Source organism: Pseudomonas mendocina (assembly GCF_003008615.1).
Lineage (GTDB): Bacteria > Pseudomonadota > Gammaproteobacteria > Pseudomonadales > Pseudomonadaceae > Aquipseudomonas > Aquipseudomonas mendocina_C.
In genome coordinates this window covers 3393881-3451551 of record NZ_CP027657.1, presented here as the reverse complement: position 1 = coordinate 3451551, position 57671 = coordinate 3393881, and the positions used below count along the sequence as shown (strand labels likewise).

Genomic DNA, 57671 nt, shown 5'->3' with positions numbered 1-57671 from the left:
GGCTGGAGCGGCCGAGCTGTTCTATCTCGGCCAACGTATTCCAGACGTGAACAAGCCCTGGCGCAGCGACGACTACCGGCAACTGCGCGAAGCGCTGGAGAAGGTAGACAGCACACAGGCCAATGCCTTGCCGCGACGCAGTGGTGAATTCACCGGGCCGATCTACCAACGCATGATCGCTCCAGACAACTTCCGGCCGCAGTTGAATATCTATGCGCCACTGGAGTTGCGGCAGAGCGAGGCGCGGGAAGTGCTGTTCGAACTCAAGGAACTGATGCGCCTGTACTTCGACTTCCGTGCCAAGCAGCAACCCTATGCAGCCGAAGCGCTCGGCCTGATGAGCTACTCGCTGCGCCAGCAGGCCATCCTCTTCACCCTCACCACAGAGTTCTGGATGACGCTGTCGCAAAGCGAACAAAGCAATCCGGTTCGCCTGCAGGGCCTGCAGGAAACCAAGGCGGCGGCAGCGATGCTCAGCAGCAGCGCGCTCGATTACCTGGAACTGACCCAGGCCTTCGGCCGCGACGAGCTACTGCTGTATAGCGCCGAGCTGAGCCAACAGTTGCCGGAGCTGTTCGTCCATCTGCCTGCGGATGTGCAGGCGCAGTTGCTGACCCGCATCGAAGGGCTCGCCAGCGGACACCGTTACCCACAAGTCGGCCAGGACATGGCCAGCTTGCTGCCAGTGCTGCAGATGATCCATCAGGATGTGCAAGTCAAGCTGGCGCAGCCAGTGACGCCTGCGATCAAGGCGCCAGCACTGGATCTGTCGCTGCCAACCTCAACGCAGTAGACCGAGCCCCTTGGCACGTGCGACCGCCTGGGTACGTCGCTCGACACCCAGTTTGCTGTTGATATGCCGGGCATGAGTCTTGACCGTGTGCAAGGAAATGAACAATCGGTCGCTGATTTCCTGGTTGGAACAACCTCGGGCGATCAGTTGCAACACGGCCAGTTCGCGGCTGCTGAGTTTCTCCGCCAGCGGTTCCTGCTCCAGCACGGGCTCCTCATCGGCTAGCTGAACGAGCGGTAGCTGACTGATCAGCGCATCACGTGCGGGGCAGGATGGGCGCGCCAGCAGGCGTTCACGCAGCCACTGCGGCTGATGGTGAATCAGCTCGATGAAGGGCAGCAGCGCGCCACCCTCTGCTCCCTCCAGGCAACTGTCGAGTTGCTGCTGCGCCTCGCGCTCGCGCCCCGTCTGGCGCAGCAACTGGGCCAATTGCGCCTGAGCCACCAAACCAATCAGTTGCCCACCGCCGCCTTGGGCACGTTGATACAAGGCGCGCAGGCGCCGCTCGGCGGCCTCGAGCAGCCCTTGCTGCCGCTCCAGCGCGGCTTGCTGCAAATCGATATGCAGCGCCAGCTGTGGGTGAAACTCGGGCGCTAATGCACGCCCCTCTGCCCCATAGGTCTCATCCAGTTGTGGCAGCCAGGCAGCCGCCAACTCGACCTGTCCTTGACGTAACCAGAGCTCGCATTTGATCAGCGTGATCATCGCCAGGTAGTAGATCGCCGGAATGTCCCAGACATGCATCAGGCGCTCGGCTTCACCGAGCAAGGCGAAGGCCTCGGCAGGCCGGCCATCACGCCCTTCCAGGCTGGCCAGCACGCAGTAGCCGATCACCACGCCCACATCGCGACAGCCCCTGGCCTCGACGATACCCGCGCGCAATCGTTCCGATGCTTGTGGCTGCAAACGTAAACTGAGCAGGTAACCCTCATAGAGCGTCAGCCGCGCACGCACCGAGTAGTTGCGCTGCGCCGCCAATCCCTGAACACGGGCCAAGCCCTGACGCACCTCGCTCAAAGCGCGTAATACCTCGCCTCGCGCTTGCAACACCCGCGCTCGCTCGTAATGCGCCAGCGCTTCGAGCAAGGGATTTTCGATTCTCTGGGCCAGCTCCAGTGCATCGCGGTTGAGGCCCCGCGCACGCCATAGATCCCCCCGCGCGATAGCCAGGTTAGCCAGAGCAGCCAGGCACATGAAGTGCGGGCCATAACGATCGGCGGGCAGGCTGGCCAACGCCTCGCTGCACTGCTGCTCGGCACGCGTACCATCGCCGCGCCCGCGCGCGATGACGCCATCCAGGGCCTGCCATTGCGCCAGCAGACTGCGCTGACTGACAGCATCGGCAGCGGGCAGAAAGCGATCCAGTTGATCGAGCAGCTCCTGTGCCGCATCCAGTTGGCAGGCCAACGCCAACGCCCAGCCATACAGCATGATCAGACGTGGTGTGCTGACCAGCAGATCGTCCGGCAGATTGGTCTTCCAGCGCAGCAGCATGGCGATGTTCTGTTCCGCCAGCATCTGCTCCTCGGAAAGATTCTGCACCAGGCTGGCAGCCACATCGGACTGGCCGGCCAGCAACGCCTGCTCGATGGCTGCATCCAACATGCCTTGTGCGGCGAACCAGCGACAGGCGCGCAGATGCGAACTGCTACGCGAACGGCTCAGGCCATCAACCGGTCGTGCATTGAGCAGATCGGAAAACAGATGGTGATAGCGAAACCAGCGCCCCTGCTCGTCGAGCGGCACCAGAAATACCTGGTTCGCCTGTAACTGGCGGATGATTGCAGCGCTGTCATGGCTGTCACGCACCGCATCGCACAACTCGGCGCAGAAACGCTCGAGGCAGGCCGTGTCGTAGAGAAACTGCTGCACCTCGGGTGGCTGGCGCTCGATGACCTCTTCGAGCAGGTACTCGCGAATCAGTCCTTCACCACCATGCAACTCCGGCCCCTCTCCTGCCCCGTCATCAAGCGCCTCTACCGCCAACAGCCACAGGCGCAACCCCGCGACCCAGCCTTCGCTGCGCTGCAGGATGCCGGCAAGCTGCTGCTGTTCCAGGTGCGTGCCCTGGCTCGCCAGCAGGGCATCCAGTTCAGCAGCGGTCAGGCGTAAATCCTGTTCGTTCAGCTCCAGCAACTGCCGTGACAGGCGCAGACGCGCCAGGTGCCAATCAGGACGCTGGCGACTGGTGACCAGCAGCAGAACACCAGGCGGCAAGTGATTGAGGAAAAATTGCAAACAGCGATCGAGCACCGGCCCCTGCGCCAGGTGATAGTCATCCAGCACCAGCAGTAGAGGCTGACCGTCATCCAGCTCATGAGTCAGCTCATCGAGCAAACCATCGAGCCATTGTTCGAAAGCGAAGGGTTGATGCCGTTGACGCATTTTCAGCAGACCGAGCGCCTCTTCCCCCAGAGCTGGGTAGAACTGCTGCAGCCCTTGCAACAGGCGCTCGAGAAAACGCCCGGGGTCATGGTCACGCTCACTGAGCCCCAGCCACAGGCTGCGCCAATGAGCAGGCAAGCGCTCGCAGAATTCGATGGCCAACGAGCTTTTACCGAACCCCGCAGGTGCAGAAACCAGTAGCAGACGCCCCTGCAAGCCTTCCTCAAGGCGCTCGCACAGACGCGGTCGCGGCATATGCCCTGCCGGCAGCGGTGGGCGATAGAAACGGGCTTCGACCGGCGTGGCCGGCATGTAGGAAAACCCTGGCGAGCGGGAAAGGTCTGTCATCGGCCGATTCTTGGAAGTCTTCTGTAGGCTACTGCGGGCACGATCTGACCCAGCCTAGCGACTTGCCATGGCCATTAGAAGCCTCGGCTACAGTCCGTAACGAAAAAGCCGAAAGCTGAGGCAAATGCCAATCGGCAAACGTCAGTATTTTCGGTGCGTACAGCGCACCCTACCCAGGAAACGAAAAAGCCGGCACAAGGCCGGCTTCGTCGTGTTGCAGAGTAACGGTGTTAGCGAACACCCGCCTGACGCAGAGCGGCCGGGGTGTAATCGCTGCCAGCGGCCTTGTAGTTGAAGTCGTAGGCTTGTTTCTCCTCGTTCTTCATACCCAGGGCCAGGTAGCGGCCGGACAGCAGGTCGTACAGGGTTTCGACGGTGTACCACGGCACTTGCTTGTCGTAGTAGTACTGGGCATGCGCCTCAGCTACGCGCCACAGGGTGCCACGACCGTCGTAGTGGTCGATCAGAGCGGCTTGCCAGGTGTCCTCGTCGATGTAGAAGTCACGCTTGGCGTAGATGTGACGCTCGCCAGACTTCAGGGTCGCGGTCACGTGCCAGACACGGTGCAACTCGTAGCGAGTCAGATCCTGGTTGATGTGGCCGGCCTTGATGATGTCGGAGTACTTCAGGTTCGGCGAATCCAGCTTGTAGGCGTTGTAGGGGATGTAGATCTCCTTCTTGCCTTCGAGCTTCCAGTCGTAACGATCAGGCGCACCGTTGTACATGTCGAAGTTGTCGGAGGTGCGCAGGCCATCAGCGGCGGTACCTGGACCGTCGTAGGACACCTGCGGAGCACGACGTACGCGACGTTGACCAGCGTTGTACAGCCACGCCAGACGCGGCTCCTTCACCTGGTTGAGGGTTTCGTGCACCAGCAGCACGTTACCAGCCAGACGCGACGGAGCAGTCACGCGCTGTTTGAAGTAGAACAGGACGTTGCTTTCCTTGTTCGGGTCGAAGTCGGTCAGCGCGTCACGGAAGGTGAACTCGTCCTGGAAGTAGACCAGCGAGTAGGAACCGTTCGGTTGCGGAGTCGCCTGAGTCACCAGACGACGCACGCTGCCACCGCGGTAGCGGGTGATGTGGTTCCAGATTGCCTCCAGGCCGTTCTGCGGAATCGGGAACGGGTTAGCAGTCTGGAAGTTCTCCAGGCCGTTACCGCCCTCGACCATCTTGGTGTTGACCGCGTTCTGCTTGGCAGCCTCGATCACCGCAGCCGGCACGGTGGCCGAACGGTGAGTCGTATAGACCGGCATCTTGTAGCTTTCCGGGTAGCGCTTGAACATGGCCAGTTGGCCGGGGGTCAGCTTGTCCTTGTACTGATCGACGTTCTGCGCGGTGATGGTGAACAGCGGTTGCTCATTGGCGAACGGATCGGCCAGGAAGCCGCGCGGATCGACCGCACCAGCATTGGTCGGCAAGCCACCAGTCCAGGCCGGGATCGAACCATCGGCATTGCCAGCCATTTCACCACCCAGTGGAGTCAGGGTTGTGCCCAGCTTGGCCGCTTCGTCAGGCGACACTGCCGCCATCACACCGGTCGCCAGCAGGGACAGGGTCAGGACGCCGCTTTGCCACAGTTTTTTTGTTGTTTTCATTTGCATCATGATTCCTCGAATTTCCTGACCGCTTAGAAGTTCATACCGAAGCTGAGCGCGACGAAGTCACGGTCATCAATGGTCGAATACTTGCCATCAAAGAAGTTGGTGTAGGACAGGCTAGCGGTGTAGGTGTTCTGATACTCCGCATCCAGACCGAGGCTAATAGCTTTACGACCTTCTTCGAAGTTAGCACCTGGGCCAGGCGAATAGCCTTCTACGTCATGCGACCAAGCCACACTCGGACGGAGGTTGATGCCCGCAAATACATCTGGGTAATCCCAGATTGCACGAGCGCGATAGCCCCAGGAGTTGGCGGTGGTAAAACCATCTTTATCACATGCCTTGGCGAGCATACTGGCCGAGCTCCGTCCGCCACCTGTACTGGCATTTACAGGCCCGCACATATCACCTGCAGTGCCATAGATTGGATCGCGACCGTAGCGAATATCGTCTTTGCTCTCCAGGCCACCAACATGGGTCCAACCTACTTCACCCACCAAGGTCAAACGCGAGGCGCCCATTACTTGATCAAAGAAATGCGTGAACGTAGTCTGAATTTGCGTAATTTCCTTGCGCTTGTAACCATGCAGCAGACCAGTGCCATCCGGCCCTAAAGGAGATACCGCGTTATACGGACTGGTAGTTCCCCCACCAATTGATCCGGGCAGAGTAATGGTCAACCCCCTGAGACCAGCGTAAAGCACATCTGTGGAGTTCAACTGCACCGGTGCGTTCGGACGGTAACTGATTTCACCACTCCACGCTGTGCCTGTTGGGAGGGTAGTGGAGAAGCTCAGGCCATAGAGCCTGATGTCTTCTGGGTACTCGATAAAGTAGCGACCTTGCCCTGCAAGACCAACTGCACCGGCGTTAGCTGCCGCTTGACCTGCTGCGGCTATCGCGCCAGGAGCACCGGGGCCACCAAGACCAGCCAATGTCCCAGCAAAAGTCCCACTAGCAAGCGCGTTAGCGGCTGCAAGCCCTTGAGCGCTGGGAGATACACCGCTAAAAATCGGTGCACGGCTGTGATAGTTCATGAAATAGGCCCCGAACTCGGTGTCCAGTGGCTCAAACATGTAACGGAAAGCCAGGCCCCATTGACCACTATCACGTGCATCCTTGTCACCTGCGCGTTGGACGATGACACCTTCACTAGTACCGCTGAGAGGGTCACCACCGAGCGCACTCAGAGTAGCGTTGATAGCTGCCAACTGAGTGGCATTCGGCATGCTCAAAACGTTGAGGTTCTGGTCGCAACCATCGGCGACGATGTCAGCTTGCGAGAAGAACGTTCCGCAGTTGTCTACAACCGTTTGATCCCACTCGAGCTGATAAAAAGCTTCCATCGACAGATTGTCGGTAAGACTCTGAGCGATGTAGAACATGTTGACCGGAATCAAGCCTTCCTTGATCTCCGCGCCAGGGCGCCGGAATGCTGCGACATCAACGGGGTTGATGGCATTGATACCGTTCTGGATAAAGGTGCTTTCGCCCCAGCTAACGACCTGTTTACCCAAGCGCACAGAACCAGGCTGATTGCCTATCGCATAGTTGTGATAGATGAACGCGTCGAGGATTTCACCACCGGAGGACTTTGCACCCTCCTTGCGGTTGCTATCGCTAATATCCTTGAACTCACGGTTTTCGTCTTTCAACTCGAAGTCGTACCAGTATTTACCGCGTACGAAGACGCCAGTGTCACCGTACTTCAATTCAAGGTCATGGATGCCCTTGAAAATCTTCGAGAAGGTTTCACCACGCTTGAAGTTCAGGTGACCATCGTCGGAGGTCTGGGAAAGACCACGGCCGCCGTTGTTCACGCCGATCAGATCCTTGTTGGCCTTCGAAGTAGACCAACTCGCCCCCACCGACAGCGACGAGTCGAACTGCCCTTCGATCTCACCAATGTTGAAAGTGACGCCGAATGCCGGAGCGGCAAGGGTGGAAGCGAGGCTGACGGCCAGCGGCAGTTTTGCCAGGCGCCAGTAGGGTGTTGTTTTTGTTGTCATCGACGCTACTCCATGTGTTTTTTGTTATGGATGCTTTGACTATAGCCAGCGGGTGGTACTGCTTGATCCCTCGAAAGTGTGATTTGCAGCCCCCGGCCACTCTGGCTCGCAGGTTTCAAGCCCTGCCCCTAGCCAAGCATGGACGGGAAACAGCAATTAGCAAGCCAAACGCTTGTTTGACTGAGCGGTCACTTTCACCGCCCAGTCAATTCGCACCTCACAGCGTGGACAAGAATGCGCTACCCGCCTCCTGCCACTGGGCGATTTCGACGCGAATGCGCTTCTTGTCCAGCTTGCCGACGCTGGTCTTGGGAATTTCCGTAACAAGGGCAATTTGCGTAGGGATCGCCCACTTGTTGATGTGACCTTGCTCGACGAAAGGCTTGAGATGCTCCTTCAAGCCTTTGGCATCCAGCCCCTGCTCCTCGTGCAGCACCAGCAGTGCGAACGGGCGCTCGCCCCACTGTGGATCCGCTATCCCCACCACTGCCACTTCACGTACGACAGGGTGACGGCTGATCAGATCTTCCAGCTCCAGCGAAGAAATCCACTCGCCGCCGGTCTTGATCACGTCCTTGATACGGTCGCGAATCTCGATGAAGCCCATGCCATCGATGGTCGCCACGTCACCGGTGTGCAACCAGCCGTGCGCCCACAGCTCCTCACCTTTCTCGGGCTCGCGGAAATAACCCTGGGTCAGCCAAGGCGCGCGCAGCACCAGTTCGCCCTGCGATTCACCGTCACTGGGCAGAAGCTTGCCGTCAGCATCCATGATCGCGGCTTCTACCAGCGGCACCGGAATGCCGGCCTTGATCCGGTAGGTGGTGCGCTCGTCCTCGCTGCCGGCGCGTAACTCGTCATTGAGGTAGGCACAGGAAATCAGCGGGCAGGTTTCGGACATGCCGTAGGCTGCGGTCAGCTGGATACCGCGTGCCTTGGCCGCCTCGTAGAGGGAACGATTCAACGCGCTGCCACCGATGATCATCTTCATGCCGCCGAAATCATGACCCTGCGCACCTGGCGCTCCCAGCACCATCTGCAGGATGGTCGGGACGCAGTGGGAGAAGTTGACCTTTTCCTCCTTGATCAGGCGGCAAAGCATGTCCGGCTCGTAGCGACCGGGATACACCTGCTTGACCCCGAGCATGGTCGCCACGTATGGCACGCCCCAGGCATGCACGTGGAACATCGGCGTGATCGGCATGTAGACATCGTCGTTGCCCAGCAGGCGGATGCTGTCCAGGCCGCCCATGGTGGTCGCCATGGACATCGTGTGCAGCACCAGTTGCCGATGAGTGAAGTACACGCCCTTGGGGTTGCCGGTGGTGCCGGTGGTGTAGAAGGTAGTGGCGACTGAGTTCTCGTCGAAATCGGCGAAATCGTAGTGCGGACTGGCAGCCGCCAGCAGGCTCTCGTACTCGCCGACCAGGTTCGGCAGGTCGGCGTTCTTGTCCTCGCCATCGGTCAGCAGCAGGGTTTTGTCGACGGTGGTGAGTTGCCCGGCGATGCCGTTGTATAGCTGCACGAACTCGCTGTTGACCAGCACGAAACGGTCTTCGGCATGGTTCATGGTGTAGAGGATCTGATCCGGCGACAGACGGATGTTGATGGTGTGCAGTACCGCGCCGAGCATGGGAATGGCGAACATGCATTCGAGGTAGCGGTGGCTGTCCCAATCCATCACCGCCACGGTATCGCCGGCCTTGACCCCCGCCTCGCTGAGTACATTGGCCAGGCGCGCGACACGCTCGTTGAAGGTCGCATAGCTGTAGCGCAGTTTGTCGCGATAGACGATTTCGCGGGTCTTCTCGTAACGACTACCGGAGAGCAGCAGACGCTTGATCAGCAGCGGGTAGGCATGAGCGTTTTCGGCGGGGGGGATCAGTCGGGTCTGCAGCATGAAGTCACCTTGAGGCACGCTAGGAATGGTTATGCAGCGACTCTAGAGCTGCTCGCGCAGAGCTCAATCAGCCCAAAGAATGATTTGCCACGTGACTCTATGGCCATTTCCGGTCACAGGATAGAATCGATTCAACCTGCCAGTCCTGAAACAGGCGGCAAAGAGCCACACTTTCGTTCGAGGTAACAACATGTCCGATATCGTCATCGTCAGCGGTGCCCGCACCCCAATGGGAGGTTTTCAAGGCAGCCTGGCCAGCGTACCAGCTGTCGAACTGGGCGCTGCCGCCATTCGTGAAGCGGTCAAACGTGCCGGTATCGAGCCGGCCGACGTACAGGAAGTGATCATGGGCTGCGTCCTGCCCGCCGGCCTCAAGCAGGGGCCGGCGCGTCAGGCATCTCTGAATGCCGGCCTGCCATCCGCCACCGGCTGCACCACCCTCAACAAGCTATGCGGCTCTGGCATGAAGGCGGTGATGATGGCCTTCGACTCGCTGAAAGCCGGCAGCAACCAGGTCATGATCGCCGGCGGCATGGAAAGCATGTCCAACGCGCCCTACGTATTGGAGAAAGCCCGTACCGGCCTGCGCATGGGTCATGGCGAGATCAAGGATCATATGTTCCTCGATGGCCTGGAAGACGCCCGCACCGGCCGCCTGATGGGCTCCTTCGCCCAGGAGACGGCCGACAAGTACGGCATCAGCCGCGAGGAAATGGATGCCTATGCCATCGAGTCGCTGCGCCGTGCACAGGCGGCGATCAAGGACGGCTCGCTGGACGCCGAGATCGTCCCGATCACCGTCACCTCGCGCAAGGGCGAGGTGGTGGTCAAGGATGATGAGCAGCCACTGACAGCCAACCTGGAGAAGATCCCCGCACTCAAACCTGCCTTCAAGAAAGACGGCACCATCACCGCGGCCAACGCCAGTTCGATCTCCGATGGCGCCAGTGCACTGCTGCTGATGACTGCTGATGAAGCGACCAAGCGCGGTCTCAAGCCGCTGGCCAAGATCGTCGCCCATGCCACCCAGAGCCAAGACCCGAGCGAGTTCACCCTGGCGCCCATCGGCGCGATGAGCAACCTGCTGAAGAAGACCGGCTGGAACAAGGACGAGATCGACCTGTTCGAGATCAACGAAGCCTTCGCCATGGTGACCATGCTGGCCATGCGTGAACACGGCCTGGATCACGCCAAGGTCAACGTGTTCGGCGGTGCCTGCGCCCAGGGCCACCCGGTGGGCTCCACAGGCTCGCGGATCATCCTCACCCTGATCAACGCCCTGCAGAAGAAAGGTGGCAAACGCGGCATCGCCTCGCTGTGCATCGGCGGCGGCGAAGCGACAGCTGTGGCCATCGAGCTGCTGTAAACCAGCCCAGCATGAAAGAGCCCCGCAATAGCGGGGCTCTTCGTTTAACGCATCTCGGTCAGCGCCAGCTTCACACCGATGCCCACCAGCACAGCCCCCATCATGCGATCGAACCAATGCCCCATGCGGGCGAAACCGGCACGCACGCGTTGCTGGCTGAACAGCCAGGCCACCAGACAAAACCAAAACGCCGTGGCAAACGCCAGGTAGATGCCATACCCCGCCTGCACGGGCACCGGGGTATGTGGATTGATCACCACGGTGAACAAGGAAAGGAAAAACAGCGTGGCCTTGGGGTTGAGCCCATTGGTGATGAACCCGGTGACGAACGCACCACGACCGCTGCGCTCGCCTGTCGACAGGCTCAGCTCGGCACTGGCCGGATCAGCCGGGCGCGCACGCAGCGCCTTGAAACCGATATACAGCAGATAAGCTGCAGCCAGCCATTTCAGCGCGTTGAACAGGACGATGGACTGCGACACGATCAAACCGATGCCGAGCAGTGAATAGGTCACATGCACCAGAATGCCGGCACCCACTCCGAAGGCGGTGAAAAGCCCCGCGCGGCGACCGTAGCCGACGCTCTCGCGCACGACGATGGCGAAATCCGGCCCCGGGCTGGCCACTGCCAACAGGTGAATCAGGGCAACGGTGAGAAATTCGCTCCAGTACATGGTGGCTCCGCATCGACATGGAAGGTCTGATAGGCTCGCCAATCTACTCCTGCGTCCCTCCTGCGAAAAGGTACAGCTGATGAGCAATAGCCCACGCGCCGTGTTCCTCGATCACGCCTCCCTCGACCTTGGCGACCTCGACATGCAACCGCTGCATCAGGCCTTCACCGAGCTGACCCTGCACGCGCACACGCGTCCGGATCAGGTCGCCGAACGCCTGCAAGGTGCACAGGTCGCCATCAGCAACAAGGTGCCGCTGGATGCCGCGACTTTCGCCGCCTGCCCCGAATTGAAACTGGTGCTGGTGACCGCCACCGGCACCAACAATATCGACCTCAAAGCCGCCAGCGCCCACGGCGTGACCGTCTGCAACTGCCAGGGCTACGGCACCCCATCCGTGGCACAACATACGCTGATGCTGTTGCTGGCCCTGGCCACGCGCCTGCCCGACTATCAACGCGACATCGCTGCCGGTCGCTGGCAACAGGCCAATCAGTTCTGCCTGCTCGATCACCCCATCGTCGAGCTCGAAGGCAAGACCCTGGGCATGCTCGGCCACGGCGAACTGGGCGGTGCCGTCGCGCGCCTGGCTGAAGCCTTCGGCATGCGCGTGCTGCTCGGTCAACTGCCCGGTCGACCAGCGCGTGCTGACCGCCTGCCGCTGCACGAACTGTTACCGCAGGTCGATGCACTGACCCTGCATTGCCCGCTCAACGAGCAAACGCGCAACCTGATTGGCGCCGCTGAACTGGCCCTGATGAAACCGCGCGCGTTCCTGATCAACACCGCGCGTGGTGGCCTGGTCGACGAGCAGGCGCTGGCCAGTGCCTTGCGCAACGGCCATCTGGCTGGCGCCGCTACTGATGTGCTGCTGCAAGAACCGCCAAAGGACGGCAACCCATTGCTGGCAGCCGACATTCCACGCCTGATCGTCACCCCACACAGCGCCTGGGGCAGCCAGGAAGCACGCCAACGTATCGTCGGGCAGGTGGTGGAAAATGCCGCAGGCTTCTTCGCCGGTGCGCCACGGCGAGTCGTCGGGTAAGCTGCGCAGCTTTTTCAGGCAGGTACCACCATGGATCCTCGAAGCGACGTTCTCCTGCGCCAGGCCGAGCTGTTCGATGGCGAGTTGCTGCTGGCGGGCCTGCCTGCAGATGACTTGCTTGGCGCACTGCCGCAGGCACATGGCTGGAATTGGCATGCGGGCAATCAAGCCTTGCTTGCCACGCGCTTTGCCGGACGCAGCGAGTTCGACACGCGTATGCCGGAGGGCGGCTATCGCGCTGCCGTGCTGTTCCTGCCCAAGTCACGCGAACTGACCGATTACCTGCTGCAAGCCCTGGCCTCTCGCCTGACCGGCAAGCCGCTGTATCTGGTCGGCGAAAAACGTGGCGGTATCGAGCGTGCAGCGAAACAGTTGGCCATCTATGGCAAACCACGCAAACTCGACAGCGCGCGGCATTGCCAACTCTGGTGCGTCGAGGTTGAACAGGCGCCGCCGGTGCCCGACCTGCATGCCCTGGCCCAGACTTACCCGCTGCAGCTGGCCGATGGGGAGCTGGAGATCGTCACCCTGCCCGGCGTATTTGCCCATGGCCGCCTGGATCGCGGCAGCGCGCTGCTGCTGGAGCACCTGGATGGCCTGCCAAGCGGCCACCTGCTGGATTTCGGTTGCGGTGCGGGTGTACTCGGCGCTGCGCTCAAACGGCGTTACCCAGGCAGCGAACTGAGCCTGCTGGATGTCGATGCCTTCGCCCTGGAGAGCAGCCGCCTGACCCTCGAGCGCAACGGCCTGACGGCCAACCTGATCGCCGGTTCCGGAATCGAGTCGGCGCCAGAAGGATTGAGCGCCATCATCAGCAACCCGCCGTTCCACCAGGGCGTACACACCGACTACCAGGCCAGCGAAAACCTGCTAACCCAGGCAGCACGCCATCTGGTCAAAGGTGGCGAGTTGCGCCTGGTGGCCAACAGCTTCCTGAAATACCCGCCGCTGATCGAGCGCCACCTCGGCCCCTGCCGAACATTGGCCGAGGCCGATGGGTTTCGCATCTACGGCGCACGCCGCTAATTGGGGTTGATCCCAGCGCAGCGCTTGGGCACAATTGCGCCCGTCCTAGGGGAGTAGTCTCCCGCGAGCGCCCTGCTCGCCCGGTATGCGTCAACACACTTGCTCCGCAGAGCATGGCGCATGCGACCCAAGGCCTACCTAGAGAGGCCTGCGGTTTGACAAGACCTATGACACGTACAACCTCACCCGGGGCGGGAAGGTAGTTCGTGTCATAAGCCGTGTTGACCCGCCCCTTTAGGAAACCTGATGCTGGAATCCCTGTTCGTCCCCACCTTCATCGTGGCTCTCGCCGAAATCGGCGATAAGACCCAATTGCTCGCTCTACTGCTGGCCGCCCGTTTTCGCCGGCCCTGGCCGATCATCTGGGGCATCGTCGTCGCCACCCTGGCCAACCACTTTGCGGCAGGCGCCATTGGCAACTGGGTTGCCGGCTTCTTCTCGCCAGCCACACTGAGCTGGATCCTCGCGGCCAGCTTCGTCGCCGTGGCGGCCTGGACACTGGTTCCGGACAAGCTGGACGACGATGAAGAGTCAGGGCTGAAGAAATACGGCCCCTTCCTCACTACCCTGATCGCCTTCTTCCTCGCCGAGATGGGCGACAAGACTCAGGTCGCTACCGTCATGCTGGCTGCGCAGTACCCACACTTCGTCCTGGTGGTGATCGGCACCACGCTGGGGATGCTGCTGGCCAACGTACCGGTGGTACTGGCGGGTAACTTCGCCGCCGAACGCCTGCCGTTGACCTTGATCCGTCGCCTGGCTGCCTGTGCCTTCGCCGCCTTGGCAGTCTATGCCGGCTACCAGGCGATGAAACTGAGTGGCTTGATCTGACGTAGCGCTGACGCCAACCGCCTGGCATTTCGGCCAATCCCAGCCCCCTCCTGCCTGCTGCTAAAGTGCGCGCCATATCACGCAGTTCAGGCCCGCAGTCAGGAGGGCAAGATGTCGCTGGATGATCGCAAGAAGGTGGTGTGCCAGCACATCGACCTGACATGGAACAAAGGCCGTCTGGCTCTGGCCGAGCAACTGCACAGCCGTGATTTTCTCTACAAGAGTTCGTTCATCGGCCACCCGATAGGCAGCGCCGGCTTTACCCAGATGGTGCAGGACATCCGTCATGCAATGCCGGATCTGCAGGTGGTGATCGAGGAATGCATCGCCGAAGGCTACAAGGTGGTCACCTGGAGCACCTTGATCGGCACCATTCAGAAGCCCGCGCTGGGTTACCCTCCCAGCGACAAGGTACTGAGTATTTCAGCCATGGCTTTCTGGACATTGAACCCGGGCAACGAGATTCAGGAAATCTGCACCATGTTCGACATGGAAAGCTTTCGTTCCCAGCTGGGTCTGGAAACTCGCCCCTTCGCCGAAAAAGCCCTGCCCTGAAACACCAACGGCGCGCCGTGACCATCACGCCGCGCCGTTTTCATGTCCTCGAACTCAACGCCCAGCCTTGGCCTGCTCGTACAACGGCATCACCTTGGGAATGGCCGCCTGCAGCGAGGCGATGCGGCTGCTGGATGACGGGTGCGTACTCATGAACTCGGGGGGAGCGCCACCACCGGCCGCCTCCATTTTCTGCCACAGGCTGATGGCCGCATTCGGGTCGTAGCCCGCGCGGGCAGCCAGCTCCAGGCCGATCAGATCGGCCTCGTTCTCGTTACCACGGCTGTTGGGGTACGTCAGGCTGTACTGCACCAAGGTATCGGCCAATGCCATGCCGCTTTCGCCCAGACCGAGCAACGCGCCAGCCCCCTGCTTGGCGACCTGAATGCCATAAGCCTTGGACATCGCCTCACGGCTGTGCTCACGCAGGGCATGCGCCATTTCATGGCCCATGATCGCGGCGATTTCATCGTCGGTCAGTTTCAGCTGCTCAATGATGCCGCTGTAGAAGATGATCTTGCCGCCCGGACCGCAATTGGCATTGAGCTCCGGGCTCTTGATCAGGTTGACCTCCCACTGCCAGTTGGCGGCATCCGGGCGAAAACGCGGTGCCTGCGGGATCAGACGACCGGCGATGGCCTGCAGACGCTTGGCGTTGGCGCTGGTCTTGTCCAACACCCCCTTGCTCGACGCCTCGCTCAATGTCTGCTGATAGGACTGCGCATACATCTGATTGACTTCTTCGGCTGACAGCATGCTGAACATGTACTGCTTGCGCTCAACGCCAACCGCGCCCCCACTGGTGGTGTTCACGGCCTGGCAGCCAGCCAGCAGCAGGGCAGCCACCAGGCCATTCAGATAAAGAATCTTGCTCATCGAGCCATCTCCTTGAATCGGACGCCCTATGCTAGGCCGCCCCCGCAACACGAGCAACAGCGCCACTTGCGCGATGGCTGTGCGCCATCTTTGCTGAATACGACACCAGCCTGCTCGTTAGCACCAGCCCATTAAGGTTTTAGCCTGTCACTGCCGATATCCCGTGACAGGCCACTCTGCGCCCGGGAGTTCTCATGAAGTTCAAGTCGATCCAGTTTTCCGTCGCGTTCCTAGCAGGTGCCAGTGTGCTGGCGGTGGTCGTGGCCTTGGTGCTCTACGCGCTGTTCGCCAGTGGGCGAACCCAGGCACTGGTACAGGAGCGAACCCAGGGACTGCTCGAACAGGTTATCGAACAACGCCTGTCTGCACTGGCTCAGGCGCAAGTCAGTGAAATCCAGCGAGAACTGGAAGCGCCTCTACAGATCACCGCCGACCTCGCGCGGGTCAACGCCATGCTCGGTATGACCGACACCAATGGCAGCCCGCTGCTCAGTACCAGTCGCGAAGAACTGGCCAACCTGGTGCACGAAACCACGGCGCAGAACCCCAAGCTGCTCGGCAGCTACATCGGCTGGGAACCGAACGCATTCGACGCCAGCGACGACATGTATGCCGGCAGCAAGGAAAACGGCTACGACGGTACCGGCCGCTTCCTTACCTGGTGGTATCGCAATGCCGACGGCAGCCTGGGCATCGACTCCATTGGCTCAACCGAAAGCGAGGAGCTGCTGCCGACCGGCGTGCGCGCAGGCGAGTACTACCTCTGCCCCAAAGAACGCAAACGCCCCTGCGTGATCGATCCGGCCCCTTACGATGTCGGCGGCAAGATGACCATGCTCGCCTCCTTCACCTCACCCATTCTGGTCAATGGCGAGTTTCACGGCATTGCCGGTGCGGATCTTGCGGTCAATTTCATCCAGGATCTGCTGGTCAAGGCCGACGCCCAACTCTACAACGGGGCCGGCGAAATGGCTCTGATCGCCAGCAATGGCCGTCTGGTCGCCTCGACCAAGACCCCGGACAAACTCGGCGAGCCGGCGACGGTGCTACTCGACGCCAACGAGGTGAGCAATCTCGGCACGCTGCAACCCGGCAAGCCGCTCTATTCGATTGACGCCAAGGACGACCCCGAGCACAGCCATATCGAGCTATTCCTCAGCTTCAACATTGGCCAGAGCGACACCCGCTGGGTGCTGATGGTGGTCTTGCCGTTGAAGGCGGTGATGGCCGAGCTGCATCAATTGCAGGGCGACCTGGCTACGCAGCGCGACGCCGACACCTTGGGCATGACCCTGGTGGGCCTGCTGATCGCCGGTCTTGGCTTGCTGGTGATCTGGTTCGTCGGCTACGGCATCGCCCGCCCGCTGCGGCAGATGGTCGGTATGCTCGATGACATCGCCAAGGGCGACGGCGACCTGACGGTACGCCTGCAGGTCGAGCGCAAGGACGAGCTGGGGCAGATCGCCCAGGGTTTCAACGCGTTCCTGACCAAACTGCAGTCGATGATCGCCGCCGTAGTGACCTCGGTGCAGCAAGTCAGCGACTCTTCCGAGCACACCGCCGACATCGCCATCCGCACCAACCAGGGCGTGCAAAAGCAGTTGGCCGAGATCGAACTGGTCGCCACAGCGGTACATGAAATGACAGCTACCGCCCAGGATGTCGCACGCAACGCCACTCACGCTGCAGAAGCAGCCAACCACGCCGACCGCGCGGCCAATCAGGGCAAGCAGGTGGTGCAGGAAACCTCGGCCGCCATCGCCGCACTGGCCAGCGAGATCGGCCGCGCCGTAGGCGTGGTGCAGAACCTGGCCAAGGACAGCGAGAACATCAACGCCATCCTCGTCGCCATCCGCGGCATTGCCGAACAGACCAACCTGCTTGCGCTCAATGCGGCTATCGAGGCAGCCCGCGCCGGCGAACAGGGTCGCGGCTTCGCCGTGGTCGCCGACGAGGTGCGCAACCTGGCGCAGAAGACCCAGCAGGCCACCGAAGAAATCCAGAGCATGATCCAGCAGTTGCAGCAGGGCACGCGCGAAGTAGTCAAGGTGATGGAACAGAGCCAGAGCAAGACCGACGACAGCGTGGAACATGCCAATCAAGCCGCTCAATCCCTGGAGTCCATCACCCAGGCAGTGTCGGTGATCAACGACATGAACACCCAGATCGCCAGCGCAGCCGAGGAACAGAGCGCGGTAGCCGAGGACATCAACCGCAACGTCACCAATATCGGCCAGGTCGCCAACGAGGTGGCCGCTGGTGCCGACGAAGCCAGCCAGGCCAGCGCTCAACTGACCAAACTGGCCGAACAGCAACGCCGCCTGATCAATCAGTTCAAGGTGTAAGGGACTTCACCCGCGCGCCACCACGAAGGCTCAAGCCGGAGTCAGGCACTCCGGCGCATCCAGCTTCGGATCGTTGACCAAAGTCGCCAGGGCGCGCTCACGCAGCGCGACCTGCGGCTTGGCCAGCAGCGCGGCCAACTGCTCGGGTGGCGTATCGCTACTCAACCACAATGCCTGCTCATGCTCATCGAGAATCAACGGACGGCGCAGCGTGGCGGCCTCCTGGGTGATCAACGCCACACTCAGGTATTCATGTCCGCTGACCGGATAAATCTCCCACAGCGCCGCGAAATACATCAGCGAATCGCCGGTGGTCATCCAGTACGGCCGCTTGCGTGTGGCCCCGCGCCACTCGTAGAAACCATTGGCCGGCAGCAGCGCACGCCGTAGGCGATAAGGCTCACGAAACATCGGTTGCTCGGCCAGGGTCTCGGCGCGCGCATGAGCCGGAGTCTTGGACAGATCCTTGAGCCAGGCCGGCGTCAGCCCCCAGCGTGCCGCTGCGGCCTGTGGCCCGTTCTCGCCAGCACGCAGCATCAGCACCTGAGCGTTAGGCGCAAGGTTCCAGTGTGGCTGCTGGCCAACAGGAAAGCCGGGCAACGCGGCAAAAGCAGGCGACCAGCGGAACAGGGCATAACGTCCACACATGAAACGACTCGACAGGCAGGGGGCGCATCAGCAGAGCAACACGCCCTGGAAAGACTCCGGTTCATCACCGGTCACAGGTTGCGCGGCATTGTACTCAGCGATCAGCACGCGTGCCCGTTCGGCATCCACATCACTAACCACCAAACCGAGCAGGCCGCATGCCGGCAACTCCCCCATCGCCCCGATAAGGTGCTGGCCGAGCAGGTGCGCTTCGACGCCTTCGCTGGCCAGCATATCCACCAGCAATTGCCCTTCCAGCAGGTTTTCCGGCTCGTAGATTCGTTGCATCAGTCGTTCTCCGCACGCACTTCCAATGCCCACTCGACACCGTCCGTACGCAACTCGAACTCGATCGGCCGGCAGCACACCGGGCAGTCCTCGATATAGGACTGATCGCCCCCCGACAGATCGAGCAGCGCCTCGGCCGGTTCGCCGCAATAAGGGCAATGATACGACTCGCTTTCCAGCATCGCGGCCTCCTTGTGACTTGGCGTTATAATCGCCGGTCTATTGCTGACCCTGTTACCCAACCTTAGCCGTTTCACAACAAGAGAGCATGATGGGCGCATTCGATGCCATCCGACCCTATGCCGATGCAGAAGTGCGCCCCGTGTTGGCGCGCCTGCTCGCCGACCCGGCGTTTCTCGGCACCCTCACCCGTTTCCGCTTTCCACGGCTTGCCGGGCCATTGGGCTGGCTGCTCAAGCCGCTGATCGCCGCGCGGCTGCGCAGCGAGTTCGCCAGCATCGATTCGGTCGCCGGCCTGCAGCAGAAGATCGAGCCTTACATCGATCGCACCATCGAACACGCCAGCGACGGCATCAGCTACTCCGGCCTGGAGCACCTGCAGCCGGGCAAAGCCTATCTGTACCTGGCCAATCACCGCGACATCGTCATGGATCCGGCCTTCGTCAACTATGCCGTCTACCATGCCGGCCTGCAGACGCCGCGTATCGCCATTGGCGACAACCTGCTGCAACGTCCCTTCGTCAGCGACCTGATGCGCCTGAACAAGAGTTTCATCGTGCACCGCTCGATCAGCGGACGCCGTGAAAAACTCGCGGCGTATCAACTGCTCTCGGCCTATATCAGCCATTCGATTCGCGAAGATGGCGAATCGATCTGGATCGCGCAGGCCGAAGGCCGGGCCAAGGACGGCGACGACCGCACCGATTCGGCCATCCTCAAGATGTTCCACATGAGCCGCAAGGACGAGCCATTCGCCGAGGTGATCGACTCACTCAACCTGATCCCGGTGTCGATCAGCTACGAATACGACCCCTGCGACCAGGCCAAGGCCCGCGAACTGAGCGTGCGCGCCGCCACCGGCAGCTATACCAAGGCACCAGGCGAGGACGATGCCAGCATCGCCTTGGGCATCACCGGCTACAAAGGGCGCGTGCACCTGCACTTCGGCCCACCGGTTGCTGGCCTGGAAGACACCAAGCAACTGGCACAAGCCCTGGATCGCCATATCCTCGGCCAGTATCGTCTGTTCCCGGTGCACTACCTGGCCTATGCCATGTGGGAAGGACGCGAAGCCGATCTCGGCGTACCGGCAGCCTCCGAACTGTTCGCCGCTGCCGAACTGAGCAAGGCCGAAGCCGAATGGCGCAAGCGTCTGGCCGCCTGCAGTGCTGAGCAGAAGCCCTATCTGATCCTGCAGTACGCCAACCCGGTACGAAACCAGTATCGAATCAAGGCAGGCCTGCCGCTCTAAGGCCTGGAGAAACAAACGAAAACGGCAGCCCAATGGCTGCCGTTTTCGTTTGGCACATGGCCGTTACAAACGGGTGCTGAACCAGGACAGCATCAGCGCCGCACTCAGGCAGACAGCACCAAAGCGGTAGAAGAAACGGTTGATGCGCAGAGTGCGCTCGTCAAACAGCTGAACCTCATCGAGGCCATCCAGCTCGCCCTGGGCCAGCAGCCGGGCCTGCACACGCTGCTCACGCAAACGCGTCATCAGGCACAACCAGCCACCAGCCACAGCGAAGAACAGCGCCAGAGCATTCACTGCCACGCCAGGATAGGCGAGTAGCAGCGACCACAACACCTGCAGCGACATGCAACACCTCGAGATCAGCATGGTGCAGGGCTGACGGCACCGCACCAGAATGGGGATTACGGCTGAAAAATCATCTTGTTCAGCCCTCCAAAGTCGCCGCGCAGTGTACTGAAATCCTGCTTTTATAAGGTTCGTTTCCGACGAACGCAGCTCGCTATCCCGAAATCGTCTGAAAACTGTCATAAGCCTGGCCTAGGGTTTGTATCTCTCAGAGTGACCAAACAGTCACGACTGTTGCTGGAGCCCCAACCCTTATGTCCTCGGAGGACTTGCCATGCTTAACCCTCAACCGCTGGATCGCGATTACCTGATCGACTCGCTGGATGAAGTGGACGCCGTGGTCGACGAACTTTCCTTCAATGTGCAGGATCAGCACTGGCTGGTTTACTGCGCCCTGGGCGGACATGAGCACTATGACCTGCCGGACATCGACAACCGAACCGGCATGAGCCTGCCAGAACTCTACGAGCAGGCCGCCTGAGCCCCTTCACCAACGAAAACGCCCCGAATGATCGGGGCGTTTTCGTTTCACCTGAGTTCGTCGATCGCTGGCGATCAACCACGGGCGGTCTTGATCACGTCGATATACGGCTCGGCATTACGCTGATCCTGGATCAGCGCAATGAAATCATTACCCTGGGCATCGACAGCCGACAGGTCATAGCCCGCCGCTACGAAGAAGCCGACGAAACGCTCGAAGTCATCCACACGCAGGCCACGATAGGCCTTGACCAGCTTGTGCAGCGAAGGCGGCGTGGCATCGGCCGGCTCCACCGTGAGAAACAGCTTGATGGAGTCGTCGCTGATTTCTTCGCCAATCACCTGCTTCTTGTCTTTACGCATCGCCCGCTCCCGCCAAGCATTACAGAGGGCCGGCAGTGTAGCGCCGACACAAGCGCGGCTCAACGCGCAGCAGAGCACGCTACCATGCAGCAAAAGTGCGCGACAGCCGACCTAGGTCAAACCGCGAGACGTCCCACACCCCTTATAATGCGCCAAGCCACTAGGGTCTATTGACGTTTCGGCGAAAGCCGCGTTGCTGCGAGAAATGGCTCCCGGTTGGCGCAGGACGCCGGTAATGGTTCGAGTCCTGCAACAACAGCGGGAGTCATTTCCCGCGCAACCCGAAGAACCGTGCCAGTTTTAGCGCGGAACGTTGTTACTCGACGGCTCATTTGAACGACCACAAAAACGCCAGGAGCGTTTTTGCGCGCAAGCCCCGAAGGGGTAAAGCACATGGATGTGCTGAACACACTCGCGTCTCGTGCCTAGCCCCGCGCTAAAACTGGCTCCGGCGCGGTCGCGGCGAAACGTCAACAGCCCCTAGGGAGCCAGCATGTCACGTCAATCGCTGCCGCTGTTCACCGCCTGGCGCCAGACCCTGCGCGCCGGATACTCCTGGAAAGCCCTGCGCGGCGACCTCAGCGCCGGGCTGACGGTCGGTATCATCGCCATCCCGCTGGCCATGGCACTGGCCATCGCCGTCGGCGTGGCGCCGCAACATGGCCTGTACACGGTACTGATCGCTGCTCCGCTGATCGCCCTGTGCGGTGGCTCGCGCTTCAACATTTCCGGCCCCACAGCGGCCTTCGTGGTGATCCTGTTACCGATCACGCAGCAATACGGCCTCGGCGGCCTGCTACTGTGCACCATGATGGCCGGGGTAATTCTGATCACCCTCGGCCTGTTGCGCGCCGGCCGGCTGATTGAGTTCGTGCCCTACCCGGTCACGCTGGGGTTTACCGCGGGCATCGGTATCGTCATCGCCATCCTGCAGATCAAGGATCTACTTGGCTTGGAGCTGTCCGCCACGCCACAGCATTTTCTCGACAAATTGGCCCTGCTATCCGAGGCACTGCCAAGTCTGCAACTCGGCGATACGCTGGTCGCTGCCTGCAGCCTCGCGACGCTGCTGATCTGGCCGCGACTGGTGCCCAAGGTGCCCGCTCATCTGGTGGCACTGGCCGTAGGCGCACTGCTGGCGCTCGAGCTGGAACGCCTTGGATTACCCGTCGCAACGCTGGGCGAGCGCTTCAGCTACACCCTCGATGGCATCGAATACCCCGGCATTCCACCGTTCCTGCCGGATCTGGCGTTGCCATGGGCATTGCCAGGCCCCGATGGCCAACCGCTTGTGCTGTCCTTCGAACTGATCCGCCAGTTGCTGGCCCCCGCCTTCGCCATCGCCATGCTGGGCGCCATCGAGTCGCTGCTGTGCGCAGTGGTCGCCGATGGCATGACCGGCAGCAAGCATGACCCGAACGCCGAACTGATCGGCCAGGGCCTGGGCAACCTCGCCGCACCGTTCTTCGGCGGCATTACTGCCACCGCGGCGATCGCGCGCAGCGCCGCCAACGTACGCGCCGGCGCATTCTCGCCGCTGGCCGCAATCATTCACGCCGGCGTGGTGCTGGCCGCCATCCTGCTGCTGGCGCCGCTGTTCAGTTACCTGCCGATGGCTGCCCTCGCCGCCCTGTTGCTGATGGTGGCGTGGAACATGAGCGAGGCACGCCACGTCGTGCATACCCTGCGCATCGCTCCCCGTGGCGACGTGCTGGTATTGCTGACCTGCCTGATGCTGACGGTGCTGTTCGACATGGTGCTGGCCGTCGGCGTCGGCCTGCTACTGGCAGCCGGCCTGTTCATCAAGCGCATGAGCGAACTGACCGACACGGCAGCGCCAAGCCGGCGCCAGCGTCTGGTTCTGCAGGACTTGCCGGAGCAGGTGCTGGTCTACGTGATACGCGGCCCGCTGTTCTTCGGCGCCGCGGAAAAGGCATTGAGCGTGCTGCGACGTTTCAGCCCGGAGGTGAAAGTGGTGATCGTCGACATCAGCGCCGTGCCATTACTGGACATGACCGCCATCGCAGCGCTGGACAATGTGCTGCGCGACTACCACAAGCAGGGCGTGGCACTGATCCTCAGTGGCCCCAGCGCTCAGGTGCGCCTGCAACTGCGCCGCGCCGGCATTCACCGCCAGCCCGGACAACTGGCCTACGTGCACGACCTGCCACAGGCGCGAGAGAAGGCGCTGCGCTGGCTGGATGACACACCGAAAGAGGCGCTCCTCAAGTAGGGTTCGCCATGCGCACCGGGGGCAACGGTAGGAAAAGCCGGTGCGCGCGATGCCCCCCTACTCTCCTCGCATCGACAGGGGCTTATAAACCCTTGACCGCAAAGATGCCGGCAGCGTTGCGCCAGTAGCCCTTGTAGTCCATGCCGTAGCCGAAGATGTAGCGGTCGATGCACTGCAGGCCGACGTAGTCCGCCTTCAGATCCGGACGCGCCTTGCGCTGGTGATCCTTGTCGATCAGCACCGCGGTGTGCACCGCGCGGGCACCAGCATGACGGCAGAAGTCGATGATCGCGCCCAGGGTGTGGCCTTCATCGAGAATGTCATCGACGATCAATACGTCGCGATCGATGAACGACACCTCCGGCTTGGCCTTCCAGAACAATTCACCACCACTGGTCTCGTTGCGATAGCGCGTCGCATGCAGGTAGGACGCCTCCAGCGGAAAATTCAGCTTGGTCAGCAGTTTGCCGGAGAAGATCAGACCGCCGTTCATCACACAGAACACCACTGGGTTGCGCTCGGCCAACTCGGCGTTGATGCGGGTTGCGACCTGGTCGATAGCGGCCTCGACCTCGGCTTCGGTGAACAGGCAGTCGGCTTCTGCCATGATTTGGCGAATGTGCGCGAGATCGGCGGACATGATGGCGTTCTCTCTTGATCGGGGCGTTTATGAGTGACGTCGAACAGCAGAAAGCTGATCGACCCGTCAAATAAAAGCGGGCAAAGGTACAGCCCCATGCAGCACTTGCCAAGTGGCGGCTGACCGGCGTTGCGCAGGCACTTCACCTCGCCTAATGACCAGCCAGTCACTCACCACTTGGCATAAGCAATGCTTTACTCTAACGCGATTTTTACCAGAGCCTGTTGGAGACCCCAGCTTATGCCCATCCGTGAGATCCGCCACCCGCTGATCCGTCACAAAATCGGCCTGATGCGCCGTGCCGACATCAGCACCAAGAACTTTCGTGAGCTGGCCCAGGAAGTGGGCTCCCTGCTGACCTACGAAGCGACCAAGGATCTGCCGCTGGAGTCCTATGAAATCGAAGGCTGGGCAGGCCCGGTACAAGTGGAGAAGATTGCCGGCAAGAAGATCACCGTGGTGCCGATCCTGCGCGCCGGCATCGGCATGCTCGACGGCGTGCTCAGCCTGATCCCTGGCGCCAAGGTCAGCGCCGTGGGCGTCGCGCGCAACGAGGAAACCCTGGAGGCGCACACCTACCTGGAAAAGCTGGCTCTAGGCATCGATGAACGCCTGGCGCTGATCATCGACCCGATGCTGGCCACCGGCGGCTCCATGGTTGCCACCATCGACCTGTTGAAAAAGGCCGGCTGCAAGGAAATTCGCGCCATGGTGCTGGTCGCGGCCCCCGAAGGTATCGCCGTGGTGGAGAAAGCTCACCCTGACGTCACCATCTTCACTGCGTCCATCGATCAGCGTCTGAACGAACACGGTTACATCATTCCGGGCTTGGGCGATGCCGGTGACAAGATCTTCGGCACCAAGCAGAAGGACGCCTGAGCATGAGCCAGCAGGAATACAACGATCCGCTCTGGCGCCAGGGCATCTCCGGCGCGCAGATGCTCTTCGTGGCCTTCGGCGCCCTGGTGCTGATGCCGCTGATCACCGGGATGGATCCCAACGTCGCCCTGTTCACCGCCGGTATCGGCACCCTGCTGTTCCAGCTGGCAACCGGTCGTCAGGTTCCCGTGTTCCTGGCGTCGAGCTTCGCCTTCATCGCGCCGATCCTGGTGGCCAAGGAGCAGTTCGGCCTGCCTGCGGTGCTGGGCGGTATCGTGGCCTCCGGCTTCGTCTACGTGCTGCTCTCCGCAGCGGTCAAGCTCAGGGGCCCGAACTTCATCGACCGCCTGCTGCCTCCCGTGGTGATCGCCCCGGTGATCATTTCCATCGGCCTGGCGCTGTCGCCGGTCGCAGTGAACATGGCCATGGGCAAGGCCGGTGACGGCAGCGTGCAACTGGTGCCCTACACCACCGCGATGATGATCTCCATGCCGGCGCTGATAACCACCCTGCTGGTCGCCGTGCTGGGTCGCGGTATCTTCCGCCTGGTACCGATTCTCGCCGGCATCGCCGTGGGCTGCGGCCTGGCGGCTTTTTTCGGGGTGATCGACACCAGCGGCATCGCCAAGGCGCCCTGGCTGGCCATGCCCGCCTTCGTCGCGCCGGAGCTGCACTGGGGCGCGATTCTGTACATGGTGCCGGTCGCCCTGGCCCCGGCCATCGAGCACATTGGCGGCGTGGTTGCCATCGGCAGCGTCACCGGCAAGAACTTCGTGAAGAAGCCGGGCCTACACCGCACCCTATTCGGCGATGGCCTGGCGACCTCCGCAGCCGGTCTGTTCGGCGGCCCGCCCAACACCACCTACGCGGAAGTGACCGGCGCGGTGATGCTGACCAAAAGCTACAACCCGAAAATCATGACCTGGGCAGCGGTGTTCGCCATCACCCTGGCCTTCATCGGCAAATTCGGCGTGGCCCTGCAGAGCATTCCGGTGCCGGTGATGGGTGGCATCCTCTGCCTGCTGTTCGGCTCGATCGCCGTGGTCGGCCTGAATACCCTGATCCGTCATCAGGTGGATCTGTCCGAAGCACGCAACCTGATCATCGTCTCGGTGACCCTGGTGTTCGGCATCGGCGGCATGGTGATCGGCGGCGACGAGTTCGCCCTGTCGGGCATCTCCCTGTGCGCCATCGCGGCACTGATGCTCAACCTGCTGCTGCCAGGCGGCGCCGGCTGGAAGAACAAGGCGCTGGACGAGCAACAGGAACCCTGATGTAGACAGCGGCCCTATGCTTCAAAAACAAACGCCCCGAACCAGTCGGGGCGTTTGTCTTTACGTAGGCTGCGCCATGCGCACCGATTGCCAGTCATGGTGCGCACCGCGCACCCTACGGACGGATTACCAACCCACACCAAAGCCCAGGGTGTAGCGGGTCTCGTCGAGATCGCCTTCGGCGCCGCTGACGATATCCTTCTCGGCCTTCATGTTCAGCGAGGCCCAGTCGGTGACCTTGTAGCGCAGGCCCACTTCGGCATCCAGGCTGTAATCGGCAGCGCCACTGAGCGGGCGACCGACCTCACCGACGCTGAACAGCTCGACGGTCTTGCCGATCAGATAGCGGTTGTAGTCCCACTTCACGCTCAGCGCGTAGAAGCGATCCTGCTCGCCGTTGCTGTAGCGATAGTCGCTGCGGTTGGCCAGGGTGGCGATGGAAAAAGCGCCCAGTTCGTCGTCCCAGAACTGATAACCCGGACCGGTACCGAGGGTGCGCTGGCGCTCAACCTCTTCGATACGGTCACGCTTGTACTCGAAGCGCCCCTGCCAGAACCATTTCTCGGTGATGAAGCGGTCAAGCGCGTACTCGGCGCTCCAGTTGTCGGTGCTGACCACATCGTTCTTCAGTTCACGGTTGTAATCGGCAATCGCGTTGTGCCGCCACTGGCCATGACGCGCCTGGGTCTTGATATCCACGTCATAGTCATCGGAGTCGCGCTCACCGCGCTTGTAGTCCAGACCGAGGTCGATATTGCCCTTCCAGGTGAAATCCTCCACCAGCGGCTTGGGCTTCATGATCTGCTCGATCTGCGCCAACTCGATGGTCTTTGGCGCCTCGCCGTTGGCCAGGGTGACCTTGCCAGGCTCTGCAGCCAGCAGCGATTTGGCCCGCTCGCCGTCTACCGGACCGAGCTTGACCAGCAGCTCGTGGTCACTCTCCAGGGTGGCGACTTTTTTCCAGTCCAGCGGGATGGAACCACCGTAGTCGGTTTCCAGCAGCAGTTTGCTGCCATCGAAGAAACGGATGGTACCGGTGAGACGGTCTCCATTTTTCAACCAGACGGTGTCGGCGAAAGAGGCGGAACTGAATAGAGCGATGCTCAGACCAAGCAGGGAAAGCGATGTAGAGCGCGGCATAAGAGTAGGCAATGGCGTTGGTGGGCGAAAGCCGGGCATTATCCGCAACCCCGGCGCCAGAGCAACAGGTGACCGGGGCAAATCCGCAGAGTTCAGCTTTTTCCGCCCAATGGCTGTGAAATCGGCTGAAGATCAGCGCGCCACAGCGTCCGCGCAGCGCCTCACCAGCCCACGCCTATACCGATCAGATAGTGCCGATCGGAAACGGTCTGGCCCTGGCCCCGCAGCTGATCGAGCTCGTACAGAAGCGACAACCGTGCCCACTGGTTGAGTCGATAACGCAGGCCGAATTCGCTGTCGAGCACATAGTCGATCTCATCGATGTGCGGAATCTGCAGTTCGGCGTTGGCGTAGAACTCCAGGCGTGTGCCCCATAACAGACGCTTGTAATCCAGCTCCAGGGACGTGGTGTTGAACGCCAGGTCGGCGATGTCCGACTCCAGACGCACACGATTGAATTGCCCGATCAGATCGAAGCGGCCCAGTTCGTCATCCCAGAAGCGGTAGCCTGGCCCCGTACCCGCGATGCGCTGACGGTCGATGGCTTCGAACTCATCCTCGCTCTGCTGCAAGCCAACCCGCCAGAACCATTGCTCGGTGAAGAAGCGGTCGAGGTCGTACTCCAGCTCCCAGTTATCCTCTACCTTCCTGTCATTCTTGGTTTCACGCTCCAGCTCGCCATTCAACACATGGCGCCAGCGCCCATGCTCGACGCGGGTATTGCCCTTGAGCTTCCACTCGTCGACATCGTTCTGATTACGCTTCATGTCCAGCTTGGCGTCGAGGTTGCCCTCCCACAAACGGTCTTCCAGCAACGGGCGCGGCGGCACCAGGCGCTTGATCTCGGCCAATGGCAGCACGTACTCGCGCTCTCCCTGCACCCGCACCATGCCGCCTCCAGCGGCGGCCAACCTTTCGCTACGCTCGTTGTCGAACCCGCTGCGCCTCACTAACAGAGGTTTGTCTGAACTCAGGGTGTCGATATCCTTCCAATCGATCAGCACCTGGCCGGCGTACTTGGTCTTGAGCGCCAGCTTGCCGCCATCGAGCAGAATGATTTCGCCTGAAAGCCGATCGCCATTGTCGAGCCAGACGGTATCGGCCCACGACGGCGCAGCCAGGGTATAAAGGACGCAGACGAGCAATAGACGCAGCAACATAGAAGGACGACCCACATGGGCAAGATGAACCCGGCAGAGTCTGCATGGCCGGCTTCGCCACCGGCAAGCGCCGAGGCGCGCCGTGAAGCGCTGTATCTGGTGCTGGCGCAGATCCCGGAGGGCAAGGTAGTGAGCTATGGCGAACTGGCCGAGATGGCCGGCCTGGGCCGCGCCGCGCGCTGGGTCGGCCGTACCCTGAGCCAGCTACCTGATGGTTCGCGCCTGCCCTGGCATCGGGTAATAGCCGCCGGCGGACGCCTGAGTCTGGCCGCAGGAACAGTCTCTGGCGCCGAACAACGCGCGCGTCTGCGCGCCGAGGGCGTCAGCATCCTGAACGAACGTGTGGATATGCGCCGCCATGGCTGGCGTCCACTGGAGCACAGCAGTTAGAGTGCGCCCTACGAACCACCCCCACCTTAGATTCGAGCCAATGCCACGCAAATCCTGGCGAGAAGCCCTCGCTGCCTACGCCAGCCCCGCAACGCTGGCGCTGCTCCTGCTCGGTTTCGCTGCCGGCCTGCCCTACATGCTGGTGTTCTCCACCCTCTCCGTATGGCTGCGCGAAGCCGGCGTAGCGCGTGAGACCATCGGTTTCGCCAGCCTGATCGGCCTGGCTTACGCCTTCAAATGGGTGTGGGCACCGATGCTCGACCAATGGCGTTTGCCGTTGCTGGGCAAACTGGGGCGCCGCCGTTCCTGGCTGGTTCTGTCGCAGTGCCTGATCGCCATCGGTCTGCTGGGTATGGCCAACTACGACCCGCAGACCCAGCTCAGCAGCCTGATCGGTCTGGCGGTATTGGTCGCCTTCGCATCGGCCACCCAGGATATCGCGGTGGACGCCTATCGCCTGGAGATCGCCGAAGACAATCGCCAGGCCGCACTGGCAGCCGCCTACATGGCCGGCTACCGGGTTGCCGCACTGCTTGCCACGGCCGGTGCCCTCTACCTGGCAGAGGGCTTCGGCTCGACCGCCAAGGAATATCAGTTCAGCGCCTGGACCGGCACCTACCTGGTCTTCGCCCTGCTGATGCTGCCAGGGCTGATCACCACCCTGTGGATGCGCGAACCCACGGCGCCTGTGCAAACCCGAGCGGCACCACCCAAGCACGGTTTCCTGCTGCAATCGCTCGCCTTGCTGGCGGTGATCACCCTGGTGATCTCCGTGCCGACCATGTTCATCCAGTTCTACCAGAGCGACCTGATGCTCATGCTGCAGGGCGATCTCACACCGCACGATCTGCTCTACAACGACCGCGCCTTCCTGCGCGCCATGCTCTACACGACCCTGACCTGCATCTCCGTTTCCGGCCTGGCCTGGGGCGGCCTGGCGCCCGTGCTGAAGACGGCGACAGAACGCTACGGTTTCTTCCACCAACTGCTCTCGGTACTGCTGCTGATCATCCTGTTGATCTCGGTACCGGCGATGTTCACCCAGTTCTACGACAGCGATCTGCATCTGGTCTGGCAAGGTCAGCTCAGCCTGCAGGATCTGCTCTACTACGACCGCGCCTTCCTGCGTGCACTGCTCTATAGCGTCCTCACCGCCCTGTCCATTTCCAGCCTGTTCTGGGGCGGCATGGCGCCAGTGCTGACCCCGGTCAACGACTTCATCGTGCGCTATCGCTGGCAGGCGCTGCTGCTACTGGCGCTGATCGCCACCTATCGCCTGTCCGACACGGTGATGGGGGTGATGGCCAACGTCTTCTACATCGACCAGGGCTTCACCAAGGAACAGATCGCCAGCGTCAGCAAACTGTTCGGTCTGGTCATGACGCTGCTCGGTGCCGGCGTCGGCGGGCTGCTGATCGTGCGCTTCGGCATCATGCCGATCCTGCTGATCGGCGCGGCCGCCTCGGCGGCGACCAACCTGCTGTTCATGCTGCTGGTGAACATGGGGCCGCATCTGCCAATGCTGACCCTGACCATCTCAGCCGATAACTTCAGTGCCGGTCTGGCCACGTCGGCGTTCGTCGCCTACCTCTCCAGCCTCACCAACCTGAAGTTCTCGGCCACCCAATACGCCCTGCTCAGCTCCATCATGCTGCTGCTGCCCCGGTTGATCGGCGGCTACTCGGGTGTGATGGTGGAAAAGCTCGGCTACGCCCAGTTCTTCCTCGCGACCGCGGTAATGGGCATACCGACCTTGATCCTCATCGTGATCCAGTGGCGGCGCGACAAGCGCCAGGGCAATGGCGACACCACCCCAACGGCGGCGGCACAACCCACAGCGGATGCCCTGAAGAGCTGACAGACAAAGGCCGCGCATTCTTTCGAAGCGCGGCCTTTTCGGTCACAGAGACACCTGAGAGCAGAGCGCAGCCTGCTAACGCCCCTGTTGCACCACCTGCACCACACGCGGCGGCTGCGCCAGCTCCACGCCTTCGGCACGCAGGCGATCACGCACGTTCTCGTTGAGCATGAAGATCACGCTCCAATAATCGCTGGCTGCCGTCCACATGCGCAGCGACAGGTTGATCGAACTCTCGGTCAGACTGGCCACCACCACCACGGGCGCCGGCTGCTGTTGCACGCGCGAATCCTTGGACAGTTCCAGCAGAACCTGGCGCGCCTTGGCCAGATCGGCGTCGTAGTCGAGCTTCACGTCGTAGAGAATCTGCCGCGTCGCCTGGCGCGAGTGGTTGGTGATGATGCCGTTGGACAACGTCCCGTTGGGCACGATCACCGTCTTGTTGTCGCCCGTACGCAAGACCGTATGGAAGATCTGGATGTAATCGACCGAGCCGGAAATACCCTGGGCCTCGATGAAGTCGCCCGCCTTGAATGGGCGAAACAGCATGATCAGCACGCCGCCGGCGAAATTCGCCAGGCTGCCCTGCAAGGCCAGGCCGATGGCCAACCCGGCGGCACCGATCATGGCGATGAAGGAAGTGGTTTCCACACCGATCATCGACGCCACGCTGATCACCAGCAGGATCTTCAGCACGATGCCGATCAGGCTATCGATGAAGCTGCTCAAGGCGCGATCGACTCGACGCCCTTCGAGCAAGCGCCCGACACTTGCGGTCAACCGGCCAATCAGCCACCAGCCGATGACCAGCGTGACCAACGCCAGCATCAGCTTGCCGCTATATTGCAACACCACTGGCAGCCAGGCCTCGGACAGCCTGACCAGTTCATCGACATTCATATCCATTGGACGCTCCTTCTGCGCACGAAACAGAACCGCCACGGCAAGCCATGGCGGTCAGGGCAACAGAAGAGTCGACGCGAGCGAGGGGGTCTAGGTTCCCTCAGGGCGGGAATCAGTCGCGGAAGTTGTTGTACTGCAGCGGCATGCCGAACTCATGAGCCCGCAGCGCAGCGATGGCCTCTTGCAGGTCATCACGCTTCTTGCCGGTAACCCGTACCTGCTCGCCCTGAATGGCGGCCTGAACCTTGAGCTTGGCTTCCTTGATATGCGCGACGATCTTCTTCGCCAGTTCCTTGTCGATGCCTTCGCGGAAAGTGACTTCCTGCTTCATCACCTTGCCCGAGGCATAGGGCTCCTTGGTTTCCATGCACTGGCAGTCGATCTTGCGTTTGATCAGGCTGCTGCGCACGATATCGAGCATCTGCTCGAGCATGAACTCGGCTTCCGCGGTCAAGGTCAGGGCCTTGTCCTTGCTTTCGATGCTGCACTTGCCGCGCAGATCGAAACGGCGATCCAGTTCCTTAATGGCGTTGTCGACCGCATTGGTCAGTTCGTGTTTGTCCAGTTCCGACACCACGTCGAACGAAGGCATGAGCTTGCTCCTGATGGACGGCGCGATACTCTTCACGGAGTGAGCGCGCCTGACTTGACGATAACTATGGCGAGCCCATTATAACCAGTCTCATACACGCCGTTTGGCGTCCTTCCTATCTGCCTGCGAGCCTGCCCCATGCCCAACCCCCATCTCAGCATCCTGGTGGTGGACGATGCCAAGTTCTCCAGCGCCATGATCGGTCGCGCTCTGAGTCAGGCCGGCTATCAGGACGTACGCTTCGCCAGCAGCGCAGCCGAGGCGCTGCAGTTGCTCGAACAACGCCCCGCCAGCGTGCTTCTGGCCGACTGGCTGATGCCCGAGATGGATGGCCTGGAATTGACTACGCGCGTACGCCAGCTGGACGAAACTGCCGACCACTACACCTACGTCATCCTGCTCACCGGCAAGGAAGGCGAGAACGTGCTGAGCGAGGCCTTCGACCGTGGCGTCGACGACTTCATCAGCAAAGCGGCGATGAACGAGCAACTGGTGCCGCGCGTGTTCGCCGCCGATCGCCTGTGCAACACCCTGCAGCGCCTGCTCCACGAAAACCGCATGCTCACGCAGAACATCGCCAGCCTGGAGCGGCGCAACCTGGTCGACCCGCTCACCGGCCTGGGCAACCCGCGTTACCTGCGGCAGAAACTGACCGACAGCCTGCGCCAGATCGAGTCACGCGGCGGTGCCGTGTGCTATCTGCTGATCGGCTTGCAGGACGCTGGCCAGCTGCGCAACCAGTACGGTGATCGTTTCTACAATGAGCTGCTGCACAGCGCCGCGCGCAGATTGCAGCAACTGGTGCGGCCCCTGGACGTGCTCACGCGCCTTGATGATGACCACTTCGGCCTGATCACCTTGCTCGAAGACCTTCACGAGTGCTCGCCGAGCAGTTTCAAGCGCCTGCACGAAGGCCTCAATCTCAAGGCGTTCAAGACCAGCGAAGGCTTCATCACGCTCAAGGCCGGTATCAGCCTGGTCGGGCTGGACGCCAAGGCACTGCCGACCACACCCGAGCAACTGATCCAGCACGCGGAAAACCTGCTGGCAGAGTCCTACGCCAGCGGCCGCGTGGCTGCCATGCGCCTGCCGCTACCATGACCTGGCACGTTCTCGGTGCCGGCAGCCTGGGCACGCTCTGGGCTGCCCGTCTGGCCCGCGCAGGCGTACCGGTAAGGTTGATCCTGCGCAACCATGAGCGCTTGGCCGCCTACCAGGCCGCTGGCGGCCTGACCTTGATCGAGGGCGGCCACGCCAGCCAATACTCCATCACCGCCGAGTTACCGCAGAGCAAGACGCCCATCCAGCGCCTGTTGCTGGCCTGCAAAGCCTATGACGCCGAAAGTGCCGTGGCCGAGCTGGCGCCACGTCTGGTCGAAGGCGCCGAACTGTTGCTGCTGCAAAACGGCCTGGGCAGCCAGCAGGCCGTCGCCCAACGCCTGCCGGGACGACGCTGCCTGTTCGCCTCCAGCACGGAAGGCGCGTTTCGCCAGGCTGACTTCCAGGTGGTGTTCGCCGGTCACGGCCATACCTGGCTGGGTGACCCGGAAAATCCGCAGCCCCCCGCCTGGCTGGATGAGCTGCAACGAGCCGGTATCGCCCATCAGTGGACCGCGGACATTCTTATGCGGCTGTGGCGCAAGCTGGCGCTGAACTGCGCGATCAATCCGCTGACCGTGCTCTACGACTGCCGTAATGGTGATCTGCGTGAGCATCCGGCCGAGGTCGCTACGCTCTGCGCTGAACTCAGCGAACTGCTGAAACGCTGTGGCCAACCTGCCGCCGCTGACAACCTCCATGACGAAGTCCTGCGCGTGATCGTCGCGACAGCGGCCAACTACTCCTCGATGCACCAGGACGTCGCCCAGGGCCGACGCACCGAAATCGCCTACCTGCTCGGCTACGCCTGCGCCGCCGCCCAGCGTCACGACCTGCACCTGCCGCATCTGCATCATCTGCAACAGCGACTACTGGATCACCTGCGCGAGCATGGCCTGCCTCTGGATTAAGGCGGCAGGGCGGGTGTAACCCGCCACTCGCAGTCTGGCGGGTTGCACCTGCCCTACATGAGTGCCGCATTGACGTGGCAATGGCCAGACAGCCGCGCTAACCTGCCGCTTCCACCCATCGCCACGACAACCCGATGAAACTGCGCCAGCACCTCGAAAATCTTCCCGTCGGCCGCAAGTTGCTCGCGGCACTGCTGGTGCTGGTCGCCGCCGTACTGTTGATCGCCAACCTGACCTTTATCAGCGCAGCCTACTGGATCACCCAGCAGAGCATGGCGCCACAGGCCCTGCATACGCTCGGCCGGCTGATCGCCAGCCCGGCGTTGAGCAAGGAAGCCTTGTACTCGCCCGCCTCGGCCGAAGCCCTGCTCAAGCGTCTGGACGATTACGCGCCGCTGCGTGCAGCGGTGATCTACGACAGCAACGGCGTCAGCCTGGCGCAGTTGCAACGCGGCGAAAAACTGCGCCTGCCTCAACAGCTGAGCGAACTGGAGAGCTGGCGGGAAACGGCCTTTCGCACCAATCTGCTGGTGGAGTTGCCCCACCCCAGCGGGCGCCCCGGATCACTGCTGCTGGTGGCCTCCAGCGAACTGCCGGGCGCGTTCTATACCGGCACCCTGACTGCCAGCCTGGTGATCCTGGCCTTGAGCGTGCTGCTCTGGCTACTGGTCGCCCGGCAGATCAAGCGCCTGGTGACTCGCCCGATCCGCCGCCTAGAGGAGCTGTCGCGCCAGGTTACGCGTGAGGAGAACTATGCCCTGCGTGCCACCCGCGGCAACCGCGATGAGATTGGCGGCCTGGCCGATGCCTTCAACACCATGCTGATGCGCATGGAGGCCCGTGAACAGCAGCTCAAACGCGCCCGCGACGATGCCCAGCAAGCCTTCGACCAGGCACAGAACCTGGCCGAGGAAACCCGCCACTCCAACCGCAAGCTGGAACTGGAAGTGCAGGTTCGCAGCAAGATCGAGAAGAAGCTCACCGGCTTCCAGAACTACCTCAACAGCATCATCGACTCCATGCCCTCGGCGCTGATCGCCCTCGACGAACAGCTCTACGTCACCCAGTGGAATCAGGAAGCCAGCGTCCTCTCCGGCACGCGCCTGGACGAAGCGCTGAACCAGCCGGTATTCCTCGCCTTCCCGCCGCTCAAGCCCTTTCTCGCCAAGCTCAAGCGCACGGCCGAACAACACCGGGTAGAGAAGATCGAGCGCGTTACCTGGCACAAGAACGAAGAGCCGCGGCACTACGCCCTGACGTTCTACCCACTGATGGGCGGCACCGGGCGTGGCGTGGTGATTCGCATCGACGACATCACCCAGCGTCTCTCGCTGGAAGAGATGATGGTGCAATCGGAGAAGATGCTTTCCGTCGGCGGCCTCGCTGCCGGCATGGCTCACGAGATCAATAATCCGCTCGGCGCCATCCTGCACAACGTGCAGAACATTCGCCGACGCCTCTCACCCGAGCTGGAGAAGAACCTGGAACAGGCCGAGCAGGCTGGCGTGAGCCTGCAGGCCATCGAACGGTATATGGAGGGACGCGAGATACCGCGCCTGCTCGATGGCATTCAGCAGGCCGGTCAGCGCGCCGCCAAGATCGTCACCCACATGCTCAGCTTCAGCCGCCGCAGCGACCGCCAGTTGGCGCCCTGCGACTTGCCGGCGCTGATCGATCAGGCACTGGAAATCGCCGGCAACGACTTCGACCTGGCCGACAGTTTCGACTTCAAGGCCCTGCAGATCGTCCGTGACTTCGACCCCAATCTGGGGCCAGTGGCCGCGACCGCCAATGAGCTTGAACAGGTGCTGCTCAACCTGCTGAAAAATGCCGCACAGGCCATCCACCAACGTGACGATGACCACGAGCCTGGGCGCATCACCCTGCGTACGCGCCTGGCCGGCAACTGGGCGGAGGTTCAGGTGGAGGACAATGGCACCGGCATGAGCGAGGCCGTACGCAAGCGCATCTTCGAACCGTTCTTCACCACCAAGGAAGTCGGCCAGGGCACCGGCCTAGGTCTGGCCGTTTCCTATTTCATCGTCACCAATAATCACAAAGGACAGATGGAAGTGCAATCCACCGCTGGCCAGGGCACCTGCTTTACCCTTCGACTGCCGATGAACGCCACTTTCGATACCAGCACAGGGCACTGAGCCATGGGTTACCGTCTTTCCAAGATCTATACGCGTACCGGCGACAGAGGCGAGACCGGCCTGGCCGATGGCCGCCGGGTAGGCAAGGATCATCCACGTATCGAGGCCATCGGCGAAGTCGATACGCTGAATAGCCAACTGGGCCTGCTGCTGGCCGATCTGCAGGAAGCATTGGGCCAATGGCCAGGGCTCGCAGAGATCATCGAGACCCTGGCCCCTTGTCAGCACCGCCTGTTCGACCTCGGTGGCGAGCTGGCCATGCCCGATTACCAGGCGTTGCAGAGTGACGAAATCGAACGCCTGGAAGCAGCCATCGATCTCTGGAACGACGAGGTCGGCCCGTTGCAGAACTTCATCCTGCCCGGTGGCTCGCGCCTGATCGCACAAGCCCATGTCTGCCGCAGCTTCGCCCGCAGTGCTGAACGCCATTGCCAGCACCTCAACGCCGTAGAGCCGCTACGCGCCGAAGGCCTGGCCTACGTCAACCGCCTCTCAGACCTGCTGTTCGTCGCCGCCCGCCTGATCGCCAAGCGCCAGGGCATCGCCGAAGTGCTGTGGAAGGCGGCGGACAAGCCGTAGGGTGTCGCGGGGCCGCCCAGTGACGCGACATGAGTCACACGGCATTTACTAGCTGGGCAGGGTGCGCCGTGCACACCGGGAATACCGCGGTGCTTGCTTGGTGCGCACGGTGCCCCCTACACCGGCCAGAACGCGCGGATACCGGCGACACCTTGCGCCCCTGCCTGCCAGGCGCGCTCGACATCACCCGGCCCGACACCACCGAGCAGATAAGCCGGGATGTTGCAGCCGACCAGCAATTCGCGGGCGGCGTCCCAGCCAAGCGGCTGCGCCTCGGGATGAGTCGCCGTCGCCTGCACTGGCGACAGCGTGACGAAGTCCACGCCCATCTGCGCAGCCAGGGCCAGTTCTTCGGCACTGTGGCAGGACGCCGCCAACCAGCGGTGCTCGGGAAACGGACGACCACTGCTGGCGTACTTGCGCAGTTGCTCGGCGGTCAGGTGCCAACCAGCGGCCGGGAAATCGCCCAACCATTCCAGCGGCCCCTTGAGCATCAGTTGCGCCTTACCGGCGCACAGGCCCTGTATGTCCACGGCCAGATCGCGGTACTGCGGGTCGAACATCTTCGGAGCCCGCAGCTGGATCAAGCGAGCACCCTGCGCCAATGCCGCACGCACGCCAGCCATCAACTCAGCAGGTTCCAGCCCCTCCGGAGTAATCAGATACTCAGCGGGCAGCCGTGCGGCGGCGACAATGGGCCGATTGGCCGCCGGGAATTCATAGTCGAGCAGTTCCCGCTGGGTCACCCACGCCAGCGGCTGGCCCTCCGCACCATGCGGCTCACCGGAGAAAGCCGACACCTCCCAGACATCCAACAGTACCTGCTTGTCCGGATAATCATGGCGCACCTGAATCAGTGGCCGCGCCGCCGTCGGCCGGATACCCAACTCTTCTTCCAGCTCACGTGCGAGGGCGACGCGCACATCCTCGCCCTCTTCCACCTTGCCCCCCGGAAACTCCCAGAGACCGCCCTGGTGCTTGTCGTCCGGACGCTTGGCAATGAGGATGCGGCCGTCCTCAGCCAGGATGACCGCCGCGGCCACATGAACACGTTTCATCCACGATTCTCCTGCAGAGCAGCCTGATACCAGCGCTCAAAGGCCGGCCAGCGATAGAGACTTTCGATGTAGGCAGCCGCCACCTCCGGCAGCTCCACTCGATAACTGCGCAGGCGCGCCGCCACCGGAGCATAGACGGCATCGGCGATGCTCAACTGGCCGAACAGGAACTCGCCACTGCTGCCAAAACGGCTACGGCAATCGGCCCATAGCGCGCAGATGCGGGTGATGTCCGCGGCCGCATCGGCGGGGATCTCGGCCAGCGCCTGGTCACGTGCCAGATCCATCGGCAGATGGCTGCGCAGAGCGATGAAACCGCTGTGCATCTCGGCGCAAACACTGCGCGCCACGGCCCGTGCATAGCTGTCGCGCGGCCACAACTGCGCATCGGGGTAGGTTTCAGCCAGGTATTCGGCAATGGCCAGCGAATCCCAGATCGGCCCCTGCTCCGTGATCAGCACGGGCACCTTGCCAGTGGGTGAGTGACGCAACAAACGGGCGCGGCTGTCGGGCTGGAAGAGCCGCACCAGCACCTCATCACAGGCAGCGCCGCTCAGGTCGACCGCCAATGCCGCACGCAGCGACCACGACGAATAATTCTTGTCACCCACCACCAGTTGCAGTGCCATCAGAGCGCTCCCTTCATCGACCATTCAATTGCCACGGACGTTAAAAGCCCAACCCCAAAAACGCAAATTCCCGCTGGTCATGGGGGCATGAGCAGCGGGAATGGGCCTCTGAACAGCTTGGATCAGGTGCGGTATTCGGCGTTGATCTTCACGTATTCGTGAGACAGGTCGGTAGTCCAGATGGTTTCGCTGCAGGTGCCGCGGCCCAACTCGATACGAATGGTGATTTCTTCGCGCGCCATGACTGCAGCGCCCTGCTCTTCTGTGTAAGTGGTTGCACGGCAACCCTTGCTGGCGATGCAGACCTCACCAAGGAACACGTCGATCTTGCTCACGTCCAACTGCGGCACGCCGGCATAACCAACGGCAGCGAGGATACGCCCCCAGTTCGGGTCGGAGGCGAACAACGCAGTCTTGATCAGCGGTGAATGAGCCACGGCATAGGCCACGTCGAGGCATTCCTGATGGGTACCACCACCGTTGACCTGCACGGTGACGAACTTGGTCGCCCCCTCACCATCACGGACGATGGCCTGCGCCACCTCCATGAACACCTCGAAAACCGCTTGCTTGAGCTTGGCGAACAGCTCGCCAGCGGCCTCGGTGATTTCCGGCAGGGCCGCCTGGCCGGTGGCGATCAGCATGCAGCAGTCGTTGGTGGACGTATCACCGTCGATGGTGATGCGGTTGAAGGACTTGTTCGCCGCATCGCGCACCAGATCCTGCAGCACGCCCTTGGCGACCTTGGCGTCGGTGGCGATGTAGCCGAGCATGGTGGCCATGTTCGGACGGATCATCCCGGCGCCCTTACTGATACCGGTTACGGTGACGGTCACGCCATCGTGCTGGAACTGACGACTGGCACCCTTGGGCAGGGTATCGGTGGTCATGATGCCGGTGGCTGCGGCTTCCCAGTTGTCGGCCTTGAGGTCATCCAGGGCGGCCTGCAGGGCAGATTCGATTTTCTCTACTGGCAACGGTTCGCCGATCACACCGGTGGAAAACGGCAGTACGGCGCTCTCCGCCACCCCAGTCAGTTCCGCCAGGCGCGCGCAGGAACGACGGGCGCGTGCCAGGCCATCAGCACCGGTGCCGGCGTTGGCATTGCCGGTATTGGTCAGCAGATAACGCACTTCGCCACCGAGGCGCTCACGGGTAATCAGTACCGGCGCGGCGCAGAAGGCATTGGTCGTGGTCACCCCGGCAATGCGCGAGCCCTCGGCACAGCGCATCACCACCACATCCTTGCGCCCGGGGCGCTTGATGCCGGCCGAAGCGATGCCCAGTTCGAAACCAGGAACAGGGTGCAGGGTAGACAGCGGGCCAAGACCAACAGCCATGAGGTGCGCTCCTTCAAGTGTGCGGTGGCCGCCTCAGCGACCGAATGAGATGGTAAAACGCCGCGAGCGGCTGAGCCGTTCGCGGCGTTGTCAGGGCGGCGACAGCATAGCCGAAGCGCCCTCTACTGCAAGCAGGTGTCTACGATCAGCCGATCTGGCCGTGGCAGTGCTTGTACTTCTTGCCCGAACCACAGGGGCACGGCTCATTGCGGCCGACCTTCTGCTCGGCACGCACTGGCGCACTGGCAACAGCCACGTCACCTTCCTCGCCGCTGTTCTGTTCAGCCGCCAGCGCCGAAGCATCGGCATGCTGGAACTGCATGCGCTCGGCCATGGCCTCGGCTTCGCGACGCAGACGGGCTTCTTCTTCGGCCGGATCTTCGCGACGTACCTGAACGTGGCTCAGTACACGGATAGCGTCGCGCTTGATCGACTCCAGCAACTCCTGGAACAGGGCGAAGGACTCGCGCTTGTATTCCTGCTTGGGGTTCTTCTGCGCGTAACCACGCAGGTGAATACCGTGACGCAGATGATCCATGGTCGACAGGTGATCCTTCCACAGGTCATCCAGCACACGCAGCAGAATCTGCTTCTCGAAGGTACGCAGGGCCTCGGCGCTGGCCTGGGTTTCCTTCTCGTTGTAGGCGGCCAGCAGCTCGGCAAGGATGCGCTCGCGCAGGGTCTCTTCGTAGAGTTTGTCGTCTTCGTCCAGCCACTGCTGGATCGGCAGCTTGATAGCGAAGTCGCTGTACAGCACGGACTCCAGACCGGCGACGTCCCACTGCTCGGCCATCGACTGCGGCGGAATGTGGCTGTTGATCGCAGCGGTCAGCACTTCTTCGCGGAATTCGGCAATGGTCTCGCCAACGCTCTCGGCAGCCAGCAGGCTGTTGCGCATGTGGTAGATCACCTTGCGCTGCTCGTTGGCCACGTCGTCGAACTCGAGCAGTTGCTTACGCATGTCGAAGTTACGGCCCTCGACCTTGCGCTGGGCCTTCTCGATGGCGTTGGTGACCATGCGATGCTCGATGGCCTCGCCGGATTGCATGCCCAGGGCCTTCATGAAGTTCTTCACCCGATCCGAGGCGAAGATACGCATCAGGTTATCTTCCAGCGACAGGTAGAAACGGCTGGAACCCGGGTCACCCTGACGACCGGCACGGCCACGCAGCTGGTTGTCGATACGACGCGACTCGTGACGCTCGGAGGCGATCACATGCAGGCCGCCGGCCTCGATCACCTGCTGGTGACGCTTCTGCCACTCGGCCTTGATCTGCGCGACCTGCTCGTCGGTAGGGTTTTCCAGCGCCGCGACTTCCACTTCCCAGTTGCCGCCCAGCAGGATGTCGGTACCACGACCGGCCATGTTGGTGGCGATGGTCAGCGCGCCCGGACGACCGGCCTGCGCGATGATCTCGGCTTCCTTGTCGTGGAACTTGGCGTTGAGCACCTTGTGCTCGATGCCTTCCTTCTCAAGCAGCCTCGATACGTACTCGGAAGTCTCGATGGTCGCGGTGCCGACCAGGATCGGTCGGCCCTGGGCCTGGCATTCCTTGATGTCGGCGATGATCGCCTGGTACTTCTCTTCCTGGGTCAGGTAGACCAGGTCGTTGAAGTCCTTACGCGCGATCGGCTTGTTGGTCGGAATCACCATCACGTCCAGACCGTAGATCTGGCGGAACTCGAAGGCTTCGGTATCGGCAGTGCCGGTCATGCCCGAGAGCTTGTTGTAGAGGCGGAAATAGTTCTGGAAGGTGGTCGAAGCCAAGGTCTGGCTTTCGGCCTGAATGTTCACCCCTTCCTTGGCCTCGATCGCCTGGTGCAGGCCTTCGGACAGGCGACGACCCTGCATGGTACGGCCGGTGTGCTCATCGATCAGGATGACCTGACCGTTCTGCACGATGTACTCGACGTTACGATGAAACAGGGTGTGGGCGCGCAAGCCCGCATAGACGTGAGTCAGCAGGCCCAGGTTGTGCGCGGAGTAGAGACTCTCGCCTTCGGCCAGCATACCGGCCGCGGTGAGCATCTCTTCGACGTACTGGTGGCCTGCCTCGTTGAGTTCGACCTGGCGGGTCTTCTCGTCGACCTTGTAATGGCCTTCCTGGGTGACGACGCCTTCTTCTTCCTCGATATGCTGCTTGAGGCGAGGGATCAGCTTGTTGATCTCGATGTACAGCTTGGAGCTGTCTTCGGCCTGGCCGGAAATGATCAGCGGGGTACGGGCTTCGTCGATCAGGATCGAGTCAACTTCGTCGATCACGGCGAAATTCAGATCGCGCTGGAACTTGTCCTCCACGCTGAAAGCCATGTTGTCGCGCAGGTAATCGAAACCGAACTCGTTGTTGGTGCCGTAGGTGATATCGGCAGCATAGGCGGCGCGCTTTTCTTCCGGCGGCTGGAATGGGGTGACGATACCCACCGTCAGACCGAGGAATTCATACAGCGGACGCATCCAGTTGGCATCGCGGCGAGCCAGGTATTCGTTGACGGTCACCACATGCACGCCCTTGCCGGACAGTGCGTTGAGGTAAACGGCCAGGGTACCCACCAGGGTTTTACCCTCACCGGTACGCATCTCGGCGATCTTGCCTTCGTGCAGGGTCATACCCCCGATCAACTGCACGTCGAAGTGACGCATGCCCATCACGCGCTTGCCGGCCTCACGGGCCACGGCAAAGGCTTCGGGAAGCAACTGGTCGAGGGTTTCGCCCTTGGCCAGACGGGCCTTGAACTCTTCGGTCTTGCCACGCAGTTGCTCGTCCGAGAGGGCGATCATCTGTTCTTCGAGGACGTTGACGGACTGCACCGCCTTGAGCATGCGTTTGACTTCACGCTCATTCTTGCTTCCGAAAAGTTTTTTCAACAGAGGCGCAAACATATCGACAGGATCTTCCGGCGAATGGATGGAGGTCGGCGCAAACCGCGACCAGGCAGCCAGCATGGCTGCAGGCGAAGGGGGCATTCTACCCGGAAACGCCGGGGATGAAAGTGACGTTGTCAGCCCATTGCTACCGCATGATGGCGCACACCGCACCAGCCTCGGGGAAAGCCGAGACGCGGCATGCCGAAATAGATGGGGGCGATTGAATGGAATTCAAGGGGCGCTACGCGCGCCCTCATTCAGCCCCATTGGTGCGCGCGATATACAGCGCCGGGTTGACCTGACGGCCCCCCTTGCTGACCTCGAAATGCACGTGATAACCAGTGGAGCGACCACTACGACCGACCTTGGCGATGGTCTGACCGCGCTGCACCAGATCACCGATCTGTACCGTGTTGCTCTGGTTGTGCGCGTAGAGGGTGACATAGCCATCGGCATGGCTGATTTCCACCGTATTGCCATAGCCGCTTTTCTTGCCGGAGAAAGTCACCACACCAGCGGCGACCGACACCACGTCGCTACCTGGCTTGGCAGCGAAGTCGATGCCCTTGTGCACACTGGCACGCCCGGTGAGCGGATGTACGCGACGACCGAACGGCGAGGACACATAGCCTTGCAGGACTGGGCGTCCCGAGAGCGTTTCCGCTTCGTTCAGGCGGCGCTCGCCGAGCAACTGCTCCAGCACTTCCAGCTGATGCTCGCGACTCTCGACGCGCAACGCCAGATCGTCCAGGGCATTCATGAATGGCGGAGGCGCATAGGCCGAGGCGCCGAGCGCATCTTCCGCACCGCCCTGACCGACACTGAGGGAAAAGTCGAACTCGCCCGCATCCAGCTCCGCCAGTTCGGTGAGCCGTTCACCGAGGGCATCGAGACGGGTCAGCCGCGCCTGCAGTTCAGCGACATGGACGGCGAAAGCATCCAGTTGGCGCTGGGCATCCTGTCGTACCACACCGACCTGCTCGCGCTGCTGATCGAGCGCCTCTGCCAGGCGGTTATCGACCACCGGATCGGCCGTCAGCCACTTGGCACCCACCGCCGCACCTGCGCCCAAGCTCGATATCAAGAGGAGAAACGACGCCAACAACAACCAGCGCAGATCGAGATTGATCGTTCGTGCGCAGCCGTGTCGACTATTTAAAAGAATGATTTGCATGGCTTCCCCTTACTGGCAGAACACAGACCGGCAGCAGGCTCTGCTACCATGATGGCTCTGCAATCTAAGGCCTCCTGCCATGTCGTTCCGTCCCTTGCCGGCCCAGGCACCCGCTGCGCTGTTACGCGAAGCCAAGCCCCTGAAAGCGCTGTTCGGTCAGGCGCAACGCCTGACCAACTTGCAGCGTCTTGTCGAAAGCCAGCTACAACCTGCCGCCCGGGAACACTGTCATGTAGCGTCCTGGAACAACGGCTGTTTGCTATTGATAGTGACCGATGGCCACTGGGCAACACGCCTGCGTTATCAGCAAAGAAGATTGCAACGACAACTACAGATGCTCGAAGAATTCGCGACCTTAACGAAAATCCTGTTCAAGGTGCAACCTCAAGTCGGGCCGAATCGCGGAACCGGTCGCACCATTCACCTGTCCAATAGCGCCGCCCAAAGTATCCAGGCAGGTGCTGAAGGCATCCGCGACCCCAGGCTGCGCGCCGCGCTCGAGCGGCTGGCCAGCCACACGCTGAAAGACCAATAACGCCCTTTTTCCGTTCGTCGGTAAATCCGTAGGGTGGGACGCACCAATTGCTATGGGGGATCAGTGCGCACGGCCTGGGCGGCCCCGCGACACCCTACGAAAAAAAGAGGCCACCCGAAGGTGGCCTCAAATTGAAGCAGGAAAGAGAGTTCGTTTACACGGCCGCTACCGGGCGCATGTAAGAGATCGGTGCGAGCTTGGCGTCCTCGAAGGTCACCATTTCCCAGGCGTCAGTCTGTTCGATCAGGGTGCGCAGCAAACGGTTGTTCAGTGCGTGACCGGACTTGAAGCCCTTGAACTCGCCAATCAGGCTGTTGCCCAGCAGGTACAGATCACCGATGGCATCGAGAATCTTGTGTTTGACGAATTCGTCCTCGTAACGCAGGCCGTCTTCGTTGAGCACGCGATGCTCGTCGACCACGATGGCGTTCTCCACGCTACCGCCGAGTGCCAGGTTCTGCGAACGCAGAAACTCGATGTCACGCATGAAACCGAAGGTGCGGGCCCGACTGACTTCCTTGACGAAAGACGTGCTGGAGAAATCCACACTGGCGCTCTGCGTACGATTGCGGAATACGGGGTGATCGAAGTCGATCTCGAAGCTCACCTTGAACCCATCGAAAGGTACGAAGGTGGCGCGTTTGTCGCCCTCCACCACCGTCACTTCGCGCAGGATGCGGATGAACTTCTTCGGCGCGTCCTGCTCCTGCAGGCCAGCGGATTGAATCAGGAATACAAAGGGACCGGCGCTGCCATCCATGATCGGCACTTCGGACGCGGAGAGCTCGACGTAGGCGTTATCGATGCCCAGGCCTGCCATGGCCGAAAGCAGATGCTCTACCGTATCCACCTTGACGTCACCATTGATCAACGTGGTCGACATGGTGGTTTCACCGACGTTCCCGGCCAGCGCGCGGATTTCCACCACGGGGTCGAGGTCGGTGCGACGGAACACGATACCGGTATCCACCGGTGCCGGCTTCAGGGTCAGGTAAACCTTCTCCCCCGAATGCAGGCCAACGCCGGTGGCACGGATGATGTTCTTCAGGGTGCGTTGTCTGATCATGGCTTGGCCGCTATATCGCTAGTTGCGAACTGTTTTCAACAATGGTCGGGAATGATAGCAGAACCGACCTTTGCTGAACACCAATCACCTTCATACTCCTGATACATTCCATCAATCAGCCTGACGACGCAGGAAAGCCGGAATATCCAGATAATCGAGATCATCCTGGGTATTGAGCTTGGCTGCAGTCGCTGCGCCACCGTGGCTCTGACGCTGTACGGTCGGACGCTCGTAGTCCTTGTAGTTGACCGATTGCTCGCTGCGCGCAGGCGCGGCGGGCTGCTGGGCAACTGGCTGGCTGACGGCGACCTGCACGGTGTTGTCGATCACCTTGACCGGCTTCTCCATGCGCGCGCCGAGGCCAGTGGCGACCACAGTGACGTGCAGTTCGTCGCGCATGTCGGCGTCGATCACGGTGCCGACCTTGACGGTGGCTTGCTCGGAAGCGAATTGTTCGATGATGTTACCCACATCGGAGTACTCACCCAGGGACAGATCCGGACCGGCAGTGATGTTGACCAGGATGCCGCGCGCGCCCTGCAGGTTGACGTCTTCCAGCAGCGGGTTGCGGATAGCAGCCTCAGTGGCTTCGCGAGCACGGTTCGGACCGCTGGCGCAGCCGGTGCCCATCATCGCCATGCCCATCTCGCTCATCACGGTCTTCACGTCGGCGAAGTCGACGTTGATCATGCCCGGACGCTTGATGATGTCGGAGATACCGCGTACGGCACCGGCCAGCACGTCATCGGCCTTGGCGAAAGCCGACAGCAGGCTGGCGTCCTTACCGAGAATGGTCAGCAGTTTTTCGTTCGGGATGGTGATCAGCGAGTCGACGCTCTCGGCCAGCGCGCGGATGCCTTCATCGGCAATGACCATGCGCTTCTTGCCCTCGAACGGGAACGGGCGAGTCACCACCGCAACGGTGAGGATGCCCATTTCCTTGGCCACCTCGGCGATCACCGGCGCAGCGCCAGTACCGGTACCACCACCCATACCGGTGGTGATGAACACCATGTCGGTGCCCTGCAGCACTTCAGCGATGCGCTCGCGGTCTTCCAGCGCGGCCTGACGACCGACCTCCGGATTGGCGCCAGCACCCAGGCCCTTGGTCACGCCTGGGCCGAGCTGCAGTACGGTGCGCGCACCGATGTTCTTCAGCGCCTGCGCATCGGTGTTGGCGCAGATGAACTCGACGCCCTCGATGTTGCTGACCGCCATGTGATTGACCGCGTTACCGCCGCCACCACCGACACCGATGACCTTGATCACCGCACTTTGTGGAATGTTGTCTACTAGTTCGAACATGATCCCTCTCCTTCCTTTCTAGTTGTAACGCCTACTGCAAATTTAGAAATTACCTTGCACCCAGCGCTTGATGCGCTCGAGTACCGGGGTCTTGGTTTCGTCCTGATAAGGACTGCCTACCGAAATGGAGATGCCGTCGTTCTGCTTCTGCAGTCCGTACAGGAGCAGCCCCACACCGGTGGAATAAATCGGGTTGCGCACCACATCGGCCATGCCCTTGACGCTGTGCGGCACACCAAGTCGTACGGGCATGTGGAAGATTTCCTCGGCCAGCTCGACCGCCCCTTCCATCTTCGCCGTGCCGCCAGTCATGACGATGCCGGCTGGAATCAGATCCTCGTAGCCACTGCGACGCAGCTCGGCCTGGATCAGGGTGAACAGTTCGTCGTAACGCGGCTCGACCACCTCGGCCAGCGACTGGCGCGACAGGTCACGCGGCGGACGATCACCGACGCTCGGTACCTTGATGGTCTCGCCGGCGCCGGCCAGTTTGGCCAGGGCGCAGGCGTAACGGATCTTGATTTCCTCGGCGTACTGGGTCGGCGTACGCAGGGCCATGGCGATGTCGTTGGTGACCTGATCGCCGGCGATCGGAATGACCGCGGTATGACGGATCGCACCTTCGGTGAAGATGGCGATATCGGTGGTACCACCGCCGATGTCCACCAGGCACACGCCCAGCTCCTTCTCGTCTTCGGTCAGTACCGAATAGGCCGATGCGAGCTGCTCGAGGATGATGTCGTCGACTTCCAGGCCACAGCGACGCACGCACTTCTCGATGTTCTGCGAGGCATTCACGGCGCAGGTGACCACATGCACCTTGGCCTCCAGACGCACACCAGACATACCCAGCGGCTCGCGCACGCCTTCCTGGTTGTCGATCACGTAATCCTGCGCCAGGGTGTGCAGCACGCGCTGATCCGCCGGAATGGCCACGGCCTGAGCGGCGTCGAGTACGCGTTCGATATCCGCCGGGCTGACTTCGCGGTCGCGGATGGCGACGATGCCATGGCTGTTCAGGCTGCGAATGTGATTGCCGGCCACACCGACGAACGCCGAGTGGATACGGCAACCGGCCATCAGCTGCGCCTCTTCCACCGCACGCTGGATCGAGGCCACGGTGGACTCGATATTGACCACCACGCCCTTCTTCAGCCCGCGCGACGGATGCGTGCCGATACCGACGATTTCCAGCTGGCCGTCGGCCGTCACCTCACCCACCAGCGCCACCACCTTGGAGGTGCCGATGTCCAGGCCAACGATCATCTTGCCGCTCTGCGCGCTACTCATTAGTCCTGCCTCTCCTCAATTCACTTTCTGCTCGGCCGCAGCCGGCTCCACCGGCTCACGCCAGGCCACGGCCAGGCCGTTGGCATAACGCAGGTCGATGCGCGCGATATTCGCGCTCTGTTCTTTCAGTTCCCGCTCGTAAATCGCGGCAAAACGACGCATTTTTTCCACCACGTGATCACGCCCCAGCAGGATGTCGATGCGCTGGCCGCTGGCATTCTCGGTAGCCGAGAGGAACCAGCTGCCACGCTCACGCAACTGCAGCCCGACCACGGTAAACCCCATCGGCCGCAACAACTGGCTGAGCATCTGGTACTGCTGCATCACCTTGGGCTGCGCGCGTTTCGGGCCAGACAACTGCGGCAGATGCTGGTAGTTATCCAGCTCCTGCGGCGCGAACGCCTGGCCCTGGTTGTTGAGCAGCGCCTCATCGCCCCAACGGGCAATCGGCAGTTGCTCTTCCAGGCGCACGTCGATCTGATCCGGCCAGACGCGGCGTACTTCGGCATGGGCGATCCAGGGCATGCGCTCCAACTCTTCGCGCATGCCGCGCAGATCGACACTGAAGAAGCTCGCCTCGATGAATGGCGCGATCCGGCGCTGCACCGCCTGCTGACTGATATAAGCCAGGTCGCCCTGCACGCTGATGCGCGCAATCGGGCGGTCGGCATAAGGCAGCAGACGCTGGGCCCCCTCGTAGGCGCCGAAACCCAGGCCAACCAGCAGCAACGGCCAGAGCAAACGGCCAACCCAGGAAAAATCCGGCTTGGGCAAACGCAGGCGCATCGGCTCCTTGGCCACCAGACGGCTGGCGCCACGCGGCGCGGGCTTGCCGCGTTGCGGAGCCCTCAGCGAGTCCTGATGACGCAGAGCGATGCTCATCGCTTAACCCCTCGCCTCGACGCTGTCAGCCAGGATCGCCAGCACCAACTGCTGGAAATCCAGACCGGCAGCACGCGCGGCCATTGGCACCAGGCTGTGATCGGTCATGCCCGGTACGGTATTCACTTCCAGCAGCCAGAACTGGCCGCTGGCATCCTGCATCACATCGGCACGCGCCCAGCCCTGAGTGCCCACGGCCTCACAGGCGCGCGCGGTCAGCTCCTTGAGCTCGGCCTCCTTCTCGGCAGACAGGCCACAGGGAATGCGGTACTGGGTGTCATCGGCCAGGTACTTGGCGTCGTAGTCGTAGAAGGTATGCGGTGTGCCGAGCCCAATGGGCGGCAGCACTTCGCCACGCAACACGGCGATGGTGTACTCGGGGCCGGCAATCCACTGCTCGACCAGCACCTGGCTGTCGTAGCGGGCAGCATCCTGCCAGGCAGCGATCAGCGCCTCGACGCTCTCCACCTTGGCCATGCCGATGCTGGAGCCTTCATGGGCCGGCTTGACGATCAGCGGGAAACCCAGTTCGGCAGCCGCGGCTTCGCAATCGGCTTGCGAGGTCAGCACGGCATGACGCGGGGTCGGCAGGCCGAGGCTGTGCCAGACCTGCTTGGTACGCAGCTTGTCCATGGCCAGCGCAGAGGCAAGGATGCCGCTACCGGTGTAGGGAATGCCGGCGCACTCGAGCAGGCCCTGCATGGAACCATCCTCACCACCACGGCCGTGCAGCACGATGAAGGCGCGGTCGATCTTCTCGCTGTTCAGGCGAGCCAGGAAATCATCGCCCACGTCGATACCGAAGGCATCCACACCACCCGCCTGCAGGGCACTGAGCACGGCATTGCCGGATTTCAGCGACACCTCACGCTCGGCGCTCTTGCCGCCGAACAGTACGGCGACACGGCCAAAAGCCTTGGGATCGAGGGTACTGTGCAAACTCATTTCGACTCCCCCACGAACAGCGGGTGCTTGATCAGTTGCGGCGCCACCGCGCCGATATCGCCAGCGCCCTGGCACAGCAGGATGTCACCGGCACGCAGCAGAGGCTTAAGCAGCGGCGCCAGATCGGCGCCACGCTCTACGTAGATCGGGTCGAGCTGACCGCGCTGACGGATGCTGTGGCACATCTGCCGGCTATCGGCGCCGGGAATCGGTTCCTCGCCCGCCGGATAGACCTCGACCAGCAGCAGTACATTGGCTTCGCTCAGCACCTGCACGAAATCGTCGTACAGATCGCGGGTACGGCTGTAGCGGTGCGGCTGGTAAACCATCACCAGGCGCCGCTCCGGCCAGCCACCACGCACAGCCTTGATCACCGCCGCCACTTCACGTGGGTGGTGGCCGTAGTCGTCCACCAGCATCACACTGCCGCCGTCGACCGGTAGCTCGCCATAGACCTGGAAGCGCCGACCGACGCCCTGGAAGCCCGACAGACCGGCGACGATGGCACTGTCGTCGATACCTTCGTCAGTGGCGATGGCGATGGTCGCCAGCGCGTTGAGCACGTTGTGATTGCCGGGCATGTTGACCGACACGTCGAGCGGCTCGCAGTCCGGCCGCAACACGGTGAAGTAAGTGCGCATGCCATCCTGACGCACATTGATGGCACGCACGTCGGCGTCTTCGGAGAAACCGTAGGTGACGGTTGGGCGGCCGATCTGCGGCAGCAGCTCACGCACTACCGGGTCATCCACGCAAAGCACCGCCAAACCGTAGAACGGCAGGTTGTGCAGGAATTCGATGAAGGTCTTCTTCAGTACATTGAAGTCGCCACCATAGGTGCTCATATGGTCGGCATCGATATTGGTGACCACCGAGACCATCGGCTGCAGATGCAGGAAGCTGGCGTCGCTCTCGTCCGCCTCGGCGATCAGGAAACGACTGGAACCGAGCTGGGCATTGGTACCCGCTGCATTCAGACGGCCACCGATGACGAAGGTCGGATCCAGGCCGCCAGCGGCAAAGACCGAGGCCAGCAAGCTGGTGGTAGTGGTCTTGCCGTGAGTACCGGCCACCGCGATACCGTGGCGGTAACGCATCAGCTCGGCGAGCATCTCGGCACGCGGCACCACCGGGATACGACGCTCCAGCGCTGTGGCGACTTCCGGGTTGCTGGTGTTGACGGCGCTGGAAACCACCAACACGTCGGCCTGCTCGGCATTCTCCGCGGCATGGCCGATGAAGATCTGCGCACCGAAGGTCTTCAGGCGCTCGGTAACGGCTGAGGCCTTGAGGTCGGAACCGGATACTTCGTAACCCAGGTTGAGCAGCACCTCGGCAATGCCGCACATGCCCACACCACCGATACCGACGAAGTGGATACGACGGATACGACGCATGCGCCGGACTTCAGCCTTAACGGCGGCGGGAGACTTAGCCACGGGCCACCTCCTGGCAGATGTCAACGACCGTGCGGGTGGCATCGGGTTTGGCCAGACGACGCGCAGTAGCGCCCATGGCGGTGAGTTTTTCCAGGTGCATCAGAACCTCGGTGAGCTGCGCGGCAAGCTTGGCCGCGTCAGTGGCATGTTGCGGAAGAAGAACGGCAGCGCCCTCCTTCGCCAGGTATTCGGCATTGCGGCTCTGGTGATCGTCGATGGCATGCGGCAAGGGCACCAGCATCGACGGCAGACCCGCGGCGGCGAGTTCGCTGACCGTCAGCGCACCAGCGCGGCAGATCACCAGATCGGCCCAGCCATAGGCACGAGCCATGTCCTTGATGAAGGGCGCGACCTCGGCTTCGACCGCAGCATCGCGATAACGCTCCGCAGTGATTTCGGCGTGCTGCTTGCCCGCCTGGTGGAACACCTGCGGACGCAGTTCGGCAGACAGCTTCTCCAGCGCTGCGGGCAGCAGCTTGTTCAGTGGTTCGGCGCCCAGGCTGCCACCCAGCACCAGCAGTTTCGGCTGACGACCGGCCAGCGGCTCGCGTGGCGTTTCCAGGAAAAGCTCTTCACGCACCGGGTTACCGGTGGTGCGCCGCTTGTCGGACGCCGCGAAGGTGTTCGGGAAGGCTTCGCAGATACGATTGGCGATACGCGACAACAGGCGATTGGCAGTACCGGCGACGGCGTTCTGCTCGTGAATGACCAGGGGCACACCTGCCAGGCGCGCAGCGAGCCCGCCAGGGCCGGTGACATAACCGCCCATGCCGAGCACGCACACCGGCTGCAACTCGCGCACGATGCGGCGCGCCTGCAGCAGCGAACGCAGCAACTGGAATGGCGCCTTGAGCAGGGAGAGCTTGCCCTTGCCACGCAGGCCGCTGACGTTGATCAGGTGCAGCGGCAAGCCCGCCTGCGGCACCAGTTCGTTCTCGATGCCACGCGGCGTACCCAGCCAATGCACGGTATAGCCACGCGCCTGGAATTCACGTGCGCAAGCCAGCGCCGGGAACACGTGGCCGCCGGTACCACCAGCCATGATCAGGACGTTACCGCGCATGGGCCACCTCCTGCTCCGGCTCGGCGAAATCCGCTTCGCTGAACTCCACGTCCTCATTGCCGAGCACGTTGCGCCGCTCCCACTCGATACGCAGCAGCACCGCCAGGCTGACGCAGCAGATCACCAGCGACGAGCCGCCATAACTGAGAAATGGCAGGGTCAGCCCCTTGGTCGGCAGCAGGCCGGTATTCACACCGATATTGATCAGGAACTGGCCGATCCACAGGAAGGACAGCCCATAGGCCACGTAGGCTGAGAAGAACTGCTTGGCCTTCTCCGCCCACAGGCCGATGTACAGGCCACGTACGCAGACGAAGACGAACAACGCCAGAGTCGCCAGCGCACCAACGAAACCCAGCTCTTCGGCCAATACCGAGAAAACGAAGTCAGTATGCGCTTCCGGCAGATAGAACTGCTTCTGGATGCTGTTGCCCAGACCAACGCCGAACCATTCACCACGGCCGAAGGCGATCAGCGCCTGGGTCAACTGGTAACCGGAACCGTACTGGTCGGCCCAGGGGTCGGTGAAGGTGATCAGTCGCTGCAGGCGGTATTCCTGAGTCTGTACCAGGACGAACACCGCGCCGACGGCCAACGCCACCATCAGGCCGAAGCGCAGCATGCCGACACCACCAAGGAACAGCATGGCCATGGCCGCGCCCATCATCACCACGGTGGCGCCGAAGTCCGGCTCCAGCAGCAGCAGGCCAGCCATCGGCAGCAGCACGACGAAAGGCTTGAAGAAGCCCATCCAGCTTTCGCGCACCTCTTCCTGGCGGCGTACCAGATAACCGGCCAGGTAGACGACCACGAACACCTTGGCGATTTCCGAAGGTTGCACGTTGAAGGCGCCAAAACCGATCCAACGCCGTGCACCGTTGACCTCACGGCCGATACCCGGGATCAGCACCAGCACCAGCAGGCCAAAGGCCGCCAGCAGCATCATCCAGCCGTAGCGCTGCCAGAAACTCATCGGGATCATCAGCACGATGCCGGCGGCGCCCAGGCCGATGACCAGGTAAACCAGGTGACGGATCATGTGGTACAGCGGATTGCCGGACAGCGCCGCCGCCACTTCCGAGGAAGCCGAAGTGATCATCACCAGGCCCAGCCCCAGCAGACCGAGGCAACCAGCCAGCATCGGGAAGTCGACATCGAAGCCGCGTCCCAACAGCGGCGAGGGGCGGATGTGCAGGAAGGCCAGCATCAGAACAGCCCCTCCACAGCCAGGGCGAACAGGCGCCCGCGTTCTTCGAAGTTCTTGAACATGTCCAGGCTGGCGCAAGCCGGCGACAGCAGCACGGCATCGCCCGCTTCGGCCAGTTCACTGCAACGCTGCACAGCCTCATCGAGGGTTTTCACCCGTACCAGCGGCGCAGCATCGCCCAGCGCTTCGGCGATTCGCTCGGCATCGCGCCCCAACAACACCACTGCACGGCAGAACCGCGCGACCGGGGTCTTGAGCGCAGAGAAGTCGGCGCCCTTGCCATCGCCACCGGCGATCAGCACCAGCTTGCCTGCGATATCGGCGCCCAGGCCTTCGATGGCCGCCAGCGCCGCACCGACGTTGGTGGCCTTGGAATCGTCGTAATAACTCACGTCGCCGCGCTCACGCACCCACTGGCAACGGTGCGGCAGACCAGCGAACTGGCGCAGGGTGCTCAGCATGGCGTCCATCGGCAGGCCTACGGCATTACCGAGCGCCAGCGCCGCCAGCGCATTGGACTGATTGTGCGCGCCACGAATCTTCAGCTCGGCGGTTGGCAGCAACGCCTCGAAACGGAAGGCCAGGTACTTCTCGCCCTGCTCTTCCAGCAGGCCGAAACGCTTGAAGTCCGGCTTGCCCAGGCCGAATTCCCAGCAGGTAACCTGGTCGGCGATCAGCGGGCGTGACAGCGCATCATCACGATTCACCACCACCTGGCGGGCGCCACGGAAAATGCGGTGCTTGGCCAGGTGATAAGCCGGCAGGCCGCTGTAGCGATCCATGTGGTCTTCGCTGACGTTCAGGCAGGTGGCCACTTCAGCGTTCAACTGCTCGGTGGTTTCCAGCTGGAAGCTGGACAGCTCCAGCACGTACAGCTCGATATCGTCGCTGAGCAGGTCGAGCGCCGGCATTCCCAGGTTGCCGCCGACCGCGACACGCTTGCCCGCCGCGGCAGCCATCTCACCGACCAGCGTGGTAACGGTGCTCTTGGCGTTGGAGCCGGTGATGGCGACGATCGGCGCCTTGGCATGACGAGCGAACAGATCGATATCACCGGACAACTTCACGCCACGCGCAGCCGCTTCCGCCAGTGCCGGGGTGGCCACGGCCAGGCCCGGACTCACGTACAGCTCCGAGGCGCGGCAGAGGAAGTCCACGTCCAGCTCACCGCAGCGCACTTCCACCTGCGGGTAGTCACGCTTGAGCGCTTCCAGCTCCGGCGGATTCGCGCGCGTATCGGCCACGGCAAAGCGCACGCCCTGGCGCGCCAGGAAGCGCACCAGGGACATGCCGCTCTTGCCGAGGCCGACAACGATGCGGAATTGGTCGGAAGCGATCAACGACACGCTCTATTACCTCAGTTTCAGGGTGGCTAGGCCGATCAACACGAGAATCACGGTGATGATCCAGAAACGGACGATCACGCGTGGCTCGGGCCAGCCCTTGAGTTCGAAGTGGTGGTGAATCGGTGCCATGCGGAACACGCGCTTGCCGGTCAGCTTGAAGCTGGCTACCTGGATGATCACCGACAGGGTTTCCATCACGAACACGCCGCCCATGATGAACAGCACGATTTCCTGGCGAACGATCACGGCGATGGTGCCCAGCGCGGCGCCGAGCGCCAGCGCACCGACGTCGCCCATGAAGACCTGCGCCGGGTAAGTGTTGAACCACAAAAAGCCCAGACCGGCACCGACCAGCGCGGCGCAGAACACAATCAGCTCACCGGAGCCTGGAACGTACGGGATCAGCAGGTACTCGGCGAAATTCACGTTGCCCGACAGGTAGCAGAAGATGCCCAGTGCACCGCCGACCATCACCGTCGGCAGAATGGCCAGGCCATCGAGGCCGTCGGTGAGGTTCACCGCGTTGCTCGAGCCGACGATGACGAAGTAGGTCAGCACCACGAAGCCGATGCCCAGCGGAATGCTCACGTCTTTCAACAACGGCAGGATCAGGGTGGTTTCCACCGGGCTCTGCGCAGTCATATAAAGGAAGAAGGCGGCGCCCAGGCCGAACACCGACTGCCAAAAGTACTTCCAGCGGCTCGGCAGGCCACGCGAGTTCTTCTCGATCACCTTGCGGTAGTCATCGACCCAGCCGATGGCGCCGAACAGCAGGGTCACGGCCAGCACCACCCACACGTAGCGGTTGGACAGATCAGCCCACAGCAAGGTGCTGACGGCGATGGCGGTGAGGATCAGCGCGCCACCCATGGTCGGCGTGCCTTTCTTCGACAGGTGCGACTGCGGGCCATCGTTGCGCACGGACTGGCCGATCTGACGCACCTGCAGGGTGCGGATCATCCACGGGCCGAGCCACAGCGACAGCGCCAGGGCGGTGAGCACGCCGAGGATGCCGCGCAGGGTCAGGTACTGAAAGACCGCGAAGCCCTTGTGGAACTGTTGCAGGTACTCCGCCAGCAGCAGCAGCATTTAGTGAATCTCCCCAGATACGCCACACAGCGACGCCACGACCTTGTCCATGGCAGCGCTGCGTGAACCCTTGATTAGTAGTGTGCTGCCGGCCTGCTCGGCGCGAAGCGCTTCGATCAGCTCGGCCTGATCGACGAAGTGGCGGCCTTTTGAACCGAACTCCTCGACAGCAAAACGCATCAGCGGGCCGACGGCATACAGCGCATCGACCTTGCCCGCGGCATGGCGGCCGACATCGCGATGGCCCTGTTCGGCCCACTCGCCCAGCTCGCCCATGTCTCCCAGCACCAGGACGGTGCGACCGGAGAAGCCGGCGAGTATATCCACCGCCGCGCACATCGACACGGGGTTGGCGTTGTAGCTGTCGTCGATCACCCGCACGCCATTCGGCGCCAACTGCGCTACGGCGCGGCCCTTGACCGGTTGCAGGTTTTTCAGCCCGTCAGCCATGGCGACCAGCGGCATACCCAGGGCATGAGCGGCAGCACAGGCAGCCAGTGCATTGGCCACATTGTGTTCACCCAGCAGGTTGAGCTGAATGCGTGCGCTGCCAGCAGGACTGCGCAAGGTGAAACCCTGGCAACCACGCTCATCACGGGCCAGATCGCTGCCGTGGAAATCGGCGCGGGTATCACGCAGGGCAAAGCTCAGCACGTTGCGCGCGGCAGCGCGGCGCTGCCAGGTGACGAAGGCCTTGTCATCCAGATTGAGCACGGCCACGCCATCGCTCGGCAGGCCTTCGAGGATTTCCCCCTTGGCCTCGACGATCTTTTCCGGGCCACCGAATTCGCCGACATGGGCATTGCCTGCGTTGGTGATGATCGCCACCTGCGGCCGCGCCAGGCTGACGGTGTAGGCAATCTCGCCGACATGGTTGGCGCCCAGCTCGATCACGCCAGCGCGATGCTCCGGCGCCAACTCCAGCAGGGTCAGCGGCGCACCGAGATCATTGTTGAGATTGCCGCGGGTAGCCAGCACGGCGCCATCCAGACCAGCGCGCAGGATCGCAGCAAGCATCTCCTTGACGCTGGTCTTGCCGCTGGAACCGGTCACTGCGGCCAGCGGGCCGGCGAACGCCTGGCGATTCAGCGCACCCAGCTGGCCGAGCGCCAAACGGGTATCAGCCACCAGCAACTGCGGCAGCGGCGCATTCGCCACTTCACGCTCGACCAACGCAGCAACGGCGCCCTTGGCGGCCACGTCAGCCAGATAATCATGGCCGTCGAAACGTGGGCCGGTGAGCGCCACGAACAACTGGCCAGCGGCAATGCTGCGGCTGTCGGTGCCAACGGCAGAGAAGGCCACATCGGC

Annotated in this window: 50 protein-coding genes and 1 pseudogene (2 of these 51 running past the window's edge); 19 read left to right on the top strand and 32 right to left on the bottom strand. The window is 62.1% G+C overall.

Going from position 1 to position 57671, the window contains the following annotated elements:
• Positions 1-793: the 3' portion of a hypothetical protein gene (locus C7A17_RS16110; RefSeq protein ID WP_106738967.1), read on the top strand. 68 nt of this gene lie to the left of the window's left edge; only the last 793 of its 861 coding nucleotides appear in the window; the start codon falls outside the window, past its left edge; the stop codon is at positions 791-793.
• On the opposite strand, the gene C7A17_RS16105 is transcribed toward C7A17_RS16110, so the two are convergent.
• From C7A17_RS16105 to C7A17_RS16090, 4 genes are all read right to left on the bottom strand, one after another.
• Positions 782-3526 carry a LuxR C-terminal-related transcriptional regulator gene (locus tag C7A17_RS16105; protein WP_106738966.1) on the bottom strand — a complete coding sequence of 915 codons (2745 nt, stop codon included), beginning with the start codon at positions 3524-3526 and terminating at the stop codon, positions 782-784. The two genes, C7A17_RS16110 and C7A17_RS16105, sit on opposite strands and share 12 nt — an antisense overlap.
• Before the next feature lie 230 nt (positions 3527-3756).
• Positions 3757-5124, bottom strand: coding sequence for a DUF1329 domain-containing protein (locus C7A17_RS16100; RefSeq protein ID WP_106742975.1), 1368 nt, complete (start codon positions 5122-5124; stop codon positions 3757-3759).
• Between the two features lie 32 nt (positions 5125-5156).
• Complete coding sequence (locus C7A17_RS16095) at positions 5157-7136, bottom strand: DUF1302 domain-containing protein (protein ID WP_106738965.1); 1980 nt, start codon at positions 7134-7136, stop codon at positions 5157-5159.
• Positions 7137-7353: 217 nt separating this feature from the next.
• Positions 7354-9036: a fatty acid--CoA ligase gene (locus C7A17_RS16090; protein ID WP_106738964.1), complete on the bottom strand. Its 1683-nt coding sequence runs from the start codon at positions 9034-9036 to the stop codon at positions 7354-7356.
• A 190-nt stretch (positions 9037-9226) separates the two neighbouring features.
• On the opposite strand from C7A17_RS16090, the gene C7A17_RS16085 reads away from it, so the two are divergent.
• Positions 9227-10402 carry a thiolase family protein gene (locus C7A17_RS16085; RefSeq protein WP_106738963.1) on the top strand — a complete coding sequence of 392 codons (1176 nt, stop codon included), beginning with the start codon at positions 9227-9229 and terminating at the stop codon, positions 10400-10402.
• Between the two features lie 44 nt (positions 10403-10446).
• Here the strand turns inward: C7A17_RS16085 and C7A17_RS16080 are convergent, their stop codons facing one another.
• Entirely contained in the window at positions 10447-11076 is a 630-nt protein-coding gene (locus C7A17_RS16080; protein WP_106738962.1) for a LysE family translocator, read from the bottom strand.
• A 79-nt stretch (positions 11077-11155) separates the two neighbouring features.
• Here C7A17_RS16080 and C7A17_RS16075 point away from each other — a divergent pair, with 79 nt between their 5' ends.
• From C7A17_RS16075 to C7A17_RS16060, 4 genes are all read left to right on the top strand, one after another.
• Positions 11156-12121 (top strand): 2-hydroxyacid dehydrogenase, encoded by a 966-nt coding sequence (locus C7A17_RS16075; protein ID WP_106738961.1) that lies wholly within the window; start codon positions 11156-11158, stop codon positions 12119-12121.
• A 30-nt stretch (positions 12122-12151) separates the two neighbouring features.
• Positions 12152-13147 carry a class I SAM-dependent methyltransferase gene (locus C7A17_RS16070; RefSeq protein WP_106738960.1) on the top strand — a complete coding sequence of 332 codons (996 nt, stop codon included), beginning with the start codon at positions 12152-12154 and terminating at the stop codon, positions 13145-13147.
• Between the two features lie 249 nt (positions 13148-13396).
• A complete protein-coding gene (locus C7A17_RS16065; RefSeq protein WP_106742972.1) occupies positions 13397-13978 on the top strand; it encodes a TMEM165/GDT1 family protein in 582 nt (193 codons plus the stop codon).
• A 111-nt stretch (positions 13979-14089) separates the two neighbouring features.
• Positions 14090-14533 carry an ester cyclase gene (locus C7A17_RS16060; protein WP_106738959.1) on the top strand — a complete coding sequence of 148 codons (444 nt, stop codon included), beginning with the start codon at positions 14090-14092 and terminating at the stop codon, positions 14531-14533.
• Positions 14534-14587: 54 nt separating this feature from the next.
• Here C7A17_RS16060 and C7A17_RS16055 read toward each other — a convergent pair whose 3' ends face one another.
• A complete protein-coding gene (locus tag C7A17_RS16055; protein ID WP_106738958.1) occupies positions 14588-15409 on the bottom strand; it encodes a M48 family metallopeptidase in 822 nt (273 codons plus the stop codon).
• A 194-nt stretch (positions 15410-15603) separates the two neighbouring features.
• On the opposite strand from C7A17_RS16055, the gene C7A17_RS16050 reads away from it, so the two are divergent.
• Complete coding sequence (locus tag C7A17_RS16050; protein ID WP_106738957.1) at positions 15604-17754, top strand: methyl-accepting chemotaxis protein; 2151 nt, start codon at positions 15604-15606, stop codon at positions 17752-17754.
• Between the two features lie 30 nt (positions 17755-17784).
• On the opposite strand, the gene C7A17_RS16045 is transcribed toward C7A17_RS16050, so the two are convergent.
• From C7A17_RS16045 to C7A17_RS16035, 3 genes are read right to left on the bottom strand one after another with little or no spacing between them, the layout of a single operon-like run.
• The gene (locus C7A17_RS16045; protein ID WP_106738956.1) at positions 17785-18402 is read right to left on the bottom strand and encodes an SOS response-associated peptidase; all 618 of its coding nucleotides are present in this window, start codon (positions 18400-18402) and stop codon (positions 17785-17787) included.
• Between the two features lie 27 nt (positions 18403-18429).
• Positions 18430-18690: a putative signal transducing protein gene (locus C7A17_RS16040; RefSeq protein WP_106738955.1), complete on the bottom strand. Its 261-nt coding sequence runs from the start codon at positions 18688-18690 to the stop codon at positions 18430-18432.
• Positions 18690-18872 (bottom strand): CPXCG motif-containing cysteine-rich protein, encoded by a 183-nt coding sequence (locus C7A17_RS16035; RefSeq protein ID WP_061240949.1) that lies wholly within the window; start codon positions 18870-18872, stop codon positions 18690-18692. The genes C7A17_RS16040 and C7A17_RS16035 overlap by 1 nt, the downstream gene beginning before the upstream one ends.
• Before the next feature lie 86 nt (positions 18873-18958).
• Here C7A17_RS16035 and C7A17_RS16030 point away from each other — a divergent pair, with 86 nt between their 5' ends.
• Positions 18959-20122 carry a 1-acyl-sn-glycerol-3-phosphate acyltransferase gene (locus C7A17_RS16030; protein ID WP_106738954.1) on the top strand — a complete coding sequence of 388 codons (1164 nt, stop codon included), beginning with the start codon at positions 18959-18961 and terminating at the stop codon, positions 20120-20122.
• 63 nt (positions 20123-20185) lie between these two features.
• On the opposite strand, the gene C7A17_RS16025 is transcribed toward C7A17_RS16030, so the two are convergent.
• On the bottom strand, positions 20186-20470 hold the full coding sequence (locus C7A17_RS16025) for a hypothetical protein (RefSeq protein WP_106738953.1): 285 nt from the start codon (positions 20468-20470) through the stop codon (positions 20186-20188).
• Between the two features lie 274 nt (positions 20471-20744).
• Here C7A17_RS16025 and C7A17_RS16020 point away from each other — a divergent pair, with 274 nt between their 5' ends.
• Positions 20745-20951: a hypothetical protein gene (locus tag C7A17_RS16020; RefSeq protein ID WP_106738952.1), complete on the top strand. Its 207-nt coding sequence runs from the start codon at positions 20745-20747 to the stop codon at positions 20949-20951.
• Between the two features lie 74 nt (positions 20952-21025).
• Here C7A17_RS16020 and C7A17_RS16015 read toward each other — a convergent pair whose 3' ends face one another.
• Positions 21026-21313, bottom strand: coding sequence for a PA4642 family protein (locus C7A17_RS16015; protein WP_106738951.1), 288 nt, complete (start codon positions 21311-21313; stop codon positions 21026-21028).
• Positions 21314-21806: 493 nt separating this feature from the next.
• Between C7A17_RS16015 and dauA the strand changes: the two genes are divergently transcribed.
• Complete coding sequence (gene dauA / locus C7A17_RS16010) at positions 21807-23546, top strand: C4-dicarboxylic acid transporter DauA (protein WP_106738950.1); 1740 nt, start codon at positions 21807-21809, stop codon at positions 23544-23546.
• Between the two features lie 82 nt (positions 23547-23628).
• Here dauA and C7A17_RS16005 read toward each other — a convergent pair whose 3' ends face one another.
• Positions 23629-24186: a hypoxanthine-guanine phosphoribosyltransferase gene (locus C7A17_RS16005; RefSeq protein WP_106738949.1), complete on the bottom strand. Its 558-nt coding sequence runs from the start codon at positions 24184-24186 to the stop codon at positions 23629-23631.
• A gap of 240 nt (positions 24187-24426) precedes the next feature.
• Between C7A17_RS16005 and upp the strand changes: the two genes are divergently transcribed.
• Positions 24427-25065: a uracil phosphoribosyltransferase gene (upp, locus tag C7A17_RS16000; RefSeq protein ID WP_106738948.1), complete on the top strand. Its 639-nt coding sequence runs from the start codon at positions 24427-24429 to the stop codon at positions 25063-25065.
• Positions 25066-25067: 2 nt separating this feature from the next.
• Positions 25068-26339, top strand: coding sequence for a uracil-xanthine permease family protein (locus C7A17_RS15995; protein ID WP_106738947.1), 1272 nt, complete (start codon positions 25068-25070; stop codon positions 26337-26339).
• A gap of 126 nt (positions 26340-26465) precedes the next feature.
• Here C7A17_RS15995 and C7A17_RS15990 read toward each other — a convergent pair whose 3' ends face one another.
• Together C7A17_RS15990 and C7A17_RS15985 are read right to left on the bottom strand one after the other, a co-directional pair.
• On the bottom strand, positions 26466-27479 hold the full coding sequence (locus C7A17_RS15990) for a DUF481 domain-containing protein (protein WP_106738946.1): 1014 nt from the start codon (positions 27477-27479) through the stop codon (positions 26466-26468).
• 161 nt (positions 27480-27640) lie between these two features.
• On the bottom strand, positions 27641-28639 hold the full coding sequence (locus C7A17_RS15985) for a DUF481 domain-containing protein (RefSeq protein ID WP_199796332.1): 999 nt from the start codon (positions 28637-28639) through the stop codon (positions 27641-27643).
• Between the two features lie 15 nt (positions 28640-28654).
• Between C7A17_RS15985 and C7A17_RS15980 the strand changes: the two genes are divergently transcribed.
• Positions 28655-29029, top strand: a complete 375-nt coding sequence (locus tag C7A17_RS15980) for an MGMT family protein (RefSeq protein WP_106738945.1) — start codon at positions 28655-28657, stop codon at positions 29027-29029.
• Positions 29030-29069: 40 nt separating this feature from the next.
• Positions 29070-30887 carry an AmpG family muropeptide MFS transporter gene (locus C7A17_RS15975; protein ID WP_106738944.1) on the top strand — a complete coding sequence of 606 codons (1818 nt, stop codon included), beginning with the start codon at positions 29070-29072 and terminating at the stop codon, positions 30885-30887.
• 75 nt (positions 30888-30962) lie between these two features.
• Here the strand turns inward: C7A17_RS15975 and C7A17_RS15970 are convergent, their stop codons facing one another.
• Both C7A17_RS15970 and C7A17_RS15965 read right to left on the bottom strand, forming a co-directional pair.
• Positions 30963-31793 carry a mechanosensitive ion channel family protein gene (locus C7A17_RS15970; protein WP_106738943.1) on the bottom strand — a complete coding sequence of 277 codons (831 nt, stop codon included), beginning with the start codon at positions 31791-31793 and terminating at the stop codon, positions 30963-30965.
• A 109-nt stretch (positions 31794-31902) separates the two neighbouring features.
• The gene (locus C7A17_RS15965) at positions 31903-32382 is read right to left on the bottom strand and encodes a YajQ family cyclic di-GMP-binding protein (RefSeq protein ID WP_106738942.1); all 480 of its coding nucleotides are present in this window, start codon (positions 32380-32382) and stop codon (positions 31903-31905) included.
• 135 nt (positions 32383-32517) lie between these two features.
• Here C7A17_RS15965 and C7A17_RS15960 point away from each other — a divergent pair.
• The 4 genes and pseudogenes from C7A17_RS15960 to C7A17_RS15945 all read left to right on the top strand — a co-directional run.
• Positions 32518-33483 (top strand): annotated as a pseudogene (locus C7A17_RS15960) (GGDEF domain-containing response regulator); the annotation flags it as partial.
• A complete protein-coding gene (locus C7A17_RS15955; protein ID WP_106738940.1) occupies positions 33480-34391 on the top strand; it encodes a putative 2-dehydropantoate 2-reductase in 912 nt (303 codons plus the stop codon). The pseudogene C7A17_RS15960 and the gene C7A17_RS15955, both read left to right, overlap by 4 nt.
• 134 nt (positions 34392-34525) lie before the next feature.
• Complete coding sequence (locus C7A17_RS15950; RefSeq protein WP_106738939.1) at positions 34526-36547, top strand: HAMP domain-containing sensor histidine kinase; 2022 nt, start codon at positions 34526-34528, stop codon at positions 36545-36547.
• Between the two features lie 3 nt (positions 36548-36550).
• On the top strand, positions 36551-37126 hold the full coding sequence (locus C7A17_RS15945) for a cob(I)yrinic acid a,c-diamide adenosyltransferase (RefSeq protein WP_106738938.1): 576 nt from the start codon (positions 36551-36553) through the stop codon (positions 37124-37126).
• A 116-nt stretch (positions 37127-37242) separates the two neighbouring features.
• On the opposite strand, the gene C7A17_RS15940 is transcribed toward C7A17_RS15945, so the two are convergent.
• From C7A17_RS15940 to C7A17_RS15920, 5 genes are all read right to left on the bottom strand, one after another.
• The gene (locus tag C7A17_RS15940) at positions 37243-38184 is read right to left on the bottom strand and encodes a Nudix family hydrolase (protein ID WP_106738937.1); all 942 of its coding nucleotides are present in this window, start codon (positions 38182-38184) and stop codon (positions 37243-37245) included.
• Positions 38181-38813: a glutathione S-transferase family protein gene (locus tag C7A17_RS15935; RefSeq protein WP_106738936.1), complete on the bottom strand. Its 633-nt coding sequence runs from the start codon at positions 38811-38813 to the stop codon at positions 38181-38183. The genes C7A17_RS15940 and C7A17_RS15935 overlap by 4 nt, the downstream gene beginning before the upstream one ends.
• Positions 38814-38935: 122 nt before the next feature.
• Positions 38936-40153, bottom strand: coding sequence for a bifunctional glutamate N-acetyltransferase/amino-acid acetyltransferase ArgJ (argJ, locus tag C7A17_RS15930; RefSeq protein ID WP_106738935.1), 1218 nt, complete (start codon positions 40151-40153; stop codon positions 38936-38938).
• A 145-nt stretch (positions 40154-40298) separates the two neighbouring features.
• Complete coding sequence (gene secA / locus C7A17_RS15925; protein WP_106742967.1) at positions 40299-43034, bottom strand: preprotein translocase subunit SecA; 2736 nt, start codon at positions 43032-43034, stop codon at positions 40299-40301.
• Positions 43035-43272: 238 nt separating this feature from the next.
• Positions 43273-44193 carry a M23 family metallopeptidase gene (locus C7A17_RS15920; RefSeq protein WP_106738934.1) on the bottom strand — a complete coding sequence of 307 codons (921 nt, stop codon included), beginning with the start codon at positions 44191-44193 and terminating at the stop codon, positions 43273-43275.
• 79 nt (positions 44194-44272) lie between these two features.
• Here C7A17_RS15920 and C7A17_RS15915 point away from each other — a divergent pair, with 79 nt between their 5' ends.
• A complete protein-coding gene (locus C7A17_RS15915; protein WP_106738933.1) occupies positions 44273-44728 on the top strand; it encodes a DciA family protein in 456 nt (151 codons plus the stop codon).
• Between the two features lie 154 nt (positions 44729-44882).
• Here the strand turns inward: C7A17_RS15915 and lpxC are convergent, their stop codons facing one another.
• From lpxC to C7A17_RS15860, 11 genes are all read right to left on the bottom strand, one after another.
• Complete coding sequence (lpxC, locus tag C7A17_RS15910; RefSeq protein WP_106738932.1) at positions 44883-45794, bottom strand: UDP-3-O-acyl-N-acetylglucosamine deacetylase; 912 nt, start codon at positions 45792-45794, stop codon at positions 44883-44885.
• 111 nt (positions 45795-45905) lie between these two features.
• Positions 45906-47099, bottom strand: coding sequence for a cell division protein FtsZ (ftsZ, locus tag C7A17_RS15905; protein ID WP_106738931.1), 1194 nt, complete (start codon positions 47097-47099; stop codon positions 45906-45908).
• Positions 47100-47141: 42 nt separating this feature from the next.
• Complete coding sequence (gene ftsA / locus C7A17_RS15900) at positions 47142-48389, bottom strand: cell division protein FtsA (protein ID WP_106738930.1); 1248 nt, start codon at positions 48387-48389, stop codon at positions 47142-47144.
• Between the two features lie 15 nt (positions 48390-48404).
• The gene (locus C7A17_RS15895) at positions 48405-49271 is read right to left on the bottom strand and encodes a cell division protein FtsQ/DivIB (RefSeq protein ID WP_106738929.1); all 867 of its coding nucleotides are present in this window, start codon (positions 49269-49271) and stop codon (positions 48405-48407) included.
• Positions 49272-49274: 3 nt separating this feature from the next.
• A complete protein-coding gene (locus tag C7A17_RS15890; RefSeq protein ID WP_106738928.1) occupies positions 49275-50216 on the bottom strand; it encodes a D-alanine--D-alanine ligase in 942 nt (313 codons plus the stop codon).
• Positions 50213-51613, bottom strand: coding sequence for a UDP-N-acetylmuramate--L-alanine ligase (murC, locus tag C7A17_RS15885; RefSeq protein ID WP_234035945.1), 1401 nt, complete (start codon positions 51611-51613; stop codon positions 50213-50215). Before murC ends, C7A17_RS15890 begins: the two co-directional genes overlap by 4 nt.
• A gap of 34 nt (positions 51614-51647) precedes the next feature.
• Positions 51648-52718 (bottom strand): undecaprenyldiphospho-muramoylpentapeptide beta-N-acetylglucosaminyltransferase, encoded by a 1071-nt coding sequence (gene murG, locus C7A17_RS15880; RefSeq protein WP_106738926.1) that lies wholly within the window; start codon positions 52716-52718, stop codon positions 51648-51650.
• Positions 52708-53925 carry a putative lipid II flippase FtsW gene (ftsW, locus tag C7A17_RS15875; protein WP_106738925.1) on the bottom strand — a complete coding sequence of 406 codons (1218 nt, stop codon included), beginning with the start codon at positions 53923-53925 and terminating at the stop codon, positions 52708-52710. The genes murG and ftsW overlap by 11 nt, the downstream gene beginning before the upstream one ends.
• Positions 53925-55271 (bottom strand): UDP-N-acetylmuramoyl-L-alanine--D-glutamate ligase, encoded by a 1347-nt coding sequence (murD, locus tag C7A17_RS15870; RefSeq protein WP_106738924.1) that lies wholly within the window; start codon positions 55269-55271, stop codon positions 53925-53927. The genes ftsW and murD overlap by 1 nt, the downstream gene beginning before the upstream one ends.
• Before the next feature lie 6 nt (positions 55272-55277).
• On the bottom strand, positions 55278-56360 hold the full coding sequence (mraY, locus tag C7A17_RS15865) for a phospho-N-acetylmuramoyl-pentapeptide-transferase (protein WP_106738923.1): 1083 nt from the start codon (positions 56358-56360) through the stop codon (positions 55278-55280).
• A protein-coding gene (locus tag C7A17_RS15860; RefSeq protein WP_106738922.1) for a UDP-N-acetylmuramoyl-tripeptide--D-alanyl-D-alanine ligase crosses the window boundary here: on the bottom strand, positions 56361-57671 show its 3' portion. It continues 60 nt past the right edge of the window; only the last 1311 of its 1371 coding nucleotides appear in the window; its start codon lies beyond the right edge, outside the window — the gene reads right to left on this strand; the stop codon is at positions 56361-56363.

Excerpts from the sequence above, each read along its gene's own strand:
- C7A17_RS16105 (WP_106738966.1), bottom strand. The coding sequence starts at position 3,526 with ATGACAGACCTTTCCCGCTCGCCAGGGTTTTCCTACATGCCGGCCACG.
- C7A17_RS16100 (WP_106742975.1), bottom strand. The coding sequence starts at position 5,124 with ATGAAAACAACAAAAAAACTGTGGCAAAGCGGCGTCCTGACCCTGTCC.
- C7A17_RS16095 (WP_106738965.1), bottom strand. The coding sequence starts at position 7,136 with ATGACAACAAAAACAACACCCTACTGGCGCCTGGCAAAACTGCCGCTG.
- C7A17_RS16090 (WP_106738964.1), bottom strand. The coding sequence starts at position 9,036 with ATGCTGCAGACCCGACTGATCCCCCCCGCCGAAAACGCTCATGCCTAC.
- C7A17_RS16085 (WP_106738963.1), top strand. The coding sequence starts at position 9,227 with ATGTCCGATATCGTCATCGTCAGCGGTGCCCGCACCCCAATGGGAGGT.
- C7A17_RS16080 (WP_106738962.1), bottom strand. The coding sequence starts at position 11,076 with ATGTACTGGAGCGAATTTCTCACCGTTGCCCTGATTCACCTGTTGGCA.
- C7A17_RS16075 (WP_106738961.1), top strand. The coding sequence starts at position 11,156 with ATGAGCAATAGCCCACGCGCCGTGTTCCTCGATCACGCCTCCCTCGAC.
- C7A17_RS16070 (WP_106738960.1), top strand. The coding sequence starts at position 12,152 with ATGGATCCTCGAAGCGACGTTCTCCTGCGCCAGGCCGAGCTGTTCGAT.
- C7A17_RS16060 (WP_106738959.1), top strand. The coding sequence starts at position 14,090 with ATGTCGCTGGATGATCGCAAGAAGGTGGTGTGCCAGCACATCGACCTG.
- C7A17_RS16055 (WP_106738958.1), bottom strand. The coding sequence starts at position 15,409 with ATGAGCAAGATTCTTTATCTGAATGGCCTGGTGGCTGCCCTGCTGCTG.
- C7A17_RS16050 (WP_106738957.1), top strand. The coding sequence starts at position 15,604 with ATGAAGTTCAAGTCGATCCAGTTTTCCGTCGCGTTCCTAGCAGGTGCC.
- C7A17_RS16045 (WP_106738956.1), bottom strand. The coding sequence starts at position 18,402 with ATGTGTGGACGTTATGCCCTGTTCCGCTGGTCGCCTGCTTTTGCCGCG.
- C7A17_RS16040 (WP_106738955.1), bottom strand. The coding sequence starts at position 18,690 with ATGCAACGAATCTACGAGCCGGAAAACCTGCTGGAAGGGCAATTGCTG.
- C7A17_RS16035 (WP_061240949.1), bottom strand. The coding sequence starts at position 18,872 with ATGCTGGAAAGCGAGTCGTATCATTGCCCTTATTGCGGCGAACCGGCC.
- C7A17_RS16030 (WP_106738954.1), top strand. The coding sequence starts at position 18,959 with ATGATGGGCGCATTCGATGCCATCCGACCCTATGCCGATGCAGAAGTG.
- C7A17_RS16025 (WP_106738953.1), bottom strand. The coding sequence starts at position 20,470 with ATGTCGCTGCAGGTGTTGTGGTCGCTGCTACTCGCCTATCCTGGCGTG.
- C7A17_RS16020 (WP_106738952.1), top strand. The coding sequence starts at position 20,745 with ATGCTTAACCCTCAACCGCTGGATCGCGATTACCTGATCGACTCGCTG.
- C7A17_RS16015 (WP_106738951.1), bottom strand. The coding sequence starts at position 21,313 with ATGCGTAAAGACAAGAAGCAGGTGATTGGCGAAGAAATCAGCGACGAC.
- dauA (WP_106738950.1), top strand. The coding sequence starts at position 21,807 with ATGTCACGTCAATCGCTGCCGCTGTTCACCGCCTGGCGCCAGACCCTG.
- C7A17_RS16005 (WP_106738949.1), bottom strand. The coding sequence starts at position 24,186 with ATGTCCGCCGATCTCGCGCACATTCGCCAAATCATGGCAGAAGCCGAC.
- upp (WP_106738948.1), top strand. The coding sequence starts at position 24,427 with ATGCCCATCCGTGAGATCCGCCACCCGCTGATCCGTCACAAAATCGGC.
- C7A17_RS15995 (WP_106738947.1), top strand. The coding sequence starts at position 25,068 with ATGAGCCAGCAGGAATACAACGATCCGCTCTGGCGCCAGGGCATCTCC.
- C7A17_RS15990 (WP_106738946.1), bottom strand. The coding sequence starts at position 27,479 with ATGCCGCGCTCTACATCGCTTTCCCTGCTTGGTCTGAGCATCGCTCTA.
- C7A17_RS15985 (WP_199796332.1), bottom strand. The coding sequence starts at position 28,639 with ATGTTGCTGCGTCTATTGCTCGTCTGCGTCCTTTATACCCTGGCTGCG.
- C7A17_RS15980 (WP_106738945.1), top strand. The coding sequence starts at position 28,655 with ATGGGCAAGATGAACCCGGCAGAGTCTGCATGGCCGGCTTCGCCACCG.
- C7A17_RS15975 (WP_106738944.1), top strand. The coding sequence starts at position 29,070 with ATGCCACGCAAATCCTGGCGAGAAGCCCTCGCTGCCTACGCCAGCCCC.
- C7A17_RS15970 (WP_106738943.1), bottom strand. The coding sequence starts at position 31,793 with ATGGATATGAATGTCGATGAACTGGTCAGGCTGTCCGAGGCCTGGCTG.
- C7A17_RS15965 (WP_106738942.1), bottom strand. The coding sequence starts at position 32,382 with ATGCCTTCGTTCGACGTGGTGTCGGAACTGGACAAACACGAACTGACC.
- C7A17_RS15955 (WP_106738940.1), top strand. The coding sequence starts at position 33,480 with ATGACCTGGCACGTTCTCGGTGCCGGCAGCCTGGGCACGCTCTGGGCT.
- C7A17_RS15950 (WP_106738939.1), top strand. The coding sequence starts at position 34,526 with ATGAAACTGCGCCAGCACCTCGAAAATCTTCCCGTCGGCCGCAAGTTG.
- C7A17_RS15945 (WP_106738938.1), top strand. The coding sequence starts at position 36,551 with ATGGGTTACCGTCTTTCCAAGATCTATACGCGTACCGGCGACAGAGGC.
- C7A17_RS15940 (WP_106738937.1), bottom strand. The coding sequence starts at position 38,184 with ATGAAACGTGTTCATGTGGCCGCGGCGGTCATCCTGGCTGAGGACGGC.
- C7A17_RS15935 (WP_106738936.1), bottom strand. The coding sequence starts at position 38,813 with ATGGCACTGCAACTGGTGGTGGGTGACAAGAATTATTCGTCGTGGTCG.
- argJ (WP_106738935.1), bottom strand. The coding sequence starts at position 40,153 with ATGGCTGTTGGTCTTGGCCCGCTGTCTACCCTGCACCCTGTTCCTGGT.
- secA (WP_106742967.1), bottom strand. The coding sequence starts at position 43,034 with ATGTTTGCGCCTCTGTTGAAAAAACTTTTCGGAAGCAAGAATGAGCGT.
- C7A17_RS15920 (WP_106738934.1), bottom strand. The coding sequence starts at position 44,193 with ATGCAAATCATTCTTTTAAATAGTCGACACGGCTGCGCACGAACGATC.
- C7A17_RS15915 (WP_106738933.1), top strand. The coding sequence starts at position 44,273 with ATGTCGTTCCGTCCCTTGCCGGCCCAGGCACCCGCTGCGCTGTTACGC.
- lpxC (WP_106738932.1), bottom strand. The coding sequence starts at position 45,794 with ATGATCAGACAACGCACCCTGAAGAACATCATCCGTGCCACCGGCGTT.
- ftsZ (WP_106738931.1), bottom strand. The coding sequence starts at position 47,099 with ATGTTCGAACTAGTAGACAACATTCCACAAAGTGCGGTGATCAAGGTC.
- ftsA (WP_106738930.1), bottom strand. The coding sequence starts at position 48,389 with ATGAGTAGCGCGCAGAGCGGCAAGATGATCGTTGGCCTGGACATCGGC.
- C7A17_RS15895 (WP_106738929.1), bottom strand. The coding sequence starts at position 49,271 with ATGAGCATCGCTCTGCGTCATCAGGACTCGCTGAGGGCTCCGCAACGC.
- C7A17_RS15890 (WP_106738928.1), bottom strand. The coding sequence starts at position 50,216 with ATGAGTTTGCACAGTACCCTCGATCCCAAGGCTTTTGGCCGTGTCGCC.
- murC (WP_234035945.1), bottom strand. The coding sequence starts at position 51,613 with ATGCGTCGTATCCGTCGTATCCACTTCGTCGGTATCGGTGGTGTGGGC.
- murG (WP_106738926.1), bottom strand. The coding sequence starts at position 52,718 with ATGCGCGGTAACGTCCTGATCATGGCTGGTGGTACCGGCGGCCACGTG.
- ftsW (WP_106738925.1), bottom strand. The coding sequence starts at position 53,925 with ATGCTGGCCTTCCTGCACATCCGCCCCTCGCCGCTGTTGGGACGCGGC.
- mraY (WP_106738923.1), bottom strand. The coding sequence starts at position 56,360 with ATGCTGCTGCTGCTGGCGGAGTACCTGCAACAGTTCCACAAGGGCTTC.